General features: G+C 70.1%; 49 protein-coding genes, 5 tRNA genes and 1 pseudogene (2 of these 55 only partly in view). 19 read left to right on the top strand and 36 right to left on the bottom strand.

All coding sequences use genetic code 11. The features are described from left to right. A protein-coding gene (locus ACFY0T_RS27035) for an LLM class flavin-dependent oxidoreductase (protein ID WP_388875575.1) crosses the window boundary here: on the top strand, nt 1-784 show its 3' portion. 197 nt of this gene lie to the left of the window's left edge; 784 of the gene's 981 nt are visible here — the last part of the coding sequence; its start codon lies beyond the left edge, outside the window; the stop codon is at nt 782-784. An 85-nt stretch (nt 785-869) separates the two neighbouring features. On the opposite strand, the gene ACFY0T_RS27030 is transcribed toward ACFY0T_RS27035, so the two are convergent. From ACFY0T_RS27030 to ACFY0T_RS27015, 4 genes are all read right to left on the bottom strand, one after another. Continuing rightward, nucleotides 870-2,288, bottom strand: coding sequence for a sugar porter family MFS transporter (locus ACFY0T_RS27030; RefSeq protein WP_388875572.1), 1,419 nt, complete (start codon nt 2,286-2,288; stop codon nt 870-872). A gap of 253 nt (nt 2,289-2,541) precedes the next feature. Further along, nucleotides 2,542-6,693 (bottom strand): AAA family ATPase, encoded by a 4,152-nt coding sequence (locus ACFY0T_RS27025; protein ID WP_388875569.1) that lies wholly within the window; start codon nt 6,691-6,693, stop codon nt 2,542-2,544. A gap of 207 nt (nt 6,694-6,900) precedes the next feature. Further along, nucleotides 6,901-7,104 (bottom strand): hypothetical protein, encoded by a 204-nt coding sequence (locus ACFY0T_RS27020; RefSeq protein WP_028802434.1) that lies wholly within the window; start codon nt 7,102-7,104, stop codon nt 6,901-6,903. A gap of 380 nt (nt 7,105-7,484) precedes the next feature. Beyond that, a complete protein-coding gene (locus tag ACFY0T_RS27015) occupies nt 7,485-7,766 on the bottom strand; it encodes an acylphosphatase (protein ID WP_388875566.1) in 282 nt (93 codons plus the stop codon). A gap of 154 nt (nt 7,767-7,920) precedes the next feature. Here ACFY0T_RS27015 and ACFY0T_RS27010 point away from each other — a divergent pair, with 154 nt between their 5' ends. Further along, complete coding sequence (locus ACFY0T_RS27010) at nt 7,921-8,889, top strand: CAP domain-containing protein (protein WP_388875563.1); 969 nt, start codon at nt 7,921-7,923, stop codon at nt 8,887-8,889. A 247-nt stretch (nt 8,890-9,136) separates the two neighbouring features. Here the strand turns inward: ACFY0T_RS27010 and ACFY0T_RS27005 are convergent, their stop codons facing one another. After that, on the bottom strand, nt 9,137-9,739 hold the full coding sequence (locus ACFY0T_RS27005) for a flavodoxin family protein (protein WP_388875561.1): 603 nt from the start codon (nt 9,737-9,739) through the stop codon (nt 9,137-9,139). Between the two features lie 133 nt (nt 9,740-9,872). On the opposite strand from ACFY0T_RS27005, the gene ACFY0T_RS27000 reads away from it, so the two are divergent. Continuing rightward, a complete protein-coding gene (locus tag ACFY0T_RS27000; RefSeq protein ID WP_388875558.1) occupies nt 9,873-10,274 on the top strand; it encodes a winged helix-turn-helix transcriptional regulator in 402 nt (133 codons plus the stop codon). Here ACFY0T_RS27000 and mutM read toward each other — a convergent pair. From mutM to ACFY0T_RS26945, 11 genes and pseudogenes are all read right to left on the bottom strand, one after another. Then, a complete protein-coding gene (gene mutM, locus ACFY0T_RS26995) occupies nt 10,247-11,107 on the bottom strand; it encodes a bifunctional DNA-formamidopyrimidine glycosylase/DNA-(apurinic or apyrimidinic site) lyase (protein ID WP_388875555.1) in 861 nt (286 codons plus the stop codon). The genes ACFY0T_RS27000 and mutM overlap by 28 nt on opposite strands. A gap of 25 nt (nt 11,108-11,132) precedes the next feature. After that, entirely contained in the window at nt 11,133-11,309 is a 177-nt protein-coding gene (locus ACFY0T_RS26990) for a hypothetical protein (protein WP_388875552.1), read from the bottom strand. A 53-nt stretch (nt 11,310-11,362) separates the two neighbouring features. Next, a complete protein-coding gene (locus ACFY0T_RS26985; protein WP_388875549.1) occupies nt 11,363-11,752 on the bottom strand; it encodes a hypothetical protein in 390 nt (129 codons plus the stop codon). Nucleotides 11,753-12,178: 426 nt separating this feature from the next. Beyond that, nucleotides 12,179-12,445 (bottom strand): hypothetical protein, encoded by a 267-nt coding sequence (locus ACFY0T_RS26980; RefSeq protein WP_388875547.1) that lies wholly within the window; start codon nt 12,443-12,445, stop codon nt 12,179-12,181. Between the two features lie 105 nt (nt 12,446-12,550). Further along, the gene (gene rnc, locus ACFY0T_RS26975) at nt 12,551-13,408 is read right to left on the bottom strand and encodes a ribonuclease III (RefSeq protein ID WP_388875544.1); all 858 of its coding nucleotides are present in this window, start codon (nt 13,406-13,408) and stop codon (nt 12,551-12,553) included. A gap of 19 nt (nt 13,409-13,427) precedes the next feature. Next, nucleotides 13,428-13,601, bottom strand: a complete 174-nt coding sequence (gene rpmF / locus ACFY0T_RS26970; RefSeq protein ID WP_028802425.1) for a 50S ribosomal protein L32 — start codon at nt 13,599-13,601, stop codon at nt 13,428-13,430. Between the two features lie 2 nt (nt 13,602-13,603). Further along, on the bottom strand, nt 13,604-14,248 hold the full coding sequence (locus tag ACFY0T_RS26965; protein ID WP_388875541.1) for a YceD family protein: 645 nt from the start codon (nt 14,246-14,248) through the stop codon (nt 13,604-13,606). Nucleotides 14,249-14,432: 184 nt separating this feature from the next. Then, the gene (locus ACFY0T_RS26960) at nt 14,433-15,512 is read right to left on the bottom strand and encodes a DivIVA domain-containing protein (RefSeq protein WP_388875538.1); all 1,080 of its coding nucleotides are present in this window, start codon (nt 15,510-15,512) and stop codon (nt 14,433-14,435) included. Between the two features lie 99 nt (nt 15,513-15,611). Further along, nucleotides 15,612-16,091, bottom strand: coding sequence for a pantetheine-phosphate adenylyltransferase (gene coaD, locus ACFY0T_RS26955; RefSeq protein WP_388875968.1), 480 nt, complete (start codon nt 16,089-16,091; stop codon nt 15,612-15,614). Nucleotides 16,092-16,117: 26 nt separating this feature from the next. After that, a pseudogene (gene rsmD / locus ACFY0T_RS26950) lies at nt 16,118-16,711 on the bottom strand (16S rRNA (guanine(966)-N(2))-methyltransferase RsmD); the annotation flags it as partial. Nucleotides 16,712-16,918: 207 nt separating this feature from the next. Further along, nucleotides 16,919-20,149: a helicase-related protein gene (locus tag ACFY0T_RS26945; RefSeq protein ID WP_388875536.1), complete on the bottom strand. Its 3,231-nt coding sequence runs from the start codon at nt 20,147-20,149 to the stop codon at nt 16,919-16,921. Nucleotides 20,150-20,315: 166 nt separating this feature from the next. On the opposite strand from ACFY0T_RS26945, the gene ACFY0T_RS26940 reads away from it, so the two are divergent. Both ACFY0T_RS26940 and ACFY0T_RS26935 read left to right on the top strand, forming a co-directional pair. Continuing rightward, complete coding sequence (locus ACFY0T_RS26940) at nt 20,316-22,154, top strand: HSP90 family protein (protein WP_388875532.1); 1,839 nt, start codon at nt 20,316-20,318, stop codon at nt 22,152-22,154. Then, nucleotides 22,151-25,363, top strand: coding sequence for a tetratricopeptide repeat protein (locus ACFY0T_RS26935; RefSeq protein WP_388875529.1), 3,213 nt, complete (start codon nt 22,151-22,153; stop codon nt 25,361-25,363). Before ACFY0T_RS26940 ends, ACFY0T_RS26935 begins: the two co-directional genes overlap by 4 nt. A 276-nt stretch (nt 25,364-25,639) precedes the next feature. Here the strand turns inward: ACFY0T_RS26935 and ACFY0T_RS26930 are convergent, their stop codons facing one another. Continuing rightward, nucleotides 25,640-27,514: a DAK2 domain-containing protein gene (locus ACFY0T_RS26930; RefSeq protein WP_388875527.1), complete on the bottom strand. Its 1,875-nt coding sequence runs from the start codon at nt 27,512-27,514 to the stop codon at nt 25,640-25,642. Between the two features lie 257 nt (nt 27,515-27,771). On the opposite strand from ACFY0T_RS26930, the gene rpmB reads away from it, so the two are divergent. The 3 genes from rpmB (at nt 27,772) to ACFY0T_RS26915 (ending at nt 32,594) form a co-directional block, all read left to right on the top strand. Beyond that, entirely contained in the window at nt 27,772-27,957 is a 186-nt protein-coding gene (gene rpmB, locus ACFY0T_RS26925; protein WP_003993230.1) for a 50S ribosomal protein L28, read from the top strand. Between the two features lie 183 nt (nt 27,958-28,140). Beyond that, nucleotides 28,141-31,323: an ATP-binding protein gene (locus ACFY0T_RS26920; RefSeq protein WP_388875524.1), complete on the top strand. Its 3,183-nt coding sequence runs from the start codon at nt 28,141-28,143 to the stop codon at nt 31,321-31,323. Between the two features lie 35 nt (nt 31,324-31,358). Beyond that, nucleotides 31,359-32,594, top strand: a complete 1,236-nt coding sequence (locus ACFY0T_RS26915) for an FAD-dependent monooxygenase (RefSeq protein WP_388875521.1) — start codon at nt 31,359-31,361, stop codon at nt 32,592-32,594. A 73-nt stretch (nt 32,595-32,667) separates the two neighbouring features. Here ACFY0T_RS26915 and thiD read toward each other — a convergent pair whose 3' ends face one another. Beyond that, nucleotides 32,668-33,465, bottom strand: a complete 798-nt coding sequence (thiD, locus tag ACFY0T_RS26910; protein ID WP_388875518.1) for a bifunctional hydroxymethylpyrimidine kinase/phosphomethylpyrimidine kinase — start codon at nt 33,463-33,465, stop codon at nt 32,668-32,670. Beyond that, nucleotides 33,462-34,427: a thiamine-phosphate kinase gene (locus ACFY0T_RS26905; protein WP_388875514.1), complete on the bottom strand. Its 966-nt coding sequence runs from the start codon at nt 34,425-34,427 to the stop codon at nt 33,462-33,464. Before ACFY0T_RS26905 ends, thiD begins: the two co-directional genes overlap by 4 nt. A gap of 206 nt (nt 34,428-34,633) precedes the next feature. Between ACFY0T_RS26905 and ACFY0T_RS26900 the strand changes: the two genes are divergently transcribed. Further along, complete coding sequence (locus ACFY0T_RS26900; RefSeq protein ID WP_003997603.1) at nt 34,634-34,867, top strand: Lrp/AsnC family transcriptional regulator; 234 nt, start codon at nt 34,634-34,636, stop codon at nt 34,865-34,867. Between the two features lie 20 nt (nt 34,868-34,887). Next, nucleotides 34,888-35,397, top strand: coding sequence for a DUF3515 domain-containing protein (locus tag ACFY0T_RS26895; RefSeq protein WP_388875511.1), 510 nt, complete (start codon nt 34,888-34,890; stop codon nt 35,395-35,397). Nucleotides 35,398-35,422: 25 nt separating this feature from the next. Here the strand turns inward: ACFY0T_RS26895 and ACFY0T_RS26890 are convergent, their stop codons facing one another. The 3 genes from ACFY0T_RS26890 to ACFY0T_RS26880 form a co-directional block, all read right to left on the bottom strand. Beyond that, a complete protein-coding gene (locus ACFY0T_RS26890; RefSeq protein ID WP_388875508.1) occupies nt 35,423-36,580 on the bottom strand; it encodes a D-alanine--D-alanine ligase family protein in 1,158 nt (385 codons plus the stop codon). A 103-nt stretch (nt 36,581-36,683) separates the two neighbouring features. Further along, nucleotides 36,684-37,694, bottom strand: a complete 1,011-nt coding sequence (locus tag ACFY0T_RS26885; protein ID WP_388875505.1) for an NAD(P)H-dependent glycerol-3-phosphate dehydrogenase — start codon at nt 37,692-37,694, stop codon at nt 36,684-36,686. After that, nucleotides 37,691-38,461, bottom strand: coding sequence for a lysophospholipid acyltransferase family protein (locus ACFY0T_RS26880; protein WP_388875502.1), 771 nt, complete (start codon nt 38,459-38,461; stop codon nt 37,691-37,693). Before ACFY0T_RS26880 ends, ACFY0T_RS26885 begins: the two co-directional genes overlap by 4 nt. A gap of 145 nt (nt 38,462-38,606) precedes the next feature. Between ACFY0T_RS26880 and cofC the strand changes: the two genes are divergently transcribed. Further along, on the top strand, nt 38,607-39,245 hold the full coding sequence (gene cofC, locus ACFY0T_RS26875) for a 2-phospho-L-lactate guanylyltransferase (RefSeq protein WP_388875499.1): 639 nt from the start codon (nt 38,607-38,609) through the stop codon (nt 39,243-39,245). A 121-nt stretch (nt 39,246-39,366) separates the two neighbouring features. Continuing rightward, nucleotides 39,367-39,570: a hypothetical protein gene (locus ACFY0T_RS26870; protein WP_388875496.1), complete on the top strand. Its 204-nt coding sequence runs from the start codon at nt 39,367-39,369 to the stop codon at nt 39,568-39,570. A gap of 78 nt (nt 39,571-39,648) precedes the next feature. On the opposite strand, the gene ACFY0T_RS26865 is transcribed toward ACFY0T_RS26870, so the two are convergent. From ACFY0T_RS26865 to leuC, 4 genes are all read right to left on the bottom strand, one after another. Then, entirely contained in the window at nt 39,649-40,284 is a 636-nt protein-coding gene (locus tag ACFY0T_RS26865) for an HU family DNA-binding protein (RefSeq protein ID WP_388875492.1), read from the bottom strand. 138 nt (nt 40,285-40,422) lie between these two features. Then, the gene (locus tag ACFY0T_RS26860; RefSeq protein WP_388875489.1) at nt 40,423-40,653 is read right to left on the bottom strand and encodes a hypothetical protein; all 231 of its coding nucleotides are present in this window, start codon (nt 40,651-40,653) and stop codon (nt 40,423-40,425) included. Nucleotides 40,654-40,930: 277 nt separating this feature from the next. Beyond that, the gene (leuD, locus tag ACFY0T_RS26855; RefSeq protein WP_388875486.1) at nt 40,931-41,524 is read right to left on the bottom strand and encodes a 3-isopropylmalate dehydratase small subunit; all 594 of its coding nucleotides are present in this window, start codon (nt 41,522-41,524) and stop codon (nt 40,931-40,933) included. 6 nt (nt 41,525-41,530) lie between these two features. Beyond that, nucleotides 41,531-42,955: a 3-isopropylmalate dehydratase large subunit gene (gene leuC, locus ACFY0T_RS26850; RefSeq protein WP_388875483.1), complete on the bottom strand. Its 1,425-nt coding sequence runs from the start codon at nt 42,953-42,955 to the stop codon at nt 41,531-41,533. 191 nt (nt 42,956-43,146) lie between these two features. Here leuC and ndgR point away from each other — a divergent pair, with 191 nt between their 5' ends. Beyond that, a complete protein-coding gene (gene ndgR, locus ACFY0T_RS26845) occupies nt 43,147-43,863 on the top strand; it encodes an IclR family transcriptional regulator NdgR (protein WP_015036427.1) in 717 nt (238 codons plus the stop codon). 72 nt (nt 43,864-43,935) lie between these two features. Here ndgR and ACFY0T_RS26840 read toward each other — a convergent pair whose 3' ends face one another. After that, nucleotides 43,936-44,454, bottom strand: coding sequence for a DUF4188 domain-containing protein (locus ACFY0T_RS26840; RefSeq protein ID WP_388875480.1), 519 nt, complete (start codon nt 44,452-44,454; stop codon nt 43,936-43,938). Nucleotides 44,455-44,548: 94 nt separating this feature from the next. Between ACFY0T_RS26840 and ACFY0T_RS26835 the strand changes: the two genes are divergently transcribed. Further along, a complete protein-coding gene (locus tag ACFY0T_RS26835; RefSeq protein ID WP_388875477.1) occupies nt 44,549-45,193 on the top strand; it encodes a MerR family transcriptional regulator in 645 nt (214 codons plus the stop codon). An 86-nt stretch (nt 45,194-45,279) separates the two neighbouring features. On the opposite strand, the gene ACFY0T_RS26830 is transcribed toward ACFY0T_RS26835, so the two are convergent. The 9 genes from ACFY0T_RS26830 to ACFY0T_RS26790 form a co-directional block, all read right to left on the bottom strand. Beyond that, nucleotides 45,280-45,352: transfer RNA gene (locus ACFY0T_RS26830), tRNA-Glu, on the bottom strand. A 28-nt stretch (nt 45,353-45,380) separates the two neighbouring features. After that, a tRNA-Gln gene (locus ACFY0T_RS26825) sits at nt 45,381-45,452 on the bottom strand. A gap of 21 nt (nt 45,453-45,473) precedes the next feature. Next, nucleotides 45,474-45,546 (bottom strand) — tRNA-Glu (locus ACFY0T_RS26820). Between the two features lie 62 nt (nt 45,547-45,608). After that, nucleotides 45,609-45,681: transfer RNA gene (locus ACFY0T_RS26815), tRNA-Glu, on the bottom strand. A 42-nt stretch (nt 45,682-45,723) separates the two neighbouring features. Then, nucleotides 45,724-45,795, bottom strand: a tRNA-Gln gene (locus ACFY0T_RS26810). Between the two features lie 91 nt (nt 45,796-45,886). Beyond that, the gene (locus tag ACFY0T_RS26805; RefSeq protein ID WP_388875474.1) at nt 45,887-46,621 is read right to left on the bottom strand and encodes an HAD family hydrolase; all 735 of its coding nucleotides are present in this window, start codon (nt 46,619-46,621) and stop codon (nt 45,887-45,889) included. A gap of 266 nt (nt 46,622-46,887) precedes the next feature. Continuing rightward, on the bottom strand, nt 46,888-48,357 hold the full coding sequence (gltX, locus tag ACFY0T_RS26800) for a glutamate--tRNA ligase (RefSeq protein WP_388875471.1): 1,470 nt from the start codon (nt 48,355-48,357) through the stop codon (nt 46,888-46,890). After that, the gene (locus tag ACFY0T_RS26795) at nt 48,350-49,126 is read right to left on the bottom strand and encodes a fumarylacetoacetate hydrolase family protein (protein ID WP_388875468.1); all 777 of its coding nucleotides are present in this window, start codon (nt 49,124-49,126) and stop codon (nt 48,350-48,352) included. The genes gltX and ACFY0T_RS26795 overlap by 8 nt, the downstream gene beginning before the upstream one ends. 220 nt (nt 49,127-49,346) lie before the next feature. Beyond that, nucleotides 49,347-49,535 carry a hypothetical protein gene (locus ACFY0T_RS26790; protein ID WP_388875465.1) on the bottom strand — a complete coding sequence of 63 codons (189 nt, stop codon included), beginning with the start codon at nt 49,533-49,535 and terminating at the stop codon, nt 49,347-49,349. A gap of 597 nt (nt 49,536-50,132) precedes the next feature. On the opposite strand from ACFY0T_RS26790, the gene ACFY0T_RS26785 reads away from it, so the two are divergent. The 5 genes from ACFY0T_RS26785 to ACFY0T_RS26765 all read left to right on the top strand — a co-directional run. Continuing rightward, entirely contained in the window at nt 50,133-53,999 is a 3,867-nt protein-coding gene (locus tag ACFY0T_RS26785; protein ID WP_388875462.1) for a nitrate- and nitrite sensing domain-containing protein, read from the top strand. 9 nt (nt 54,000-54,008) lie between these two features. Continuing rightward, nucleotides 54,009-54,422: a roadblock/LC7 domain-containing protein gene (locus ACFY0T_RS26780; protein ID WP_095936862.1), complete on the top strand. Its 414-nt coding sequence runs from the start codon at nt 54,009-54,011 to the stop codon at nt 54,420-54,422. Between the two features lie 111 nt (nt 54,423-54,533). Further along, nucleotides 54,534-54,932 carry a DUF742 domain-containing protein gene (locus tag ACFY0T_RS26775; protein WP_095936861.1) on the top strand — a complete coding sequence of 133 codons (399 nt, stop codon included), beginning with the start codon at nt 54,534-54,536 and terminating at the stop codon, nt 54,930-54,932. Further along, nucleotides 54,913-55,488, top strand: coding sequence for an ATP/GTP-binding protein (locus ACFY0T_RS26770; protein ID WP_028802395.1), 576 nt, complete (start codon nt 54,913-54,915; stop codon nt 55,486-55,488). The genes ACFY0T_RS26775 and ACFY0T_RS26770 overlap by 20 nt, the downstream gene beginning before the upstream one ends. Before the next feature lie 350 nt (nt 55,489-55,838). Continuing rightward, a protein-coding gene (locus ACFY0T_RS26765) for a nitrate- and nitrite sensing domain-containing protein (RefSeq protein ID WP_388875459.1) crosses the window boundary here: on the top strand, nt 55,839-57,281 show its 5' end (the start). The gene runs 1,797 nt beyond the window's last position; 1,443 of the gene's 3,240 nt are visible here — the first part of the coding sequence; its start codon is at nt 55,839-55,841; its stop codon lies beyond the right edge, outside the window.

The following is a 57,281-nucleotide window of genomic DNA, read 5'->3' as shown; positions in this document are numbered from 1 at the left end:
CGGGGCGACCCGGCACCTAGCGGTCACCGTCTCGGCGGTCATCGGCCCGCTGCACGATCCGCTGCGCCTCGCCGAGGACATCGCCGTACTCGATCTGCTCAGCGGCGGACGCCTCGTGACGGTGGCCGGAATCGGCTACCGGCCCGAGGAGTACGCCCTCTTCGACGTCGACTGGAAGCGGCGCGGCAAGCTCCAGGACGAGCTCCTGGAGACGGTGCTGAAGGCGTGGACCGGCGAGGAGTTCACGTACCGGGGCCGTACGGTACGGGTCACCCCGCGCCCGTTCTCCGATCCGCACCCGCTGCTGCTGGTCGGCGGCTCCTCCAAGGCCGCGGCCCGGCGCGCCGCCCGGCTCGGGCTGCCGTTCTTCCCCAGCGCGCACCTTCCCGAGCTGGAGGCGTACTACAAGGAGCGGCTCATCGAGTACGGCACCGAGGGCTGGACCATGATGCCTGCCGCCGAGACCCCGCTGCTGCACATCGCCGAGGACCCGGACCGGGCGTGGGCCGAGTACGGCGAGCACTTCCTGCACGAGGCACGGACGTACGCCTCCTGGCAGTCCGGCGACATCCGCTCGGCGGTGAGGTCGGCGGCCACGACGGTCGACGAGCTGCGCGCCGAGGGCGTCTACCGGATCCTCACACCCGACGCGTGCGTGGCGCTGAGCCTGGACACCTACGTGCTGCATCCGCTGTCCGGCGGGATGCCCGTCGACGAGGGCTGGCGCAGCCTCCAGCTCTTCTGCGAAAACGTACTGCCCCGGCTCAAGGACCTCGAAGGCTGAGCCGGGGCAGTACGTCTCTTACGAGTACGAGGAGAGGGGCAGCGGGGACTTGGCCCTTCTCCCCGAGTTCATCGGGGGGAGGTGGTTATCCCATCTCCTCCAGGGCCTTGCCCTTCGTCTCCTTCACGTACTTGAGCACGAAGGGGATGGAGAGCGCGGCGAAGACCGTGTAGATCACGTAGGTCGCGGAGAGGTTCCAGTCGGCCAGCGACGGGAAGCTCGCGGTGATGGCCCAGTTGGCGATCCACTGCGCGGAGGCGGCGACGCCCAGCGCGGCGGCGCGGATCTTGTTCGGGAACATCTCGCCGAGGAAGACCCAGACCACGACACCCCAGGAGAGGGCGAAGAAGAGGACGAAGACATGCGCGGCGATCAGGGCGGTCCAGCCCTGGGCGGCCGGCAGCTTGCCGTCCACGAGGTCGAAGGAGAAGGCCCAGGCCTCGAGGCCGAGACCGATGACCATGCCGACGGAGCCGATGAGCGCGAGCGGCTTACGGCCGATCCGGTCGACGAAGATCATGGCGATCACGGTGCCGAGGATGTTGATGATCGACGTCGTGAACGAGTAGAAGAACGAGTCCGTCGGGTCGACACCGACCGACTGCCACAGCGTCGAGGAGTAGTAGAACGCGACGTTGATGCCGACGAACTGCTGGAAGACCGAGAGGCCGATGCCGACCCAGACGATCGGCTTGAAGAAGAAGCCGCCGCCGAGCAGGTCCTTGAAGGACGACTTGTGCTCGCTCTTCATGGCGTGCTCGATCTCCAGCACGCGGGCGTCCAGGTCGATGTCCTTGCCCTCGACCTCGGCGAGCACCTCACGCGCGCGGGCGTCGCGGCCGACGGAGATCAGGAAGCGCGGCGACTCGGGGATCGCGAAGGAGAGCAGACCGTAGAGGACGGCCGGGACGACCATGACGCCGAGCATGATCTGCCATGCCTCGAGGCCCATGATCTCGCCGCGCTGGTCGCCGTCGGCGGCGTTCAGGATGCCCCAGTTGACCAGCTGCGAGACGGCGATGCCGATGACGATCGCGGCTTGCTGGAAGGAGCCGAGGCGGCCGCGGTACGCCGGCGGGGCGACCTCGGCTATGTAGGCGGGGCCGATGACCGAAGCCATGCCGATGGCGAAGCCGCCGACGACGCGCCAGAGGGCGAAGTCCCACAGCGAGAAGGGCAGCGCCGAACCGACGGCGCTGACCGTGAAGAGCACGGCGGCGATCTGCATGACCCGGATGCGGCCGATGCGGTCGGCGATGCGGCCGGCGGTCGCGGCGCCGATGGCGCAGCCGATCAGGGCGATGGCGATGACCTGCGCCAGGCCCGCGGAGCCGATGTCGTAGCGGTCCCGGATGGCCTCGACGGCGCCGTTGATCACGGAGCTGTCGTAGCCGAAGAGGAAGCCGCCCATCGCGGCCGCCGCCGCGATGAAGATGACATGCCCGAGATGTTCGGGATGAGCCTCTCGGGCTCCTGACCTGGGTGCCTGCGCTGTGCTGGTCACGTGTAACTCCTCGGGCCACCGGCCTCGCTGCCAGTGGGGTGGGGGCAAGCCCTACGGGTGGGGTCCAGTGGCGCACGACTTTCACGCCGCCCACCACCTGAAGGTAAAAGCAACGTTGCAGAGACTATGCCTTCAAGTTTCGAAGTCAACAGGTCCCTTGCTGTGAATTTTTGGCGCAGGCGAGGTGCGATTGCCTTCAAGACTTGAACTCATTCGAAAGCCCCAGGTCACGACCGGTGCGGGCTACACGTATCTAGCGCAGCCGCTGGCTGATGACCTTCGACACACCATCGCCCTGCATGGAGACGCCGTACAACGCGTCGGCGACCTCCATCGTGCGCTTCTGGTGCGTGATCACGATCAGCTGCGAGGCCTCCTGCAGCTCCTGCATGATGCGGATCAGCCGCTGCAGGTTGGTGTCGTCGAGCGCCGCCTCGACCTCGTCCATCACATAGAACGGACTGGGCCGCGCCTTGAAGATCGACACCAGCATCGCCACGGCGGTCAGCGACCGTTCGCCGCCGGAGAGCAGGGACAGCCGCTTGACCTTCTTACCCGGAGGGCGGGCCTCCACATCCACGCCCGTGGTGAGCATGTTGTCGGGATCGGTCAGGATCAGCCGTCCCTCCCCACCCGGGAAGAGCCGGCTGAAGACGCCCTCGAACTCCCGGGCCGTGTCCCGGTAGGCCTCGGTGAAGACCTGCTCGACCCGCTCGTCGACCTCCTTCACCACCTGAAGCAGGTCGGCGCGCGTCTTCTTGAGGTCCTCCAGCTGCTCGCTGAGGAACTTGTGGCGCTCCTCCAGCGCGGCGAACTCCTCCAGGGCGAGCGGGTTGACCTTGCCGAGCTGCTGATACGCCCGTTCGGCCGACTTGAGCCGCTTCTCCTGCTCGGCGCGGTGGAACGGGCGGGGCTGGTTGCGCGGGTGCTCCGGGTCCTCCGGCAGTTCCTCGCCCTCGGCGGGGAGCGAGGGCGGCACGAGCTGGTCGGGACCGTAGTCCGCGACGAGCCCCGCCGGTTCGACACCGAGCTCCTCCAGCGCCTTCGACTCCAGCTGCTCTATGCGCAGCCGCTTCTCGGCGCCGAGTACCTCGCCGCGGTGCACCGAATCCGTGAGCTTGTCGAGCTCCGCCTTGAGGTCGCGGCCTTCATTGCGCGCGGCGCCGAGCGCCTGCTCCTTGTGCGTCTTGGCGTGCTCGGCGGCGGCCCGCTCCTCCTCGGCCCGCGTCAGCGAGACCTCGACGTGCGCGAGCAGCTGGCGCGCGCCGGAGGCGACGGCCTCGGCGACGGCCGCCTCGTGGCGCAGCCGGGCCCGCCGCTGCTCGGCACGCGCGCGTGCCTCACGTTCGGCGCGTGCGGCCCGGTCGAGCCCGTCGGCCCGCCCGGCGAGCCCCTTGACCCGCTCCTCGTGCGTACGGACCTGGAGCCGGGCCTCCATCTCCGTCTGCCGCGCGTTGGCGCCGTCGGCGGCGAGCCGGTCGCGCACGGAGGTGTCGGGCTCCTCCTCTACGGGCATCTCCTCGGCCACGGCGAGCCGTTCGGCCAGTTCCTCGGCCTCCTCGACGGCCCGGTCGAGCGCCTCTTGCGCCCGCGCGGCTGCGGCGGTGCTCCGCTCGGCCTCCCCGGCGGCACCCCTCGCCTGCCCGGCCAGCCGCCCGAGCTGCTGTGCCACGGACGACTTCTCCCGCTCGGCGGCCCGCCGCCGCTCGCCCAACTCCTCGACGAGCGCGGCCCGTTCTTTCCTCTGCTCGGTGGCGGCGTACTGGGCCTCGGTCAACTCCTCGCACCGTACGGCGAGTTCCTCGAGCTCGGCCGCCGCCTCGTCCACGGACGCCTGCACTTCCAGCAGGCTGGGCGCCCCGGCGGACCCGCCGTGCGCGAAGTGCGCGCCGAGCAGGTCGCCCTCGGCGGTGACGGCGGTGAGCCCGGGCCGCGCGTAGACGAGGTCCTCGGCATCCTCGAGGGTGCCCACGACGACGATCCCGCGCAGCAGCCGCCGTACGGCGGGCATGAGTTCGGCGGGGCCCCGGACGAGGTCGGCGGCGTACGGGGGGCCATCGGACCGGCCCTGATGGCCACCGGCCGAGGCGTACTCGTGGCCGCGCCACTCCGGGGACCCGCCGCCGGGCGCCCTCAGCTGCCCGGCCCCGGCCTCATGGCGTACGTCATGGGTGGCGCTGTGGGCACTCGCCGCCGCGTCCTGCGCTGCCTCACCGGCACCCGGTCCGGCGGAACCGTCCCCGCGTACGCCATCGGTGGCACCCGGGGCACTCGCCGCCGCAGCCAGGCCCGGCCCTGCCGCACCATCCCGGTGTTCGCCAGCGGTGGCGCCATGAACTCTCGCCGCCGCGACCGCGCCCGGCCCCGCCCAACCATCCCCGCGTACGCCATCGGTGGCACCCGGGGCACTCGCCGCCGCAGCCGCGCCCGGCCCTGCCGAACCATCCGCGCCTACGTCATCGGTGGCGTCGTGAGCCGCCGCCGCAGGCCGCGCTCCCCCAGCCGCGCCCGGTCCTGCCCAGCCATCCCCGCGTTCGCCAGCGGCAGCACCATGGCCGCTCCACGCCGCCGTGCCGCCGGCCCCGGTGTCGATGCCGTCGCCCTGGGCCGGGACGGCCCGCGCGTGGGCGGTGGTGCCGCTGTCGGCCGTGCGGCCGGAATGCGGCGCCGCGGCGGGCTCCTCCGGTGCCCCCGCCAGCAACAGCGCCGCCCGGCCGGCGTCCTGCTTGCGAAGGAGGCGGATGGCTTCCGCGGCCGAGGCGGGGGTCGTCACCGCGATCGCGTCCGCGGCCGCGCCGAAGGCCGCCGCCAGTGGGACCTCGAAGCCGGGGGCGATCGAGAGCAGTTCGGCCGCGGGCCCGAGCAGTCCCGTCAGCCGGTCCTTCGCCCCGAGCAACGCGCCCGTGCCGTCCTTGCGGCGCAAGCCGAGGGCGAGGGCCTCGTGGCGGGCCTGGGTCGCGGCGCGTTTGCGTTCCGCCGCCGTGGCCGCCTCGCGGGCCGCCGTGAGCGCGGCCTCCGCCTCGGCCAGCGCCTGTTTGGCCGCCTCGTGCTGCTCGGTCAGTTCCGCGTCACCCGCGTCGAGGCCGTCGACCTCGGCCTTCAGCTGCTCGTACTCCTCCTGGGCCACGACCGCGCGCTCCTGGGCCTCGTCGCGCGCGGAGGCGAGCCGGTCGATCTCGGCCTGCGCGGAGGCGGCGCGGGAACGGGCGGCGTTGACCTGGCCGTTGAGGCGGGCGAGACCCTCGCGGCGGTCGGCGATGGCGCGGGCCACATCCTTGAGGCGGCGCTCCTCGACGGCGAGCTCGCGCTCCAGTTCGGCGCGGTGCGCGACGGTGTCCTCAAGGGCGCGCTCGGCCGCCTCCAGGGCGGCTTCGAGCTCGGCCTCCTGCTCCCGGATCCGCGCGGCCTCGCGCTCCATGTCCTCGGGGTCGCGGCCGCGCCGCTCCTCGGGAGGCGCGGAAGTGGCGCTCTTCACACGCGCGTCGGCCAGCGAGATCGTGCCCCGCACGCGCTCGGCGAGCTGCGAAAGTTCGTACCAGGTCTGCTGGGCGCGCTGGAGGCGCGGCGTCAGCTGCCGTACCTCGTCCTCCAGGAGGGCTTCTCGCTGGAGCGCCTTCTTCAACTCGGTCTCAGCGGCTTCCTTGCGCTCCTTGAGCGCGGCCTCGTCGGCGATCTCGGTCTGCAGCGCCTGGCGGAGTCGTACGAGATCGTCGGCCAGCAGGCGCAGGCGCGCGTCCCGGAGGTCGGCCTGGATGACGGCGGCGCGGCGGGCGACGGCGGCCTGCCGTCCGAGCGGCTTCAACTGCCGCCGCAGCTCGTCCGTCAGATCCTGCACGCGCGCGAGGTTCGCCTGCATCGCGTCCAGCTTCCGCAGCGCCTTCTCCTTGCGCTTGCGGTGCTTGAGGACGCCCGCCGCCTCTTCGATGAAGGCGCGGCGGCCCATCGGATCGGCGTGCAGGACGGAGTCGAGCTGGCCCTGGCCGACGATGACGTGCATCTCGCGGCCGATGCCGGAGTCGGACAGCAGCTCCTGGATGTCGAGGAGGCGGCAGGTGTCACCGTTGATCTGGTACTCGCTGCCGCCGTTGCGGAACATGATCCGCGTGATGGTGACTTCGGCGTACTCGATGGGCAGCGCGCCGTCGGAGTTGTCGATGGTGAGGGACACTTCGGCCCGGCCGAGCGGCGGCCGCCCGGTGGTGCCGGCGAAGATGACGTCCTCCATCTTGCCGCCGCGCAGCGACTTGGCCCCCTGCTCGCCCATGACCCAGCTCAGCGCGTCCACGACATTGGACTTGCCCGAACCGTTGGGGCCCACGACACAGGTGATCCCCGGCTCGAACCTGAGCGTGGTCGCCGAGGCGAACGATTTGAACCCGCGCAGGGTCAGGGCCTTGAGGTGCACGCCGCCGGACTCTACCTTTCGTGCCGGTCTCACTCCATGAACGCGCGGTTTCACCCATGAACGTGCAGGGCACACCAGACGTTAAAGAGTGTGGAACAGCGCGGGGGAAAGAAAGAAGGGACGCCGAAGAGGCGTCCCTTGCAAATCTGACAACTTAGCGGTTGATACGGGCAGCCCAACCACTGCTGTCGTAGTGCGGTGCAGTGATCAGGTGAGCGCAGGCTCCGCCTGGGGTACGTCGATGCTCTCGAGAAGCGAGTCGTGAGAAGCGGCAGCCGCGAGCGCGTCATTCTCGGCCTGGATCCGTACGAGCTCGGATTCGAGGTCCTGTACGCGCTGCTGGAGCCGTCGCATCTCGGCAATGAGTCGCGGGTCGGAACCGCCGACGTAACCGAGAAGCGCCTTTGCCATGATGGATGGTCCTCCACACTGAGTGACCGACCGAAGCGGTGTGGGTCGTGAGGGAATCGCACCCGCGATGCTTGACACTGCTGATGTCCTGCTGCCGTTCCACATGTCAAACAGCTAAGGTGCGCGGGGCTTTCAGCGTCTCACCAAAAAGTTTGACGGTCAACACGATCACGCCCCGTATTGGCGGGCAACCCGCTGTCGCGCGGCCCTTGGACGGCTGCGCTGCGACTCCTGCGGGGCCCTCAGGGCGTGGAGATCATCCTTAACCGGGGAGCCTGCCACGACTGGCCGTTCTTGGCAACCACCAGGTCATTTCTGCTTCCGGCAGGTGCCAGTGGCATGCGCTACCGCTTCTGCCTGGGTCTTGTCGAGGTCATCGGTCAGCGGATGGCGAAGTCGTCGTAGATCCCCCGGGGCGTGTCCCAGATCTCAGTGACTCCGTCCACACGCCCGGGCGTGTCGTCCCCCTGAAGCCAGTCGAGCAGGTTCTGACATCCGTCCCGGGAGCCCTCCGCGACGACCTGCACCCGCCCGTCGTCCAAATTGAGAGCAAAGCCACTCAGCCCGCCGATCTCCAGCGCCTTGGCCCGCGTGAACCAGCGGAAACCCACACCCTGGACCCTTCCGCGCACCCAGACGACCAGCCGTGCAACCTCGTTCATGGGTGCACGCTAACCGGACAATGTCTCAGGGAGCACTTCCTCCCCTTGCGGCATGGGGTACCGTCCCGACCCAATGAGTCTCATATGAAACTCACTCTTTCGAGTGACGTTCGATTGAGGATCGCTGACCGCAAGATCGAGGAAGGCCCAGGAGATGGGACGCCACCGACGCTCCGCCGCCGGCCGCGCCGCCACAGGCCGCGCCACCGGGGTCACAGATACATACGCGACCGACACGGACAGCTACGGTCCGGAGAATCTGTACGGCTACGCCGCAGTCGCCGACCTCCCGCGCGCTGCCACTGCCCGCTCGCACCGCAAGAGGAAGGCCGCGACCCCCGTCCGTACGGGTCTGCTCGGCGTCTCGGCGGCCGTGGCGCTGGGCACGATCGCCGTCGCGAGCGGCGTGCTGCCCGGCAGCGACAACTACTCGCTCGGCGGCGGCAGCGGCAACTCCGACAACGTGCAGGCCGCGAGCTCCCCGTCCGGGCTGGAGACCCAGCAGGGCGGCACCTCCGGCAGCGCGGACTCCCGCGACGACACGTCGACGAGCCGCGACGCCGACCGCTCCGCCTCACCCTCGGCCTCGGCCTCGGGCGCTGCCTCGACGTCGTCCACCGCGCCGACCACGGCGCCTCCGAAGAAGCCGACCGCCAAGCCGAGCAAGACGAAGGCGCACCCGACGAAGCCCTCCCAGGCCGCCACGAAGGCGCCGAAGGCCAACCCGCCGGTGCCGGTGTCCGCCGAGACCGTGGCCGAGGCCGAGGTGCTCAAGCTGGTCAACGAGGAGCGGGCCAAGGTGGGCTGCAGCGCGGTGGCGGCGAACAGCGCGCTGTCGGACCTGGCCCAGGCCTTCAGCGAGGACATGGACGCGCGCGGCTTCTTCGACCACACCGACCCGAGCGGGCTCAGCCCCTGGGACCGGGCGGCGAAGGAGGGGATAACCGACCTGGGCGGCGAGAACATAGCCCGCGGGCAGGCCACCGCCGCAGCGGTGATGGAAGCCTGGATGAACAGCCCCGGCCACCGCGCCAACATCCTCAACTGCGACTTCAAGACCCTCGGCGTGGGAGCCCACTTCGGCTCGGGCGGCCCTTGGTGGACGCAGGACTTCGGCTACTAGCCGACGACTCCGCTCCTCGACACGCGAAAGCCGCGCCCACCTGGACAGGATGGGCGCGGCTTTCGCGTATGTGTAGGAGCGTCAACGCTCGTCCTTATACGTAGGCGCGTCCTTATGCCTAGGCGATACGTAGGCGCGTCCTTATGCCTAGGCGATACGTAGGCGCGTCAAAGGCTCGCTGACGCGTTAGCGCTCGCCAGCCCGTAAACGCTTGCGCAAGCGTTTACGTAAAGGCTTGCGTAAACGCTTACGCGGCGGCCACCTCGGCCACGGCCGCACGCCCCAGCGCGAACACCCGTGCCGCCTCCGCGATCCGGCGGCCGAGGTGCTCGGCGGTGGCGATGTCGGCCTTGTGGACGGTCTCGGGACCCTCGTCGACGTTGGTCTGGGCGGCGGCGCCCGCGAAGACGCCGAGGCGATTGAGGTCGTGCTCGGAGGCGGTGCTGCTGTTCCAGCCCGGGTGCAGGCCGAGGTTGATCCAGTTCATGCCGTGCTGCGCGGCCAGGATCTGGAAGAACTGCAGGGTGTGCAGCTTGTCGCCGCTCTTGGAGCCGGAGTTGGTGAACCCGGCGGCGAGCTTGTCCTTCCAGTCCTGCCCGAACCAGCGCTTCGAGGACGCCTCGGCGAAGACGTGGAAGGCGCCGGACGCGGTGCCCATGTAGGTCGGCGAGCCGAAGACGATCGCGTCCGAGGCGTCGAGCAGCTCCCACTGCGCGTCGGTGATCTCGTCGACCTTGACCAGGTGGACCAGGGCGCCGGCCTCGACGGCACCGGAGCGGACGGCCTCAGCGAGGACAGCGGTGTGGCCGTAGCCGGAGTGGTAGGCGATGGAGACAACGGGGGTCGTCACGGTACGTACTCCTCAGGGGACGAAAACGGGAGCCGAGCGGAAGCAGCAGCTCACCGGTGATGACAAAAGGAAAGCACTAACCTTCAGTTAGTGCAACCTCCCGGATAGCGCTGCGTTCGAGTACGCTTGAGCCATGACCACCACGCAGGAGCGCACGGAGGAGCAGAACCTCCCGTACGACGTGTTCTCCAAGGCCTGTCCCTCGCGCGGCACGCTGGAGCACGTCACGGGGCGCTGGGGCGCACTCACCCTCGGCGCACTGCACGAGGGCTCTCTCCGCTTCAATGAGCTGCGCCGCCGTGTCGACGGCGTGAGCGAGAAGATGCTGTCGCAGACCCTGCACGCGCTGGAGCGCGACGGCCTCGTGCACCGCGAGGCACAGCCGACGAACCCGCCCCGCGTGGACTACGAACTGACCCCGCTGGGACGCGACGTCGCCGGGCGTCTGATCACCCTCATCCAGTTCGTGGAGGGCCGCATGGACGACGTGCTCGAAGCACGTCAGCGTTACGACGAGACGCGCGGCGCCCTCTGACACTTCGGGCAGAAGTAGCTGGACCGGTTCATCCAGGCGCGCCGCCGCATTGGCGTGCCGCACCGTCGGCAGGGCTCGCCCTCGCGCCCGTACGCGTCGAGCGAGCGGTCGAAGTAGCCCGACTCCCCGTTGACGTTGACGTACAGGCTGTCGAAGCTCGTGCCGCCGGCGGCGAGGGCGTCGTTCATCACGTCGCGGATGTGGCCGAGCAGTTCGACGGTGCGCGGCCGGGTGAGGGTGCCCGTGGGGCGTTCGTAGTGCAGCTTGGAGCGCCAGAGCGCTTCGTCCGCGTAGATGTTGCCGACCCCGCTGATCAGTGACTGGTCGAGCAGGGCGCGCTTGATCGTCGTACGGCGGGCGCGCAGGGCCGTGTGGAACGCGGCGTCGTCGAAGAGGGGGTCGAGCGGGTCGCGGGCGATGTGCGCGATGACGTCCGGGAGGCCCTCGGGGGTGTTCTCGTGCAGCGAGAGTCCGCCGAAGGTGCGCTGGTCGACGAAGCGCAGCTCGGTGGCCTCGTCGTCCTCGAAGCGGATGCGGATGCGCAGGTGCTTCTCGTCCGGGGCGTCCTCCGGCTGCACCAGGAGCTGGCCGCTCATGCCGAGGTGCGCGAGCACGGAGTACGGGGAGTCATCGAGGGGCAGCCACAGATATTTGCCGCGCCGCATGGCCTCTCCCACGCGCTGCCCGGCGAGCGCCTTCGCAAAGCCCTCGGGCCCCGCCAGATGCCGCCGCACGGCCCGCGGATGCCGCACCTCGACCGTGTTCACGACCCGCCCGCTGACCCAGCGCTCCAGGCCCCGCCGCACGACTTCGACCTCGGGCAACTCGGGCACGGGACTCCTCCGGAGGGCGCGGGACTCAGGGCGATGTCCGCAGCGTACCTCGCGGCCAACAGGGGTCGGCCAGGCGGCCGTCGGAGGTGAGAGCGCCGATCATCAGGGCGCGGGCCTCGGCTTCCTTCACCTGCTCCTTGAGGAGGTCGTGGAGCCTCCAAGCGGCGCCCGTGTCCCCCCGGTCGATCAGCGCGCGGCTCATCCGCCCTGCCGTGTGCCTTGAGCAGCTCCGCGCGCCGGGAGGTCCAGTACGCATCACCGCCGTCGGCCTTCTCCGTGAGGAGCCGTACGGCGGTCGGCGTCGCCATGTGCCACGAGTGCGTCGACGATCTCGCCGTGCAGCGTGGACGACTGCGCCTGGTCGCTCAGCCGGAACGCCTCGTCGAACTCGCCCTGCTTCAGCAGGAGGCGGGCCGGTGTGTGGGCCGCGCGCGGCTCGGCCGTCTCGGCCCGCGTTCGCAGCTCGTCCAACCGGCCGGTGGCGCCGAGGAGTTCTGCCGGTCCCCTGGCGGCATATCCGCCGCCCTCGTCCGCGAGCTGCGTCAACAGCTTGACGGCCCGGCCGACTTCGCCTCGCACGCGAGGCAACGTCGCTGCCTCGGTGGCCGCGTGCGCGTCGCCGTCCTCGGCGCGTTCCAGGAGCACGTCGAGGTCTGGGCACTTGGCCGGCAGTCGGACGAGATGTGGTCGACGTCGCCGTTCCCCTGGTCCGCGAACTCTCACAGGGTCTCGATCGCCTCGTCCGTCCGACCCCTCTCGTCGAGGAGGTCGGCCAGACAGCGGGCCGCGTCGAAGTACCCCTCCTCGGTGAGCTCTTGGAGCCGTTCGACGTGTCCGTTCTACTGGAGGAGCTCGGCGAGGAACAGGATCGCGTCGTCGTACTCCCGCTCGACGAGCAACTCGAGGACGGGGATGGCCCGTTCGTCTCCGGGTCCTCGTCCGTCTCCTGGTCCTCGTCGTGGAGGAGTTCGGCCGGCAGATCCTGGAGCCCCTCGTGCAGCGAGCGTGTTTTGCCGACCGAGGAGCCGTCGACCAGGAGGACGAAGCCGGTGCGGTCGGCGGCCTGTTCGATCAGGGACGCAGATCGCGTACGCCGGTGTCACGCGGGACGTACGCCGGCAGGGGCGCGGCGGCGGTCCCGGACCCGGCGCCGCGGAGGGGCCGGTGCACGCCCGGCCGGAAGGGATCGGCGTCCGGGACCCGGATCAGGCCGGGTGCCCTGGAGGAGTTTCCCGGGCTCCCGGTGACGACAGTGACGTCGCCGCGGACCTCGCCGATCTGGGAACTGTGCTCGCCGATGACGGCGTTCTCCCGTCGGTTCCCGTCCTTCGCCCCCACGAGCCCCCTCAAGCCTCGTGCCCAGACACACGAGCCCCGCCGCAGCGCGGTTGCGCTGCGGCGGGGCTCGGTACTTCGTACTTCAGTACTTCAGTTGTGAAGGAATCAGGCCGTGGCCGTGTCGCTCGTCGGGGCCGAGGGGGTGTCGGCGGTCCCCTCGGCTGCCTTGGCCGCCTGCTCGGCGGCTTGAGCCACCTTCTCCGCGGCCTTGGCCGACTTCGCGCGTTCGTCCGCGGCGGAGCGGATGGCACGCCACGCGGACTCCGCGGCCTGCTGCTCTGCCTCCTTCTTGCTGCGGCCGGTGCCGGTGCCGTACGAGACGCCTCCGACGCGGGCGGCAGCAGTAAAGGTCTTCTCGTGGTCCGGGCCGGTCTCCGAGACCAGGTACTCGGGCACGCCGAGCCCCTCGGTCGCGGTGAGCTCCTGGAGGCTGGTCTTCCAGTCCAGGCCCGCGCCCAGATTCGAGGACTTCTCGATCAGCGGGTCGAAGAGGCGGTGGACGAGCTCGCCCGCCGCGTCGAGACCCTGGTCGAGATAGACCGCGCCGATCACCGCTTCAAGGGTGTCGGCGAGGATGGATGCCTTGTCCCGGCCTCCCGTGCCTTCCTCGCCCCGGCCGAGCCGGATGAAGGAGCCGAGTTCGAGGCCGCGGCCGACTTCCGCCAGCGCACGCGAGTTGACCACCGCGGCCCGCAACTTGGCCAGTTGGCCTTCGGGCAGGTCGGGGTGGGTGCGGTACAGCGTGTCCGTGACCACGAGGCCGAGCACGGAGTCCCCGAGGAACTCCAGGCGCTCGTTGGTCGGCAGACCGCCGTTCTCGTACGCGTAGGAACGGTGGGTCAGCGCGCGCACCAGAAGGGCGGACTCGAGCTTGTAGCCGAGCCGCCCTTCCAGAAGCGTGTGGGACGAGGCTGTGTTGTCCGCCTTTTTCTTGGCGTTTGAGTCCGCCTTGGCGTCAGACATTAGGCCTCTCACCAGCCGCTCAGACCTCGAGGACCTGGCGCTTGTTGTAGGTGCCGCAAGCGGGGCAGGCGATGTGCTGCTGCTTGGGCTCGTGGCAGCGCTCGCACGCAACCAGGGTGGGGACCGCAGCCTTCCACTGCGACCGGCGGTGGCGCGTGTTGCTGCGCGACATCTTCCGCTTCGGAACAGCCACGGCTACTTCTCCTGCTTCTCGTCGACGCCCGCTTCGGCGCCGCTCATCTCGTCCTTCTCGCCATCTTCGAGTGAACCGGCGAGTCCCTGCAGTGCCGCCCAACGGATGTCGACGGCGTCATGGTGGTGGTCCGGGTCGTCCGCAAGGCGTGCTCCGCACTGGGCGCACAGTCCTGGGCAGTCTTCCTGGCACACCGGCTGCATCGGCAGTGCGAGCACCACCGCATCACGCAGCACTGGTTCGAGGTCGAACAGGCCGTCCTCGAGAAAGAGCCTGTCCTCGTCTTCCTCGGCGTCGTCGGCCGGTTCCGCTTTGGGGCGGCCCCGGTCATCGGCGTCAGGGTACGAGAACATCTCCTGGAAGTCCGCTTCGAGCTCCTGCTCGAGCGGCTCCAGACACCTTACGCACTCCCCCTCGGCCTGTGCACGGGCGGTGCCTGTGACAAGCACCCCTTCCATGACCGACTCGAGCCGGAGTTCGAGCTCCACCGGACTGCCTTCCGGCACTCCGATGACTCCCTGGATCCCGAGATCCTTGGGGGCGTCGATCGTGCGGGGCAAGCGCTGCAGCGCACCAGGACGCCGCCCCAGCTCGTGTGTGTCGAACACGAGAGGGTTGCGGTGGTCGAGGCGGGTGTTCAGAGCCATTCCTGCTTTCGATCTTCGAAGCTCAAGGGTTGCCACCCCTGATGTTCCGTGGGCAGCGTTGATCGCGGACGTACGCGCGACCGAAGAGCCAGGATACTGGACCTTTCGCTCTCGGCCCAATCCGGTGTGCGCTGCCACGCTTGTGCGCCGGTGTGCGCCCCCTGGCTCAACGGGCGCCGAGGCCTCAGTGGCCGCCGCGCCCCTGCTCGTACGCCCGCAGCTGCTCCGCGCTGATCATGCTGGTGTCGAAGAGGCTGGTCTCGTCGAGGGCGTGCGCCTGGGAGTCCAGCGCGTGCGCCTGCGGCTGGGCGTAGGCCTGCTGCCCGCCCTGGTCGTACGCCGGCTGCTGGTCGTATCCCTGCTGCTGCGGGTAGGCGGCGTACGGGTCGGCCTGCTGGTAGCCGTACGCGTCCTGCTGGGCGTACTGCTGCTGGTAGCCGTACGGGTCCGCGGGCTGCTGCTGGTACGCGTAGGCGTCCTGCTGCCCGTAGGACGGCTGGGCGGGCACCTCGGGAGCCTGCGCGGGCTGCTCGGGGGCGGGGGTGTCGGAGAGGTCCGCGAGGCCGGCCAGGTAGTCGGCGTCGCTGGTGTGCTGGACGGGCGTCCCGTCGTCCGTGAGGAGGCCCAGGTCGTCGCTGGCGATCCGGCCGTGCAGCTTCTGCCGGCCGCGGCCCACGGCCTCCAGGGTCTTGGCGAGGACGGCCTCGAAGGCGCCGAGCTTCACGTCGACGTATTCGTCGGCGTTGCGGCGCAGGGTCTCCGGGTCATGGCTGCGCTCGGGGGCGTCCTCGTCCTCGTACCCCTGCTCGTCGACGCCGGGGCCGGTGCCGAGGAGCTTCTCGCGGCCCCGGCCGACGGAGCCGAGGGTCTTGGTGAGGACGACCTCGAAGTTGGCGAGCTTGGAGTCGACGTAGTCGTCGGCCTCGGCGATGATCTCCTCGGCCTCCGTGCGGGCCTCGGCGAGGATGCGGTCGGCCTCGTTCTGGGAGCGGCGGGCCACCTCGGTGTCGGAGATCAGGGAGCCGCGCTCGGCGTGCGCGGACTCGATGATCCGCTCGGCCTCCTGGCGGGCCTGCTCGACCATCTGCTCGCGGCCGCCGATCAGCTCCTGGGCCTGGGCGAGGGAGCCGGGCAGCGCCTGGCGCACCTCTTCGAGCATCGAGAGCAGCTCGGCGCGGTTGACCACGCACGAGGCCGACATGGGCATGGAACGGGCGCTGCCGACCGCCGCGACGATCTCATCGAGCTTCTTCTGCACGTCCACCGTGTGCTCGCCACTCTCTACAGCTGTGATGGAGACGGACGGGTCGACTGTACGACCACTCCTGCCCCGCCCGACACCGGGTGACGGACTGTCAGGGGCTCAGCTCTTGCCGAGCCGCTCCTTGAGCGCCTCGAGGACCACCGGCGGCACCAGGTGGGAGATGTCGCCGCCCCAGGTCGCGACCTCCTTGACCAGCGAGGAGGAGAGGAAGCTGTAGGTGGGGCTGGTCGGGATGAACAGCGTCTCGACGCCCGAGAGGCCGTTGTTCATCTGGGCCATCTGGAGTTCGTAGTCGAAGTCGCTGACCGCGCGCAGACCCTTGACGATGGCGGGGATGTCGCGCTGCTTGCAGTAGTCGACGAGCAGGCCGTGGTAGGCCTCGACCTGGACGTTGCCGTACTCGGCGGTGACCTCGCGGATCAGCTCGATCCGCTCTTCGACGGTGAACAGGCCCTTCTTCGCCTGATTGATCATCACCACGACGTGCACGACGTCGTAGAGCCTGGAAGCGCGGGCGATGATGTCGAGGTGTCCATTGGTGATGGGGTCGAATGACCCCGGACAGACGGCGCGGCGCAACTGTGGTCCCTCGCTCTCCGGTCCGGTCATCGTGCGTCTTCGCACGTAGAGGCGGCGCGACCGTACCAAAACGTCCCCTCGCCGTAACGACGGGCCCGGAGCGCTTCGAAACCGTCCGGCCACCCGAATTCGCCACCTCTGGTGCTGCGCTCCACGGTGACGAGCGCTTCGCCCGCGAGCCACCCCTGCGCCCGTAGTGTGAGCAGAATCTCGCGAAGATCGTCGTCCGAGACGACGTACGGGGGGTCGAGGAAGACCAGGTCGTACGGCGCTGTCGGCGCCGCCGTGTGGATGATCTGCTCCGCTTTGCCCGATCTGACCTCGGCGCCCGGGAGTCCCAGCGACTTCACGTTCTCCCGGATGACCTTGGCCGCTCGGGCGTCGGCCTCGACGAGCAGGGCGTGTCCGGCGCCGCGGCTGAGCGCCTCGAGGCCGACGGCGCCGGAACCGGCGTAGAGGTCGAGCACGCGCTCCCCCTGCAGCGGGCCGCCTATCAGGGACTGCCAGGTGGAGAAGAGTCCCTCGCGCGCCCGGTCGGAGGTGGGCCGGGTGCCGGTGCCCGGCGGGACGGCCAGACGGCGTCCGCCGGCCCGGCCGGCGATCACGCGGGTCATGAGGGTCCTTTGCGCTGGGGGTGTGTCGAGTCCAGTCTCTCAGTCCTCGTCGGCGGTGCGTGTTTCAGCCCCTGTCCTGGGTGCAATTTTCAGTCCCCCCGGACCGGGGTGCGCGATTCTGCGACGTGTCCGGGGGGCGTCTCAGTCCCCGGGCGGCGGCGCGTGTCCGCCCCCGTCCGGGGCGTGCCTTCCGTCGCGTCCAGTTGGCGGCTCTCAGCCCTTGTCCAGGTACTGCTCGCGTTCCTCGTCGAGGAGGGCGTCCAGGGCGGTGCGCAGGCCGGGGAGGCGCTCCAGGTCGGGGTCGGCGGCGACGACCGCGGCCGCCTCCTCGCGGGCCTCCGCGATGATCTCCTCGTCGTCGATGACGGCGAGCATGCGCAGCGAGGACCGGACGCCGGACTGGGCCTGGCCGAGGACGTCGCCCTCGCGGCGCTGTTCGAGGTCGATGCGGGAGAGCTCGAAGCCGTCGAGCGTGGATGCCACCGCGTTCAGCCGCTGGCGGGCCGCGCTCGCCTCCGGCATCTCGGTCACCAGAAGGCAGAGGCCCGCGGCCGAGCCCCGGCCGACGCGGCCGCGCAGCTGGTGGAGCTGGGACACGCCGAACCGGTCGGCGTCCATGATCACCATCGCCGTGGCATTCGGCACGTTCACCCCGACCTCGATGACGGTCGTCGCGACCAGGACGTCGGTCTCGCCCGCGGCGAAGCGGCGCATGACGGCGTCCTTGTCGTCGGGCTGCATGCGGCCGTGCAGGACTTCGACCTTGAGGCCCTGGAGGGGGCCCTTGGCGAGCTGGTCCGCGATGTCGAGGACGGCGAGCGGCGGGCGCTTCTCGGCCTCGTCCTCGGGGGACTTCTTCTTGGTCTTCTTCGGGTCGTCCTCCTCGTCTCCGATACGGGGACAGACGACATACGCCTGATGGCCTGTCTCCACTTCCTCGCGCACGCGCTCCCACGCGCGCGTGAGGAAGTGGGGCTTGTCCGCGGCCGGGACGACATGGCTGGCGATCGGCGAGCGGCCGGCGGGGAGCTGGTCGAGGACGGAGGTCTCCAGATCGCCGAAGACGGTCATCGCGACCGTGCGCGGGATGGGCGTGGCGGTCATCACCAGGAGGTGCGGGGGCTGCTTGCCCTTGCCGCGCAGGGCGTCGCGCTGCTCGACACCGAAGCGGTGCTGCTCGTCGACCACGACCAGGCCCAGGTCGTGGAACTGCACTTTGTCCTCGATCAGCGCATGCGTGCCGATGACGATCCCGGCCTCACCGGTGACGAGGTCGAGCAGCGCCTGCCGCCGGGCCGCCGCCCCCATGGATCCCGTGAGCAGCACGACCTTGATGGAGTGCTCGGCCCCGCCGAGCATGCCGCCCTCGGCGAGCTCCCCCATCATTTCCGTGATCGACCGGTGGTGCTGCTGGGCGAGCACTTCGGTGGGGGCGAGCATCGCGGCCTGCCCGCCCGCGTCGACGACGGTGAGCATGGCGCGCAGGGCGACCATCGTGTTGTGCGTCACCGTGAAGTGGTCTGTCACATAGGCATGATCGGGATGAGCCACACTGATGCACTGCACCGGCTTCCTGCCGACGTACTCCACGGCCCGGATCCCTCGCCGGAAGGTGTTGTATTTCGGGCGCGGTCGCACAGGCGCCGCTTTACGGGACAGCCTGAACGGCACATATGCATCAGGCAGTGCGACCGAGACGGTGTATGCCTCCTTCTTCGGCACTACCCGCGCCCGGCCGCCGAGGGACCGCACCAGCCAGGCAACATCTTCGGCCAACTGCTTGGAAGCAGAGCAGAACGACGCGTCGAGGCCACTGGGCTTGACTGTGCCATCGGTGTCCATGAGGCCCTGCAGAAGAGACAACCGATTCTTGATCGTCGTGTTCTTGAACACCAAGGGGACGAACTTGTCGTGCGACGTGACGCCCCAGAGCCCCAGCGAGCGAAGCGTACTGATCACCGGGTTCCTTCGCCCTCCGCCCTTGGGTCCTGCCAGACGGACGGTGTAGTCGCACTTGGATCCGGGCACGGGTACAAGCACGCAATCAGGGGCAACAGCGGCATCAACTGCCTCACGGATTTCATCGTCCACCGTTGACAACCGTAGGTTGTGCCGGAATGAGCCGTCGCCAAGAAGCAGACCGAAGAGATATGGATCAAGCGGTGGTTCGGCGTCACTCCAGAGGTCGACCGGCGTAGCCGACGGGACATACCACTTCGACGATCCGTTTGCCTTGTACGTATCCAGTCTGATCTGCCGTGTCGACATCACCTTGGGCGACTGCCCTCGGTCCCAAGCACAGCTGGTACCCACGATCCACAGGTGCTCGTCGTCACACTCGACTGAGCTGCCGTCGGACAACACGATTCGCCACACATCGCGCTCGCCCTGCGGGAAGACTCCGTCCACGGGCGCGAGTTCCCCAGTGGGAACGACGACGATGTCACCGACAGCGATCTCGCCCATGGGCCGGTATCCCGTCGGGGTCAGGACCAGGGAATCAAGGGGCTGAGCCTTGCCGGAACCGACCTCTCCCTGGAGCAGCCGGTGCATCGGGTGCTCGGTCGCGAGGTCGTCGAAGATCTCCTTGGAGACCTTCTGCTGCCCCTCGGTGAGGGTGAAGGGCAGCTTGGCGTCGAAGGCGGTGAGCAGACCGTCGGGCTTGGGTGTGCGGGCGACGGCGGGGAGTTGGGCGTCGGCATAGCGGCGGCGGGCCAGGGCGACTTGGAGGACGAAGGCCTCGTCCCACTTGAGGCGGGCGCGGGCGTCGTGGATATCCGCCTTGGTGTGCGGGCGGTGGATCTTCAGGAGGGCCTCGGGGAGGGCGACCAGGCCGCGGCCGTCCCGGAGGGAGTCCGGGAGGGGGTCGACGGCCTCCTGGGCGCTCGGCAGCACCGTCTGCACGGACTTGGCGATCTTCCAGGACTCCAGCTTGGCGGTGGCGGGGTAGATCGGGATGAGCGCGCCCGCCCAGGAGTCGACGGTCTCGGCGGCGTCGTCGCTGTCGCCGCGCAGCAGCTCGTACGCCGGATGGGCCAGCTGGAGGCGGTGGTTGAAGACGGAGACCTTGCCGGAGAACATCGCGCGCGTGCCGGGCAGGAGGTCCTTGTGGGGCTTGTGCACGCCGTTGCCGAAGAAGACCAGTTGCAGGCGGCCGCTGCCGTCCGTGATGGTCACTTCGAGACGCTGGCCCTTGCCGCGGGGGGCCCTGGGCGAGGCGAAGGTGAGCAGGCGTGCGTCGGCGACCTGGGCGACCACCGTCACATGCTCGTCCATGGGCAGGTCGGCCAGGTGGGTGAGCTGCCCGCGCTCCTCGTATCTGCGGGGATAGTGGTGCAGCAGGTCGCCGACGGTGTGCAGGCCGAGGTGCTCGGCCATCACCTTCGCGGTGGCGGGACCGAGCACCTTCTTCAGTGGTTCTTCGAGCACGGGCACGGGATCCATTGCACACCACACCACTGACAATGCCGTATACGTCCCGGAAATCCGCTGGTCAGGCGGGTGGTTCCGGGCCTAGGATGGCCCGCTCCGGCCCTCTTCGCGGTCACCGTCCGCCGGGACCGCCCGACCCCGCGCCGTCGCCCGTCCCCCACCCACCGGCGCAGCGACGATGGACTCCCAGACTTCACAGCCATCACAGGCATCCCAGTCACCTCATACGTTCCAGGTCGACCTGCGCGGTTTGGTGGACCTGCTCTCCCATCATCTCTACTCCAGTCCCAAGGTCTATCTGCGCGAGTTGCTGCAGAACGCCGTGGACGCGATCACCGCGCGGCGGGCCGAGCAGCCGGACGCCCCGGCCACCGTGCGTCTGTACGCCGAGGGCGGCGCCCTGAGGGTGGAGGACTCCGGTGTGGGACTCACCGAGGCCGACGTGCACAACCTGCTCGCGACCATCGGCCGCAGCTCCAAGCGGAACGACGGTCTGGAGTCGGCGCGTTCGGACTTCCTCGGCCAGTTCGGCATCGGGTTGCTGGCGTGTTTCGTCGTCGCGGAGCGCATCCGCGTCGTCAGCCGCAGCGCGCGGACGCCCGACGCCGCGCCCGTGGAGTGGACGGCGGCCGACGACGGCTCGTACACCGTGCGCAGGCTGCCGCACGAGGCGCGTGCCGAGCCGGGCACCACGGTGCACCTGCTCGCGCGCGCCGGGGCCGGCGAGTGGCTGAGCGAGGAGCGGGTGCGGTCGCTGGCGCGGGACTTCGGGTCGCTGCTGCCGTACGACGTGCGGGTCGGTGACGAGGTGATCGCGGACCTTCCGGCGCCCTGGGACCGCGTCTACCCGAGCCCCGCCACACGAAGGGTGGCCCTGGCCCGGCACTGCCACGACCTGTTCGGGTTCACTCCGCTGGACTCGATCGACCTGGACGTGCCGCTCGCCGGGATCCGCGGCGTGGCGTACGTCCTGCCGTCCGCGGTCAGCCCCGCCCAGCGTGCAGGCCATCGCGTGCACCTGAAGGGCATGCTGCTCACCGAGCGGGCCGAACAGCTGCTGCCCGACTGGGCGTTCTTCGTGCGCTGCGTCCTGGACACGGACAGTCTGCGGCCCACCGCGTCACGGGAGTCGCTGTACGAGGACGAGACACTCGCGGCCGTACGGGAGGCGCTGGGCGAAAGGATTCGCTCCTGGCTGACCGGGCTCGCGGCGGGCGATCCGGAGCGGCTGGCCGCCTTCCTGTCCGTGCACTACCTGGGTGTGAAGTCCCTTGCGCGGCACGACAAGGAGATGCTGCGCACGATGCTGCCGTGGCTGCCCTTCGAGACGACCGACGGGCGGCTGTCCCTGGAGGAGTTCGCGCAGCGGCACCCGGTGGTGCACTTCACGCTGACCGTGGAGGAGTACCGGCAGGTCGCGCCGATCGCCTCCGCACAGGGCATCGGGGTGATCAACGGCGGCTACACCTACGACAGCGAGCTGATCGAGGCGCTGCCGTCCGTGCGCCCGGGGACGGCCGTCTCGGAACTCGACGCCGACACCGTGACGGCTCACCTGGACGCCGTCGACCCGGCCGAGGAGCTGGCCCTGTCGGCCTTCCTGGCGGCAGCGCGGGCCAGACTCGACCCTCTGGGCTGCGATGTGGCCCTGCGCGCCTTCCACCCGCTGTCGGTCCCGGCGCTGCACCTGGACGACCGGGCTGCCCGCCACGAGCAGGCCCGCGCGGAGGCCGAGGAGCAGGCCGACGACCTGTGGGCGGGCATCCTCGGCTCGCTGCGCGGCAGCGCCCCACGCGCGCGCCTGGTGCTCAACCACCTCAACCCGCTGATCCGAAGGATCAGTTCACTGAACGACCCGGAGCTCATGGGCACCGCCACCGAGTCCCTCTACGGGCAGGCCCTGCTGATGGCCCAGCGCCCGCTGCGGCCCGCGGACTCCGCGCTCCTCAACCGCGCGTTCATCGGCCTCCTGGAGTGGGCCACCCACACCGACCCCGGGAAGGACGACCGCCGATGAGCCGGGCCATGGACTTCGACACGCTGCGCCAGGCGATGGCGGACAACTACGAGCAGCCGGAGGGACCCGCCCGCAACGCGCGCGCGGAGCAGTTGCTCGTCGAGGCCGAGAAGCTGGACATCCCGCTCGCCGTGATCGAGGCGCTCGGACACCAGTTGAAGGTCTACAACTACAGCTCCGAGAAGGACAAGATGTTCGTCCCCTTCGCGCGCCTGCTGCGCATGTGGGACGAGCGCCCCGAGGACTTCGACGAGTACGAGATCCACTCCCTGTACTGGGTCTTCAAGTGGATGTCCGCCGGAATGCTCGACCAGCCGCATATCCCGCTCGCGTCCATAGAGAAGTGGCTCGGCGAGATGGAGCACCGCTACCGGCTGGCCGGACACTCCGAACGGGCCGTGCGCGGGGCCGAGTTCAGCGTCGCCGCCCACCTGGGCGACCTGGAGCGCGCCGAGCGGGCGTACGCCGCCTGGCTGGCCGCCGACCGGGACACCATGGCCGACTGCCACGCGTGCGAGCTGCACAGCCAAGGCTGGTGGCGGGCGGAGCGCGCCTCAGACGCGGAGGCGCTGGAGCTGTGGCGGCCGGTCCTGGAGGGCGAGTACACCTGCGCCCACGAGCCGCACACCGTCCTCGCCTCCTCCCTGCTCCCCCTGCTGCGCCTGGGCCGCGTCGACGAGGCGCGCGCCCATCATCTGCGGGGCTTCCGGCTGGTGCGCGCCATGGAGAGCATGCGCGGCGCGTACGCGGACCACGTGGAGTTCTGCGCACTCTCGGGCAACGAGGCGCGCGCCCTGGAGCTGCTCGCGGAGCGGCCGGCGTACTTCACGGACTCCGGGGACCCCCGCAGCAAGCTGGACTTCATGGCGGTGGTGGCCCTCCTGATGGACCGCCTGACGTCACTCGGGCTCGGCGATCAGACGGTGCCCGGTCCTGCCGGGCGTGCCTGGACCGCGGGTGAACTCGCCGTCCACGCGCGCGGGGAGGCACTTTCACTGGCCGCGCGCTTCGACGCGCGCAACGGCACGTCGTACGTCAGTGAGCGCGCCCGCGCGCGGATGGATCAGCCGCCGCTCGTGGACCGGCTGCCGCTCGGGGTGCGCTCCGCGCGGCCCGCACGTACCCCCGTACCCGCTCCCCCTACGAGCCCCGTCGCGCAACCGGCCGCCGAACCGGACCTGTCCACGCTGCTCGCCGAGGCCCGGCGGCTCTCCTCCCTCCGGAGCCCGGACGCCGTCGAGGCATGGGCCGCGGTCTCGCGCGCCGCCGAGGGACACGAGCCGGCGGTCCGCGACCGCGCGGAGATCGCCGACCACGAGGCGATGGGCCGCGGTCCGGACGGCATCGAACTCTTCCATCGCGCGGCCGAGTTGTACGCCGAGGCGGGCGACCCCGGCGAGGCACTCGCGGCCCGCTCCCGCGCCGCGTACGTCCACGCCCTGACCGGCGGGACCGAGGAGGCCCTGGCGACCGCCGCAGACCTGCGTGAGAGGGCGCTCGCCCTGTTCGCGGAAGGTGGGACCGGGGTGTCTCAGACGGCGTCCGTGCTGGTGGGGCGCGCGCGGATACTCATGCACCAGGTGGATGAAGCTGGGCGTGAGGCGGAGGCGGACTCGGGGGCGACGGGCGCGACGGGCGCGACGGAGAGCATCTCGACGGAAAGCAGCTCAGCGGAGGGCGGCTCCGTGCGGGCCGGTGGCGGTTTGGTGGCCGCTGCCGAGGGGGCCGCGCGGGAGTTGTTGGCGCTTGCCGTGCCGCATGCCGGGGACGACGTGGCGGTGGCCTCGCGGGCGGCGGAGGCGCAGGCGATGCTCGGGGAGCTCGCGGCGCGTGCCGGGGCGGCCGAGGCGGCCGCCGAGCTGCTCTCGCGCGCCGTGGAGACGTTCGTGGCGGCCGGGCTGCCGTGGTTCGCCGTCGAGTACGACTCCCGGCTCGCCGGGATCGCGCTGCACCTCGGCGACACGGAGGGCGCGGAACGGGCGGCGCGCGCGGCGCTGGACCACGGAGGGGCGTATCTGGAGCCCACGGGCCAGGCCCAGCTGCACCTGCAGCTCGCCGAGATCCTCAGCACCTCCGGGCAGTTCCGGCCGGCCGCGGAGCACGCCCTGGAGGCCGCGCACTGGGCCGATGAGGCGGGCGAGGCCGCCACGCTCGGTGCCTGGGCCCGGCACCAGCTCGGCGGTTTCCTGCTCCGCCAGGGACGGTGGGCGGAGGCCGCCGAGGTGCTGGAGTCGGCGCTACCCGATCTGACCACCGAGGTGCACGGCGATGGTGCGATCGTGCAGACGCGGTGGTGGCTCGGCGACTGTCTCACCGAGCTCGGTGAACACCGCGAGGCCGCCGAGCACTGGCTGCGGGCCGCGGACATCGCCCGGCACTGGCCCGAACAGCGCGACCACGCGATGCTCGCGCATCTCGCCGCCGAGGCCCTCGGGCACGCCGGGCTGACCGCCCAGGCGGACCAGGCGTACGCCCGTGCCGGCGAACTCTGGCGCGCCCTGGGCAACGTCCACGGGCTGGTCCGGTCGCTGCGGGCGCGTGCGTGGGCCGCGGCCCGTACGGGTGCGGGGCTCGACGGGGCGCGGGAGTTGATGTGGGCGGGGGTGCGGGAGTGCGAGGCGGCGCTCGGGGGCGCGTCCGGCGCCGCGGGCTCACGGTCCGGTTCGCCGTCCGACTCACGGTCCGGTTCGCCGTCCGACTCACGGTCTGGTTCGCCGTCCGACTCGCGGTCCGGTTCACGGTCCAGTTCGCCGTCCGGCTCTGACTCGCCGTCCAGCTCGACCTCGGACTCGCCGTCCGGCTCGGTGTCTGGCTCTCCGTCCAGCTCGCCTGAGGGCGAGGACGCGCGGCGTCGCCTCGTAGCCGAACTCGGCCACACTTATCGCCAGTTCGGCGACCTTGTGGCCCGTTCCGTGCCCGACGACGCGGAGGAGGCATCCGCCCGGGTCGCGTTCGAGGAGGCCCTCGCCCACATCACCCAGGCGATCTCCGTTTTCGCCTCTCTCGGGGACGATGCTCTCGATGCGCGGACCGGCGCCGAACTCGCCGCCGGGTGGCTGGAGGCCGACCTTCAGCGGCCCGCCCCGGCCTGTGCACGCGCGCGTGCGGTGCTTTCCGCTTACGCGGGGGTGGAGGGGGAGACCGCGGAGTCGAGGCGGGCCGAGGCGGAGAACATGCTGGGGCTGGTGGGGGCGCGGGCGGAGGGGTGACCTGGGGCCGGTTGGGGTGGGTTTTTCGCCCCCTCCGCCCCTACCCATTCCCGTCCCTTGGGGGCTCCGCCCCCAAACCCCCGCTCCTCAAACGCCGGAGGGGCTGAATCTTTCCCCGGCCGGGGCTGAAAACTTGTAGCCCGTCCGGCGTTTGAGGACGAGCGCGAAGCGCGATACGGGGGGTCTGGGGGGGCGGAGCCCCCCAGGTACGGGACGGGTAGGGGCGGAGGGGGCGAAAAACCCACCCCACCTGCACCCGCACTCCACACCCCCGGACTACTCCACCCCGATCAACAGCAACGCCCCCTGCCGCCCACCCCGATACACCACCGTGTCCACCGCCAAGTACGACTCCCGTACCCGGGATTCGAGACGCGCGGCGATGGCGTCGGGGGCGTCGTCGCCGAGGACGAGGGTGACCATTTCGCCGCCGGCGGCGAGCATGCGGTCGAGGACGGTTTCGGCGGTGGCGGTGATGTCGGAGCCGATGACGGCGACGTCGCCGTCGATGAGCCCGAGGACGTCACCGGCCTGGCAGATCCCGGCCATGGTCCAGGACTGCCGCTCGGCAACGGCGACCTCGGCGTAGCGAGTGGCGCCGGCCGCCGAGGTCATGGCGACGACGTCCTCGTCGAAACGGCGCTCCGGCTCGTGCACGGCGAGCGCGGCGATGCCCTGCACGGCGGACCGGGTGGGGATCAGCGCGACCCGGACACCCTCGGCACGCGCCTGCTCGGCAGCCGCGGCCGCCGTATGGCGCAGGTCCGCGTCATTCGGCAGGAGCACCACCTCGCGCGCGTGGGCCCGCCGTACGGCCTCGACAAGCTCCCCGCTGGCGGGCGGCTCCCCGGGCCGGGCGAGCACGGTGGTCGCCCCGGCTTCCGTATACAGCCCGTCCAGACCCTCGCCGGGCACGACGGCCACGACGGCGCGCTGTGCCCGCTCCCTGGGCTGCCGCCCGGCCGCGCCCGCGGTGTGGACGTCTCCGAGCCCGAAATGCGTGATCCTGATCCGGTACGGCCGTCCGGCCTCGACGCCCGCCTCCACGGCGGCGCCCGCGTCGTCCACGTGCACATGGACGTTCCACAGCCCGTCTCCGCCGACCACGACGAGCGAGTCACCCAGGCTGTCGAGTCGGTCCCGCAACCGGGCCACGGCGGCATCCTCCGCCTCCAGCAGATAGATCACCTCGAAGGCGGGCCCGCCCTCGTCCGGCCCCCCGTCCGCGCACAGCTCCGGATGCACTCCCCCGGCATCGACGGCCCCGGGCACAGCCTCCGCCACGCGCGCGTGGACGTCAACGGGAGCCACGAACGCCCCCGGCGCCTCCCCCGTGAACGTCTCCACCAGCGCCGCCAGCACCGCCACCAGCCCTCGTCCGCCCGCGTCGACCACGCCGGCGCGCTCCAGGACGGCCAGCTGTCCGGGGGTCGCGGCGAGGGCCGTTCGCGCTCCCTCGTACGCCGCGCGCGCGACGGTGCCGCAGTCGCCCTCGGCGCCGGTGGCCGCGTCGGCGGCGGCCGAGGCGACCGTGAGGACCGTGCCCTCTACGGGGTGGGCGACGGCTTGGCGCGCGGCGTCCGCGGCCTGCCTCAAGGCGAGCCGCAGGCCCTGACCGTCGGTGTGAGCGGTCTCACTGTCGGTGGCGAGCACCTGCGCTATGCCGCGCAGCAGCTGCGCGAGGATGGTCCCGGAGTTGCCGCGGGCTCCTATCAGGGCCCCGTGCGCCATCGCCCGCACGGCGTCGGCAAGGGTGGGCCGCCCGGCCCCAGCGGGCGCGGTGCCATGGCCCGCAGTCTCCACCGTCTCGTGTCCTGTGGCGGCCGCCGTGTCGTGGCCCGCGGCGGCCACCGTCTCGTGTCCCGTAGCGGCTACCGAGTCGTGGCCAACGGTCCCCACCGAGTCGTCGCCCGCGGTGGCCACCGCTTCGTCGCCCGCGGCGGCCACCGTCTCGTACCCCGCGAAAACCGCCTCCACCGCCGCGACAGCCGACTCCACCGTCAGATAGAGATTCGTCCCGGTGTCGCCGTCGGCCACCGGGTAGACATTGATCGCGTCGATCTCCTCGCGCGACCGCCCCAGCGCCTCCAGCGCGAGCCCGCACCAGGTGCGCACCGCGAGAGCATCCAATGTCTGCGGCACCTGCGGCACCTGCGCCTCCTTGAGCTGCTGGATGTGGACGCAGCGTAGACCCAGGACGGGTTACTGGCGGTAGGGGGCCCTGAGGAGGCCGGGGCGAAGCCCGGGGCAGCCATGGTAGTTTCGTTCTCCGGACGCAGTCGTTGTATGCTGCTCCAGTTGCCCGATCCGATCGGGCCTTCCCCCTGGCACCGCCACTCAGATCCTAGATCCTGATCCCGGCATGCCGGGATCAACCGTAAGTGCATCTGAAGTCTTTGGAGTGACCCGTGGCTGCCAACTGCGACGTCTGCGGCAAGGGGCCGGGCTTCGGCAACAACATCTCGCACTCGCACCGCCGTACGTCCCGTCGCTGGAACCCCAACATCCAGCGCGTCCGTACCGTGGTCGGCGGGACGCCGAAGCGCGTGAACGCTTGCACCTCGTGCATCAAGGCCGGCAAGGTCTCGCGCTGACAACCGCTAGCGCGCGGCCACTGCTGGTTCGCTTGCACTGAGCCGGTCCACCTCACGGTGGGCCGGTTTTTTGCTGCCCTCACGCGCGCGTAGCCCCCTTTTCCTGACGGGTAGCCCCCGTTTCCTGACGCGTAGCCCCATTTCCCAAGACCTGCCGGAACCGGACCTGCCAGAATCTGCCCAATGCGCTTCGGCATCCTGGGTCCCCTCGACATCCGCACCGAGGACGGCAGCCCCCTGGACCCCGGCGGCCCCCGCCCCCGCGCCCTGCTCACCCTGCTCCTCCTCGACGCGAGGCGGACGGTCTCCACAGGGCGGCTGACCGACGGCCTGTACGGGGCGGAGCCGCCGGCCGGAGCCGCCAACGCCCTCCAGTCCCAGATCTCCCGGCTGCGCAAACGGCTCGGCCCCCATACGGAGATCGAGGCCACCCCGACCGGCTATCGCATCGACGTCTCCCCCGACGCCGTCGACGCCCACCGCTTCGAGCGCCTGGCCGGTGAGGGCCGCACCGCCCTCGGCCGGGGCGACCACTCAGGCGCCGCCGCCGCGCTCCGGGAGGCGCTGGCCCTGTGGCGCGGCCCGGCACTGGCCGACCTCCCCGACGCGTACGCCCAGGTCACCCGGCTCCACGAGCTGAGGATCGCCGCCGTACAGGACCGCGTCGACGCCGAGCTGGCACTCGGCGGCGGCCCCGAACTCGTACCGGAGTTGCGCGAGCTGATCACCGCGCATCCGCTGAGCGAGCGGCTGTACGGGCAGCTGATGCGGGCCCTGCACGCGGGCGGGCGGCCCGCCGAGGCGCTCACGGTGTACGAGGAGGCGCGGCGCACGCTCGCGGACGAGTTGGGCGCCGATCCGTCGCCCGAACTGTCCGCCCTCCATGTCGACCTTCTCAAGGGAGCGGGTCCCGCCCGTCGGCGCGTCCCCGCCCAGCTGACGCGCTTCATCGGCCGCGGTGCGGAACTCCGGCGGATCGGGACGCTGCTCACCGAGGCTCGCCTGGTGACCCTCACGGGGCCGGGCGGCGCGGGCAAGACCCGACTGGCGACAGAAGTGGCGAGCACCTACTCGAGCGCTGACACCAGCGCCCACGCGGACGCCAGGACCGGCTTCCCCTCAAACGCCGACACGGGCGTCCGCTCAAGCGCAGGCACGGGCGATCGCACAAGCACCGTCACGAGCGCGCACGTAAACGCTCGCGCAAACGCTGGCGTAAGCGCTTACGCACACGAAAACGCCTCCGCGGACGCCTACTTCGTCGAGCTCACCACCCTCACCGACGGCTCCCAGATCCCCTACGCCATCCTCACCGCACTCGGCGTGCGCGAGGGTTTGCGCACGCCCGCGACCGACACCACTCAGCGGCTCCTCGCCGCTCTGGAGGACCGCGAGCTGCTGCTGGTGCTGGACAACTGCGAGCACCTCGTCGAGGACGCGGCCCGGGTCGCCGCGCTGCTCCTCGGCAACTGCCCCGGCGTACGGATCCTCGCCACCAGCCGTGAGTCCCTGGGAATCACCGGTGAGGTGCTGTGCCCGGTGCCGCCGCTGCCGCCGGAGCCCGCCGCCCGGCTCTTCGTGGACCGGGCCGCCGCCGTGCACCCCGGTTTCGAGGGGCACGCGCGCGTGGCCGATATCTGTGCCGCGCTCGACGGACTGCCGCTGGCCATCGAGCTGGCCGCCGCCCGGCTGCGCACCCTCACCCCCGACGAGCTCGCCGACCGCCTCGACGACCGCTTTCGGCTGCTCTCCCGGGGCGACCGCACCAAGGCTCCCCGCCACCGCACCCTGCGCGCCGTCGTGGAGTGGAGCTGGGACCTCCTGGACGACGAGGAGCGGGAGTTGGCACGACGGCTGACGGTGTTCTCCGCAGGCGCGACCCTCGAAGCGGTCGAGGCCGTGTGCGGGGTGCCGTACCCGGAGGATCTGCTGGCCTCGCTGGCGGAGAAGTCGCTGGTGGAGGTCGCCGACGGGCGTTATCGGATGCTGGAGACCATCCGTGCGTACGCCGCCGAGCACCTCGCGCTGGCCGGCGAGGAGGACCGGCTGCGGGACGCCCATGCCCGGTACTTCCTGCGGCTGGCCGAGGAGGCGGAGCCGTACCTCCGGGGTGGCGAGCAACTCACGTGGCTGGCCCGGCTGAGCGCCGAGCACGGAAATCTGGACGCGGCCCTGCGCCACCTCACTCGCACGGACACGGAACGCGCGCTGCTCCTCATGGCCGCGCTCTCCTGGCTGTGGCTTCTGCGCGGCCTGCACAGCGAGCAGGTGCCCCTCGCCCGCGAACTGCTGGCAGCCGTGGGGGACAGTCCTCCGGGGAGGCTGACGGAGGAGTACGTCCTGTGTCTGATCAACTCGGTCTCCGGTGACGGCGCCGACCTCGACGACCGGGAACACCTGGACCGCGCGGCCGCCCTGCTCACTGCCATGCCCCATCAGCTGCGGCTGCCGTTCACGTTCGTGCTGTGGGCGCTGGCTGACGGCCCGCAACGCATGACCGACCAACGGATGCGCATGCAGGTCGGCGACGACCCCTGGGGGCTGGCCATGCTGGAGCTCGGCGATGGTTTCCAGCAGATGTTCGCCGGGCGGCCCGAAGCGTCCGAGGCGGCGTTCACCCGGGGTGTGGCCGGCTTCCGGGCAACCGGCGACCGCTGGGGCATGGCCAACTGCCTCGACCCGCTGTCCGTTCTCGCGGACCTGCGCGGAGAGCATGAACGGGCCCTGGAACTGATCGACGAGGGCCTCTTGTACGTACGGGAACTGGCGGCACCTGAGGAGACGGGTGACCTGTTGCACCGTCGCGCGACCGTCCTGCTGCACCTGGGGGACTTTGGAGCGGCGGCCGCGCACTACACGCACGCCGCTTCCCTGGCCCGCGGCGCCGGTGTCCCGGACAAGGTGGCGGCCGCCCGCCGCGGACTGGGTGACACGGCACGCCTGTCCGGGGACACGGCACGCGCGCGCGTGCACTACGAGGACGCCCTGGAGGCCTGTGCCACGAACTGGTTCAGCGTCGGCGAGTCCGTACGGATCTTCATCGGCCTGGGCCGCACCGCCCTCGCCGAGCAGCGGGCTGACGAGGCCCGCGACTGGTTCACGCAGGCCGGCGCCCTTGCCCGCGAGGTCCACCGCGGTCTCGAACTCGCCGACGTCGCCGAGGCCCTGGCGTCCGTCGCCGAGAGCCCGGCGCGCGCCGCTGTCCTTCTCGGCGCGGCTGTCGCCCTGCGGGGCACTGCGGCCGAGGGCGACCCCGAAATCGTCCGCAACAGGGACCGCATACGTGAAGAACTCTCTCCGGAGGCGTACGAAAAGGCCTTCCAGCAGGGCCGGAGCCTCGGGTCAGCGGCGGTCAGCGAACGGTAAGGGCGCGGTCAGCGCCTCCGGCGAATCTCCTGACCATGACAGAGAATCCGATACGGAACCACGCCGAGAACCCCACCGGGAAGCTCGCCCACCTCAACGTCCTCATCTCCGGCGCCAGCGTCGCCGGCCCGGCCCTCGCGCTGAACCTCGCCCGGTACGGTGCCCGGGTCACCGTCGTCGAAAAGGCTCCCGACCTGCGTGAGGGCGGGTTCGCGGTCGACTTCCGGGGCCACGTGCACCGGACTGTCCTGACCGCGATGGGTATCTGGGACGAGATCCACGCCCATCAGACCCATATGGGGCGGCAGACCGTCGTCGACGCCGATGGCACCCCACGCGTCGACCTGCCCGCCGAGATGATGAGCGGAGACGTGGAGATCTTCCGCGGTGAGCTGGCGCGGATCATGTACGAGCGCACCAGGGACCGGGTGGAGTATGTCTTCGGCGACTCGATCGCCACGCTGACCGATTCCCCCGAGGGCGTCGACGTGACCTTCGAGCGCGGCGCGCCTCGCCGCTTCGACCTCGTCGTGGGCGCCGACGGACTGCACTCCCTCACCCGTCGGCTGGTCTTCGGCGAGGAGTCCCGTTACCTGCGCTTCCTCGACCACTACGTGGCCGGCTTCGGCATCCCCAACGACCTGGGCCTGGAACGCACCGGCCGCCTCTACAGCGAACCGGGCCGGGGGGTCGTCATCGGCAACTACGACGGCGATCCGGACCGGGCGGGCGCGCTGCTGGTCTTCCGGTCCGAGAAGCTGGAGTTCGACCGGCGTGACGTCGCCGCGCAGAAGCGGATCCTCGCCGAGCGGTTCGCGGGCATGGGCTGGCAGGCACCGGTGGTCCTCAAGGCCCTGGAGGAGGCCGACGACCTGTACTTCGACGCGATTGCCCAGATCCACGTCGACCGGCTCGTCAAGGGGCGTGTGGCGCTGCTCGGGGACGCCGGTTACGGCGCCACCATGGGCGGCATGGGCACCGGGGTCGCGATCGTGGCCGCCTACGTCCTGGCCGGTGAACTGGCCCTCGCCAACGGCGACCACACGACCGCTTTCGCCGAGTACGAGACGCGGATCCGGGGCTTCGCCAAGGGCTGTCAGAAGACCTCCGGCAACGCCGGGCCGTTCTTCGCCCCGGCGACCGAGCGGAGGATCCGCAGCCGCGACCGGATGTTCGGGCTTCTGAGCTCACGCCTCCTGACGGGCTTCTTCAAGAAGCTCACCGAGAAGGCGGCCACCGCCATCGAACTGCGGGAGTACCCGCGCCCGTAAACGCTTGCGCAAGCGTTTACGCAAACGCTTACGCCGTCGGCCCGCAAACTCTTACGCGCCCGCACATGAGCGCTTAGGCCCCCGCCCTGAACCGCCACCCATGGTCCACCGGCCCGATCCCGCCCCCCAGCGCGAACCCGGCCGCGATCGCCCCGGTGACGTACTCCTTGGCCGCCGCCACCGCCTCCGGCACGGTCTGCCCCTTCGCCAGCCCAGAAGCAATCGCTGACGCCAGGGTGCAGCCCGTACCGTGCGTGTGCCGGTTGTCGTGGCGCGGGGCCCGCAGCCAGTGTTCCTCGGAGCCGTCGGTCAGCAAGTCCACGGCGTCACCGGGCAGATGGCCGCCCTTGATCAGCACCCACTTGGGCCCGTACGACAGCACGGCCGCGGCCGCCTGCCGCAGCTGTCCCTCCGACTCGACGCGCACACCGGTCAGTTGGGCGACCTCGTCGAGGTTCGGCGTCGCGACGGTCGCGACCGGCAGCAGTTTCGTCCGCACGGAGTCCAAGGCGGACGCGGCGAGCAGGGGGTCCCCGTGCTTGGAAATGCCGACCGGGTCGACGACGGCCGGGGCGTCCGTGGTGCCGATCAACTCGCCGACGGTCTCGACGAGTTCGGCCGAGGCGAGCATGCCGGTCTTGACCGCCTGGACGCCGATGTCGTCGACGACGCTGCGGTACTGGGCGCGCACCGCGTCCACCGGCAGCTCCCAAGCGCCTTGCACGCCCAGGGAGTTCTGCGCGGTGACGGCGGTGATCACGCTCATGCCGTGTACGCCGAGCGCGAGCATCGTCTTCAGGTCGGCCTGGATCCCGGCCCCGCCACCGGAGTCGGAGCCCGCGACCGTCAGGACCCTGGGCGGTGCGCTCACGGCTCGATGTCCCCGAAGTGGTCCCAGCCGCCCTTGCTCGTCCAGGGCGCCCCGTCCACCGTCACATGGGGCAGCGCCGACGGGTTGAGCACCTCGCCGATCACCTTCCAGCGGGCGGGCAGCTTCACGTCCGGCGGGAAGGTCGCGACGATCGCGTGGTCCTCGCCGCCGGTGAGCACCCACTGGAGGGGGTCGACGCCGACGGCCTGCCCGATGTCGTTCATCTGGGAGGGGATGTCGATGTCGCCGGAGCGGACGTCGATGCGCACCTTGCTGGCCTCGGCGATGTGCCCGAGGTCGGCGATCAGCCCGTCGCTGACGTCGGTCATCGAGGTCGCGCCGAGCCCTGCCGCCGCCGGACCGGCGTGGTACGGCGGTTCGGGTCGCCGGTGGGCCTCGACGAAGGCGCGCGGCGAGCGGAAGCCCCGCGAGAGCACCGCGTACCCGGCCGCGGACCAGCCCAGCCAGCCCGTCACGGCGACGACGTCGCCGGGCTGGGCGCCGGCCCGGGTGACCGGCTCGTGGTTGCGCAGATCGCCGAGCGCGGTGATCGCGACGGTGATCGTGTCACCGCGTACGACATCGCCGCCGACCACGGCCGCGCCCGCGACCTGGCATTCGTCGCGCAGCCCGTCCATCAGCTCGGAAGGCCAGGTGGCCGGAAGCTCGGCCGGGACGACGAGGCCGAGCAGCAGCGCGGTCGGTACGGCGCCCATCGCGGCGATGTCCGCGAGGTTCTGTGCGGCCGCCTTGCGCCCGACGTCGTACGCCGTGGACCAGTCGCGGCGGAAGTGCCGCCCCTCCAGGAGGATGTCGGTGCTCGCCACGACCCTGCGGTCGGGCGCGGCGACCACCGCGGCGTCGTCGCCGGGGCCGACCCGGACCGCCGGGGTGGTGGTGAGACGTGAGGTGAGCTCTCGGATGAGCCCGAACTCCCCCAACTCGCCCACGGTGCCCTTCATGATCGTAGTGCTCCCTCTGTCGCTACCCGTGCCCGGTCGCGAGCCGTCTCCGTACTCGGTACGGTCGAGTTGACCGTCAACTTGTGCAGTCCGTGCACCCCGGCGCGCAAGCCCCAGTCACCGTGGGTCTCCCCGCGGCGAGCGGCAACGCGATACCGTGGCGTTCCTTTTCCCCACATGATCCTCGTGGCCGCCCTGGAGGTTCCGTGGTACAGGCGTACATCCTGATCCAGACGGAGGTCGGCAAAGCGTCGACCGTCGCCGAGACGATCAGCAAGATCCCGGGGGTGATCCAGGCCGAGGACGTGACAGGACCGTACGACGTGATCGTGCGTGCCCAGGCCGACACGGTCGATGACCTCGGCCGCATGGTGGTCGCGAAGGTCCAGCAAGTGGACGGCATCACCCGCACCTTGACCTGCCCGGTCGTACACCTCTAGCCCCCGTCTACCCTTGGCCGGTGAACTTCTTCCGTCACCGGCACACCGTTTTCTTCGGGCTGCCCGCTCTCGCGCTGTTGATCGCGATCGCGGGCTGCTCCTCAGCAGACGACAACGCCTCCGTCTCGGTTCCGAGTCCGAACGCGAAGGTCACCAAGCTGTGCCAGAACCTGGACACGGTGCTGCCGCGGAAGGTGGACGGTCTGAGCCGCAAGGATCCCGAGCCCCGGTCCGCGCTGACCGCGGGCTGGGGAAGCCCGGCGATCATACTGCGCTGCGGTGTCGAGCGGCCGCCGAAGATGATCGACCCCAAGGTGGCCCTCGGCAACGACCCCAAGGCGGCCGGTGGCGGCGTGAACGGCGTCGACTGGCTGATGGAGAAGCAGGACGACGGGTCGACCCGCTTCACCACCGCGAACCGCAGCGCGTACGTCGAGGTCACCGTGCCCAAGGGGCGGGACACCTCCGGCATGCTCGTCGACATGGCCGCCTCCATCAAGAAGGCGATCCCCAAGGGGATCGCCAACTGACGCACCGGTCCGACGCACGAGGCGGCTAACGCAGCCCCGTCGACCGGCGCAGCGCCGCCTGCACCAGGCGGTCCACCAGTTCCGGGTAGCTGACGCCCGTCTCCTGCCACATCCGCGGGTACATGGAGATCGGCGTGAAGCCCGGCATCGTGTTGATCTCGTTGATCACGAACTCGCCGCCCTCGGTGAGGAAGAAGTCCGCGCGGACGAGGCCCTCGCAGGAGGCCGCGTCGAAGGCCTCGACGGCCAGTCGCCGCACCTCGGCGGTCTGCTCCTCGGTGAGCGGCGCGGGCACGATCCCGGAGGCCGAGTCGATGTACTTCGCCTCGAAGTCGTAGAAGTCGTGGGACTGTACGGGCGGGATCTCGGCGGGGACGGAGGCGCGCGGCCCGTCCTCGAACTCCAGGACCCCGCACTCGATCTCGCGGCCGCGCAGCAGCGCCTCCACGATGATCTTCGGGTCGTGGCGCTGGGCCTCCTCGATCGCCTCGTCGAGGCCTTCGAGGGAGTCGACCTTCGTGATGCCGAACGACGACCCCGCGCGCGCGGGCTTCACGAACAGCGGCCAGCCGTGGTCGCCCGCGAAGTCGATGATCTTCTTGCGGGCGGCGGACTGGTCACGCTCCCACTCGCGGGGCCGGATCACCACGTACGGGCCGACCTTCAGCCCGAAGGAGGTGAACACCCGCTTCATGTACTCCTTGTCCTGGCCGACGGCCGAGGCGAGGACGCCCGAACCGACGTACGGGACTCCGGAGAGCTCCAGGAGGCCCTGAAGGGTGCCGTCCTCGCCGTACGGGCCGTGCAGCATGGGGAAGACGACGTCGACCTCGCCCAGGGCCTTGGGGACCGATCCGGGCTCGCTGTAGACCACTTCGCGGTTGCCCGGGTCGACGGGGAGCACCACGCCGCCCTCGTTCGACTCGGCGAGCTGCTCGACGTTCGGCTGCTGCCGGTCGATGATGGCCATCCGCTCCGGGTCGTCGGCGGTGAGCGCCCAACGGCCGTCCTGGGTGATGCCGATCGGCAGGACGTCGTACTTCGTACGGTCGATGGCGCTCAGGACGGCGCCGGCCGTGACAATGGAGATCCCGTGTTCGGAGCTGCGGCCGCCGAAGACGACGGCCACGCGCGGCTTGCGAGGCGGCTGCTCAGGGCTCTGGGGGAGGTTCTCGGTGCTCATATCGCGTTGAGAGTACCCGTTGGTACGGCGGTGAGTCAGCGCCCCACGACGGCCGTTGCTCAGCGTCGTACGAACAGTTGCGGAGCGTCGCCCACCCGATGATTCAGCGTCGCTCGGGCTTCGCGCTGCGCGACATCAGCTCCTTGAGGGCGACGACGGGCGGCTTGCCCTCGTGGACGATGCCGACGACCGTCTCCGTGATGGGCATGTCGACGCCGTGCCGGCGAGCCAGATCCAGCACGGACTCACAGGACTTGACGCCCTCGGCGGTCTGCTTGGTGACCGCGATGGTCTCCTGGAGGGTCATGCCCCTGCCGAGGTTGATGCCGAAGGTGTGGTTGCGCGACAGCGGCGAGGAGCAGGTGGCCACCAGGTCACCGAGGCCCGCGAGCCCGGAGAACGTCATCGGGTCGGCGCCCATGGCGAGTCCGAGCCGGGTGGTCTCGGCGAGGCCGCGCGTGATGAGCGAGCCCTTGGCGTTGTCACCGAGGCCCATGCCGTCCGCGATGCCGACGGCGAGACCGATCACGTTCTTGACGGCGCCGCCGAGTTCGCAGCCCACCACGTCGGTGTTGGTGTACGGGCGGAAGTACGGCGTGTGGCAGGCGGACTGGAGCCGCTGGGCGACCGTTTCGGAGCGGCAGGCGACCACGGCGGCGGCGGGCATCCGCGCGGCGATCTCACGGGCGAGGTTGGGCCCGGTGACCACGGCGATGCGGTCCGTGCCGACCTTGGCGACGTCCTCGATGACCTCGCTCATCCGCATGGTGGAGCCGAGTTCGACGCCCTTCATGAGGGAGACGAGGACGGTGTGGGGCGCGAGCAGCGGCACCCATTCCGCGAGGTTTCCGCGCAGTGTTTGCGACGGCACCGCGAGGACCGTGAAGTCGGCGTCCGCGGCGGCCTCGGCGGGGTCGGTCGTGGCCCGCAGGTTCTCGGGGAGTTCGACGCCCGGCAGGTAGTCCGGGTTCGTCCGCGTGGAGTTGACCGCCGCGGCGAGTTCGGCGCGCCGCCCCCACAAGGTGACGTCGCACCCCGCGTCGGCGAGCACCATGCCGAACGCCGTACCCCACGATCCGGTCCCGAAGACGGCTGCCTTGACCGGCTTGCTCACGTGCCCTGCCCCTCTTCCTGCTGTGCTTTTTCCTTGGCCGCGGCCCTACGGCGCTGCGCGATGCGCACCTCGCGCGGATCGAACGGCTTCGTAGGCGCCTTCTCGCCGCGGATCTGCTCCAGCTGCGCGGTGATGGCGGCCATGATCACCTCGGTGGCCTCCTTCAGGAGGTCAGGGCTCATCTCCTTGTCGTAGAAGCGCGAGAGGTCCACCGGCGGGCCCGCGAGCACGTGGTGGGTCTTGCGCGGAAGGAGGTTGGGCTTCTTGGCGTACGGCGGCAGCAGTTCGTTGGCGCCCCACTGGGCGACCGGAATCACCGGGCACTTGGTCTGCAGCGCGACCCGCGCGGCACCCGTCTTGCCGGTCATCGGCCAGCCGCCGGGATCGCGTGTGAGGGTGCCCTCGGGGTAGAACGCGACGCATTCGCCGCGCTCCACGGCGTCGATCGCGGCCCGGAACGCGCTCAGCGCGTCGGTGCTCTCGCGGTAGACGGGGATCTGTCCGGTGCCGCGCATCGCGGCCCCCACGAATCCCTTCTTGAAAAGGCCCGCCTTCGCCAGGAATCGCGGAACACGCCCCGTGTTGTACTGATAGTGCGCGTACGCGAAGGGGTCCACATGCGAATTGTGGTTCACCGCGGTGATAAATCCGCCCTCGGCCGGAATGTTCTCCATTCCACGCCAGTCCCGCTTGATCAGAACCACCAGCGGCGGTTTGCAGAGGACCGCTGCGAAGCGGTACCAGAAGCCGATTCTGCGGCGGGACACGCGGACACCTTCCTCTAGGGCCTGGGGGGGCCGCACAAGTGTCGCCCCAGGCCGCCTGTATGTCGAGAACACCGTACGCCCCGGCGTCCGGACCGCCAGGGCGGCCGGGTCACAATAGGGCGCGACAAGGGAGGGCGGAACGCTCGTGCGGTGGACTGTGGTCATACCCCTCAAACCCCTGGCGCGGGCCAAGAGCAGGCTGGCGGACACGGCCGCCGACGGACTGCGCCCCGGGCTCGCCCTGGCCTTCGCACAGGACACCGTGGCGGCCGCGCTGGCCTGCGCCGAGGTCCTGGATGTGGCAGTCGTCACGGACGACGCCCTGGCCGGCCGGGAGCTGGCGGCGCTGGGCGCCCGCATCGTCCCGGACGAGCCGGCGGGCGGCCTGAACGCCGCGCTGGCTCATGGGGCCGCGGTCGTACGCGCCCGAAGTCCCGAATGCGCGGTGGCGGCCCTGAACGCGGATCTGCCCGCGCTGCGCCCCCTGGAATTGGCCCGAGTGCTCGAATCCGCCGCGGAATTCCCGCGCGCATTTCTTGCCGACGCGGCGGCAATCGGAACGACGTTGTTGGCCGCGAGCCCCGGCCGGGAATTGCTCCCGGCTTTCGGTGGAGATTCCCGTGCCCGCCATCGAGCCTCGGGGGCCGTGGAACTCGTCCTCGGCCACGTCGATTCCGTACGTCAGGACGTGGACACCGGAGACGATCTGCGGGCGGCGCTGGCGCTGGGGGTGGGGCCGCGCACGGCGGAAGCGGCGGCCCGGCTGCTGACTGCCGGGCAGTAGGTGGGGTCTTTACCCGCGGGCCGTCTGTGGCTGGTCGCGCCCACGCGGCTGAGCCCCATATGCCACAGCCCGGCGCCCCTTGCGGGGCGCTGCACGCACCCGGGTAAGTAGGCTGCCCCCTATGCAGGCGACCGCGTACACATACGACCCCGAGACCCGCAGCGGCCAGGTGCTGCTCGACGACGGCACCCCCATACCCTTCGACGGCCCGGCGTTCGACGCCGGCGGGCTGCGGCTGCTGCGCCCCGGACAGCGCGTGCGGATCGAGACCGAGGGCGAGGGCGAAGCGCTCCGGATCACCCTCATCACCCTGCAGACCCTCTAGGCGTTGCGAAACACACCGCGGGCCGGGCTCCCCAGGGGAGCCCGGCCCGGCGCGTGAGTTGCCCCTGCGCCCCGTCTTCTAGCGGGCGGTGGTCTTCTTGGCAGTGGTCTTGCGAGCCGTCGACTTCTTGGCGGGGGCCTTCTTGGCCGTCGCCTTCTTCGCCGGGGCCTTCTTGGCCGTCGCCTTCTTGGCGGTGGTCTTCTTCGCCGCGGTCTTCTTGGCGGCCGCCGTGGTCTTCTTGGCGGGGGCCTTCTTCGCCACGGCCTTCTTGGCGGTGACCTTCTTGGCGGTGACCTTCTTGGCGGGGGCCTTCTTGGCCGCGGCCTTCTTCGCCGTGACCTTCTTGGCCGCGGCCTTCTTGACCGTGGCGGCGGCACCGCCGGTCAGGCTGCCCTTGGGCGCCTTCTTGACGGCGACCTCGCCCCCGCGCGGGAGCTTCTTCGAACCGCTCACCAGGTCCTTGAAGCCCTGGCCCGCGCGGAAGCGCGGCACCGAGGTCTTCTTGACCCGAACGCGCTCCCCGGTCTGCGGGTTGCGGGCGTAACGGGCCGGACGGTCCACCTTCTCGAAGGAACCGAAGCCGGTGACCGAGACCCGGTCCCCGCCGACAACTGCACGGACGATCGCGTCCAGTACGGCGTCGACCGCGTCGGCGGCCTGCTGACGCCCGCCGACCTTGTCGGCAATCGCTTCTACGAGCTGCGCCTTGTTCACGTCTTCCCCTTCGGAGACATTGCCCGAACGAATGCGTTCAAGCTTTTTCGCACGTTAGGCAGATATATACCGCAAATCAAACACGAAACGGGCTAATCACCCTTGTGCCGCAACGAACTCGGGCTGTCGCGAAGTTCCTCAGCGTTCCTCTTCGAGGAATCGACCCTCGTCGAGGTCGTTGGTGAACCGCTCCAGCCGCTTTGTCGCATCGGCGAGATCGTGCTTGGCCACGGCCGTAATGACCAGCAGCTTCCGGGTCAGCGCCATCCGTACGCCCTCCGGGACTTGCAGTGCGCGCACTCTTGTGTGCGCTTCCTTCAGTTGGGCCGCGACTGCCATGTAGAGCTCGAGTTGGCCGTCGTGTTCCATGCACAGATTGTGCCATCTGGGGCGAGTTGTCGCCTGCTCAGGGGGTAACTGCCGTCCCCGGAGGGGGTTCCGGGCACCTCGGCACGACACCGGACCAAGGTGCGCGTAGCCAGGCAATCGCCTTTGTAACTAGGGGAGTTGGGCCCCACAAGGCGGCGCGCCGGTACCGCCCGAGGGCAGACACAGCTGTACCCCCAACCGTCCACGATTGGGGGTACAGAGGGGGGTGTTGCGTGGCCGAAATCAGCCTTGCGTCAGCGGTGATCCGACCCGTGGGTCAGACGTGGAGCGTCTTCGGCTTGTACGACGGCCGCTTGGCCTCGTACGTCGCGATGTCGCCCTCGTTCTGGAGGGTGATGGAGATGTCGTCCAGGCCGTTCAGCAGCCGCCAACGGGCGTTCTCGTCGAGTTCGAAGGCGGCGGTGATGCCCTCGGCGCGCACCTCTCGCGCCTCAAGGTCCACAGTGACCTCAGCTGTCGCATCCTTCTCGGTGAGCTCCCACAGCGCGTCCACGATCTTCTGCTCCAGAACCACCGTGAGCAGGCCGTTCTTGAGCGAGTTGCCGCGGAAGATGTCCGCGAAGCGAGAGGAGATGACGGCCTTGAAGCCGTAGTTCTGCAGCGCCCAGACGGCGTGCTCGCGCGAGGAGCCCGTACCGAAGTCGGGACCGGCGACCAGGACCGTGGCGCCCTTGCGCTCGGGCTGGTTGAGGATGAAGGACGAGTCCTTGCGCCAGGCCTCGAACAGCCCGTCCTCGAAACCGTCCCTGGTCACCTTCTTGAGCCAGTGGGCGGGGATGATCTGGTCGGTGTCGACGTTGCTGCGGCGCAGCGGGACGGCCCGGCCGGTGTGCGTGGTGAATGCTTCCATGACTTCTCAGACTCCAGCGGGCGTAAGGGCGTCGGACAGGTCGGCCGGGGAGGCCAGGTGGCCCAGCACGGCGGTGGCGGCGGCGACCTGCGGCGAGACCAGGTGCGTACGGCCGCCCTTGCCCTGCCTGCCCTCGAAGTTGCGGTTGGAGGTGGACGCGGAGCGCTCACCGGGGGCCAGCTGGTCGGGGTTCATGCCCAGACACATCGAGCAGCCCGCGTGCCGCCATTCGGCGCCGGCCTCCTTGAAGACCACGTCCAGGCCCTCGGAGACGGCCTGCAGACCGACCCGCGCGGAGCCGGGGACCACCAGCATCCGTACGCCGTCGGCGACTTTGCGGCCCTCGACGATCGCGGCGGCCGCACGCAGGTCCTCGATACGGCCGTTGGTGCAGGAACCTACGAAGACGGTGTCGACCTCGATGTCGCGCAGCGGCTGTCCGGCGGTCAACCCCATGTATTCCAGGGCCTTTTCGGCGGCCAGGCGCTCCGAAGCGTCCTCGTACGAAGCAGGGTCGGGGACGGACGCCGAAAGCGGCGCGCCCTGGCCCGGGTTGGTGCCCCAGGTGACGAACGGCGACAGCGAGGCGGCGTCGATGACGACCTCCGCGTCGAATTCGGCGTCGTCGTCCGACTTCAGCGTCTTCCAGTACGCGACGGCGGCGTCCCACTCCTCGCCCTCGGGGGCGTGGGCGCGGCCCTTGAGGTACGCGAAGGTGGTCTCGTCGGGGGCGATCATGCCCGCGCGGGCGCCGGCCTCGATCGACATGTTGCAGATGGTCATCCGGGCCTCCATCGAGAGCTTCTCGATGGCGGAGCCGCGGTATTCCAGGATGTAGCCCTGGCCGCCGCCCGTACCGATCTTGGCGATGATCGCCAGGATCAGGTCCTTGGCCGTGACGCCCTCGGGCAGTTCGCCGTCGACCGTGATGGCCATGGTCTTCGGGCGGGCCAGCGGCAGCGTCTGGGTGGCCAGCACGTGCTCGACCTGCGAGGTGCCGATGCCGAACGCCAGCGCGCCGAAGGCGCCGTGCGTGGAGGTGTGGGAGTCACCGCAGACCACGGTGGTGCCCGGCTGGGTCAGGCCCAGCTGCGGTCCCACGACGTGGACGACGCCCTGCTCGACGTCGCCCAGCGAGTGCAGTCGTACACCGAACTCGGCGCAGTTCTTGCGCAGCGTCTCCAGCTGGGCCCGGGAGACCGGGTCCGCGATGGGCTTGTCGATGTCGAGGGTCGGGGTGTTGTGATCCTCGGTGGCGATGGTGAGGTCGAGACGGCGCACGGGGCGCCCCGCCTGACGGAGGCCGTCGAAGGCCTGCGGGCTGGTCACCTCGTGCAGCAGGTGCAGATCGATGAAGAGGAGGTCGGGCTCGCCCTCGGCGCGCCGGACGACATGGTCGTCCCAGACCTTCTCCGCGAGTGTCCTACCCATCGCTTTCCCTCCGGCCGGCCTGTGTGGCGCCGGCCCAACTAGAGATTTCCGGGGCGGCGACGTGCGTTACCCCTCGTACCGGACGCCGTCCGCCGGGCCCGTTGGTCCGCGGGCCGCTGTGTGTACAAGGGTGGCGCGTTCCACGGAAAATTGAACTTGCGTTTCACAGAGTGAGACGCGAGTATCGTTGCATGGACAACAGTAGCGGCGTCGGCGTTCTGGACAAGGCAGCCCTTGTCCTGAGCGCTCTGGAGTCCGGTCCGGCCACCCTCGCAGGGCTGGTAGCGGCGACCGGGCTGGCACGACCCACGGCACATCGCCTCGCCGTGGCACTTGAACACCACCGCATGGTGGCGCGCGACATGCAGGGCCGTTTCATTCTCGGCCCCCGCCTCGCCGAGCTGGCCGCGGCCGCCGGCGAGGACCGCCTCCTCGCGACGGCGGGCCCGGTGCTCACGCATCTGCGCGACGTCACGGGCGAGAGCGCACAGCTCTACCGCCGCCAGGGCGACATGCGCATCTGCGTCGCCGCGGCCGAGCGGCTGTCCGGCCTGCGGGACACGGTCCCGGTCGGCTCCACGCTCACCATGAAGGCCGGCTCCTCGGCCCAGATCCTGATGGCCTGGGAGGAGCCGGAGCGCCTGCACCGCGGCCTCCAGGGCGCCCGCTTCACGGCGACAGCGCTCTCGGGCGTACGACGCCGGGGCTGGGCCCAGTCGATCGGTGAGCGCGAGCCGGGCGTCGCGTCCGTCTCCGCTCCCGTACGCGGCCCCTCGAACCGTGTCGTGGCCGCCGTCTCGGTCTCCGGACCGATCGAGCGCCTGACGCGCCACCCGGGTCGTATGCACGCCCAGGCGGTCATCGACGCCGCCGCCCGCCTCTCCGAGGCCCTGCGCCGCACGGGCTGACGGTCGGGAACGTCAACGAGGGGGCCTGCCTCAACGCCGCGGCAGGCCCCCTCGTTCCCCCGATCCCCCCTGTCACTTGGCTTCTTCGGGCGCCCCCGCCGACCGGTGCGCGAACCGGTCCTTCGCGTAACGCCCCCGCCGCTCGACCGGCACCTGGCCGTGTGCCCTCGCGAGTCCGAAGGCCGGCATGTCGAAGTAGATCGACTCATGCGCCCCCTCGGGCGCGATGTAGGCCTCGTGCCACAGCCCCACGTGCCCGCGGACCCTGCCCTCGCGCTCCTTGCGGTTCACGATCCCCCACACCTTGTGATGGAGGGTGTCGGACGAGCTCGCGTACGCGTAGAGCTTCTCCTTGGACTCCCAGTACTGGACGACGTAGTACGTCCGCGGCGAAGCCGTGAGCAGCACGCGTCCCAGCAGCCCCCGGTCGCTGTCCCGCGCAAGCTCCCCCAGCATGCGGAACATCGACAGCATGACCGGCAGCCACTGGTGCACCGCCCAGAAGTGGTTGATGCGCATCCCGATCAGCAGCACCACCGCATCGCCTTCGACGGCCGCGGTGGTACGGCCCGGAATCGTTTTCGCGAACATGGCGACCCCCGGATGCCCCGATCGGATAGCAGCACTATCCTTCTGAGCGGTGCTTGGATAGTGACACTTCCCAAGGAGAGGCGCAAGAGCAGAGATGCGACTGGCCGAGTTGAGCGAGCACAGCGGTGTGTCCATCGCGACGATCAAGTACTACTTGCGCGAAGGGCTGTTGGCGCCGGGCCGCCAGATCAACGCGACCACGGCCGAGTACGGCGAGGACCATCTGCGCCGGCTGCGGCTGGTGCGCGCGATGATCCAGGTCGGCCGGGTGCCGGTGGCGACGGTCCGGGAGGTGCTCGGGCACATCGACGACGATTCGCTCGGCCGCACGATCCGGCTCGGCGCGGCCCTGTGGGCGTTGCCCCAGGTTCCCGAGCCGGACACGGAGGACGAGCACGTGCAGGCCGCACGCCGTGAGGTGGACCAGCTTCTGGAGACAGTGGGCTGGTCCAACGCCCAGGCGCTGATCACCATTTCACCCGCCTACCGCTCACTGGTGGTGGCCGTGGCCACGTTCCGGCGGCTTGGTTACGACTGGGACCCCGAACTGATCGTGTCCTACGCCCGGTTGATGCACCAGGCCGCCGTCCTCGATCTGGACTTCGTGGAGACCCATCCGTCGGAGGCCGAGAAGGTCGAGACGGCAGTCGCGGGAGCGATTTTCGTCGAGCCGGTCCTGCAGGCCCTGCACCGGCTGGCGCAGGAGGAGGAGTCCGCACGGCGGTACGGCTTCGAGTGAGTCGTACGAAGTCAGCGAGCCGTACGAAGTCCAGGACGCGGAAACGCCAATGGGCCCCCACCGAAGTGGAGGCCCATCGAGCTGCGTACCCCCGACCGGATTCGAACCGGCGCTACCGCCTTGAGAGGGCGGCGTGCTAGGCCGCTACACAACGGGGGCGTGGATCTTACGTTTCCGCAGATCCGAGCTGGTCTACCAGGACTCGAACCTAGACTAACTGAACCAGAATCAGTCGTGCTGCCAATTACACCATAGACCAATATGGTTTAGACCAACTGCGTACCCCCGACCGGATTCGAACCGGCGCTACCGCCTTGAGAGGGCGGCGTGCTAGGCCGCTACACAACGGGGGCCCTAGCGATCCTGCATGAGAGTCAGCGGGTGCGACCCGGGCTGTCTCCCTGGGAAGGATCTGTACCCCCGACCGGATTCGAACCGGCGCTACTGCCTTGAGAGGGCAGCGTGCTAGGCCGCTACACAACGGGGGCTTTGCGGAGCTGGTCTCCGCGTGTGCAGATGAGCTCTGCGAGCTGGCCTACCAGGACTCGAACCTAGACTAACTGAACCAGAATCAGTCGTGCTGCCAATTACACCATAGGCCACTGAAACACAATCCCCTGTGGGGATCTTGTTTTAGCTTGCGCCTCCGGTTCCCGGCCTTTCGGCCCGCTCTCCGGCGGCGCAGGAAGAACATTACCCGAAGGTGGACGGCGCTCCAAAACGGGTATCCGCGCCGAGGATCGCGGGGAGTTCGGCCAGCGACGCGATCCGGCGCGGGCCGGCCGGTCCGCCGTCGCCGCGGGTGTGCGCGCCGCCACGGTCGATCCAGACGGAGAGCAGCCCCGCGTCGGCGGCCCCGCGCCCGTCGATCTCCGGGTGGTCGCCGACGTACGCGACCTGGTGCGGAGGCAGCCCGAGGGCCTCGCAGGCGGCGTGAAAGGCCTCCGCGGCGGGCTTGGAGACGCCGAGCTCGGCCGCGCACAGCACCGCCTCGAAGCGGTCGCGTACGCCGAGGATGCGCAGCTTGCGGTCCTGGTTGTGGAGGCTGGAGTTGGACAGGATCGCGTGCCGGTGGCTGGCGGCGAGGGCGTCCAAGGCGGGCAGTACGTCAGGGAAGAGGGCCCAGGAGGCCTCGTAGTGCCCGGCGTACCGCTGGAACCAGGCGTCGGCGTCCGCGTCGCTCAGCGGCTCGCCCAGAAACGCCCTGACCCGGTCCCGGCGCTGGCCCTCCCAGTCCGACTCCCCCGCCGAGAACCTCGCCCAGTGCACATCGGTGGCCTCGCGCCAACGCGCCAGGGCCCGCTCCACGGAACCGACCCCGTCCAGCAGACCCTCGGCCGACAGGTGCTCGCGCATCCCGGCCCGGTCCGCGGCCGTGTAGTCGAAGATCGTGTCGTCGACGTCCCAGACCACGGCCTCGATGTTCATGATCCGACCGTAACTCCGGGCGGGGTCGCGTGTCCGCCGATCGGGTAGTGAGGCGCGAATCCGCCGATCGGGTAGTGAGGCATGTGTCCGCCGACCGGTCAGCGGGGTGCGTGTCCGCCGGTCGCGAAGTGAGGTGTGTGTCCGCCGACCGGTTAATGAGGCGCGTATCCGCCGACCAGTTAGTGAGGTATGTATCCGCCGATCGGGTAATGAAAGGGGCGGCGCCCGTGTCGGACGCCGCCCCTCACCGAGGACTCGGCGGATGGCTAGAACTTCGCCAGCGCCGCGTCGATGCGGGCCAGCGTCTTCTCCTTGCCCAGGATCTCCAGGGACTCGAAGAGCGGCAGGCCGACGGTGCGGCCGGTGACGGCGACGCGGACCGGGGCCTGCGCCTTGCCGAGCTTGAGGCCGTGCTCCTCGCCGGCGGCCAGGACGGCCTCCTTGAGGGACTCGTGGTTCGTCCAGTCCGCGGCGAACAGCTTGTCGCGGGCCGTGCGCAGCAGGGCGTCGGAGCCCTCCTTCATGGCCTTGGTCCAGGACGCCTCGTCGAAGACCGGCTCCGCCAGGAACAGGAAGTCGACGTTGTCCGTGATCTCGGAGAGGACCTTCAGACGGGACTGCGCGTGCGGGGCGATCGCCTGCCACTTGGCCTCGTCGAAGTCCTCCGGCGCCCACGGAGCGAACGGGGCCCGCAGCCAGGGGGCGCAGCGCTCCGTGAAGTCCTTCACATCGAGCAGGCGGATGTGGTCGGCATTGATCGCCTCGGCCTTCTTCAGGTCGAAGCGGGCCGGGTTGGGGTTCACGTCCGCGACGTCGAAGGCGGCGACCATCTCGTCGATGGCGAAGATGTCGCGGTCCGCCGACAGCGACCAGCCCAGCAGGGACAGGTAGTTGAGCAAACCCTCGGGGAGGAAACCGCGCTCCCTGTAGAGGTTGAGCGAGGACTGAGGGTCGCGCTTGGAGAGCTTCTTGTTGCCCTCGCCCATCACGTACGGGAGGTGGCCGAAGACCGGGGTCTCCTTGGCGATGCCCAGCTCGATCAGCGCCTTGTAGAGGGCGATCTGGCGCGGGGTGGAGGAGAGCAGGTCCTCGCCGCGCAGAACGTGGGTGATCTCCATCAGGGCGTCGTCGACCGGGTTCACGAGCGTGTAGAGGGGCGCTCCGTTGGCTCGTACGATCCCGTAGTCCGGCACGTTCTCCGGGAGGTACGTGATCTCGCCGCGGACCAGGTCCGTGAAGGTGATCGCCTCGTCGGGCATCCGGAAGCGGACGATGGGGGTGCGGCCCTCGGCCTCGTACGCGGCCTTCTGCTCGGCGCTCAGGTCGCGGCAGTGGCCGTCGTAGCCGGACGGCTTGCCGGCGGCGCGGGCGGCCTCGCGGCGGGTGTCCAGCTCCTCCGTGGAGCAGTAGCAGTAGTACGCGTGGCCGGCGTCCAGGAGCTTCTGGGCGATCTCCTTGTACGTGTCCATGCGCTGCGACTGGCGGTACGGCGCGTGCGGGCCGCCGACCTCGGGGCCCTCGTCCCAGTCGAAGCCCAGCCAGCGCAGCGAGTCCAGGAGCTGCCCGTAGGACTCCTCGGAGTCACGCGCCGCGTCGGTGTCCTCGATGCGGAAGACGAACGTGCCGCCGGTGTGGCGGGCGTACGCCCAGTTGAACAGGGCCGTGCGGACCAGGCCCACGTGGGGGTTGCCGGTCGGGGAGGGACAGAAACGTACGCGGACGTTCGCGTTAGCCACGCTTGATCACCTTGTTGGTGAGAGTGCCGATGCCTTCGATGGTGACGGCGACCTCGTCGCCGACGTTCAGGGGGCCGACCCCAGCCGGGGTGCCGGTGAGGATCACATCGCCGGGGAGCAGCGTCATGGCCTCGGTGATGTTGACGATCAGGTCCTCGATGGAGTGGATCATCTCGCTGGTACGGCCGAGCTGACGCTGCTGGCCGTTGACCGTGAGCTGGATGGTGAGGTCACTCGCGTCCAGGTCCGTCTCCACCCAGGGGCCGAGCGGGCAGGACGTGTCGAAGCCCTTGGCCCTGGCCCACTGCTTCTCGCGCTTCTGGACGTCGCGCGCGGTGATGTCGTTGGCGCAGGTGTAGCCGAGGATGACGTCCTTGACACGCTCGCGCGGCACCTCGCGGCACATGCGGCCTATGACGACCGCCAGCTCGGCCTCGTGGTGCAGCTCGTTCGAGAAGGACGGGTACTGGATCTCGTCGCCGGGGCCGATCACCGAGGTCGACGGCTTGAAGAAGGCGAACGGGGCGTCGGGCACCTCGTTGCCGAGCTCCTTGGCGTGCTCCGCGTAGTTGCGGCCGAAGGCCACGACCTTGTTCGGGAGCACCGGCGGCAGCAGCCGGACCTTGCTCAGCGGGACCTTCGTACCGGAGAGCTCGAAGTCCGCGAACGGGATGCCCTTGATGATGTCGAGGACGAGCTCGTCCGGCTTGTCGCCCTCGACCGCGCCGAACGCGACGTTGCCGTCGATGGAGAACCTGGCGATGCGCACGGGAACCTTGCGCCCCTCACTGAGCTGGCTGAAGTCTGACGCTCCAGGCTAACGCCCGGGGCCCGCCGCCACGCATTCGATAACTCCCCGGGACAAGGCCGCCACCGAAAGGGCGCAAACGTATCTCCGCGGCACCCACCCGCGTGCCGTGATCACGGCCGGTCCCATCGGAAGAGTGATCACGGCGGCCGCTCTGAGTATCTCGCGGCCGCCGTGCGTACTACTCGGCGACGGAGGCCGTGACCGGGGCTTCCATCAGAATGGTCCGGCGAGGGTTGGCGGTCTGGGTGGGGAGGTCGACCGAGTGCTCCGGCTGCTCCGGCGTCTGCATCGCGTCGGCGTCCTCGAGGTGCGCCAGCGTGGTGCGTCGCGGGTTGGCTATGTTGCGGAACATCATCGTCGTCTTCACGGTTGTACTCGACCTTGTCGTCATGGGCGCCGGGTGGTCTCAAAGGCCGCCGCGTCGGCGCGGGTTGTCGGATTCGCCATCCCTGTAAAGCGTCAGGCTAAACATGCAATTCCCGGGTGAAGACGTGAAGACGCCATGATCGCCGTGTGAGTTTCCTCACTTACTAGCTGGCAAACCGGTCAATTCAGGCCCCCAACTCCGCCTGACGAAACGGACATTGCTCCACTGAAGCAATCATTCCGCTCCTGATCATGGCGACTGGGACACCCTGCACACACCAACACCTCGTAGGCATACGCCCGTTATGTACGAGATCACTTTCTACGTCTCGTGACGCGTCACTCACAAGCTGTCACGGAGGTCACAGCCTGGTACTCGGGCCTTGTTGGAGATCCGGCACTGTGCTGGAATTCCACGGACCGCCGCGGGATCGAACCGGCGCGCAGGGGCGCAACGCAGCGCCGAGTGGCGGCGGGAAGGGGGAAGCCTGCGCCGGTCACTCACGACCACCAGGGGGCGCATCTGCGCCCCTGTACGACGCCGACACCGTCCCACCGTTCTTGCGGAGGGGCGCCTGGTCCAGAGGTTGCGACGCTAGTGCAGGGACGTTTCAAGAGGGATGGCAGCGCTTCGGCGGAGCCGGAGCCGCGCGGCGGGACCGACCGCGGTTCCTCGCCCCAGCACGCCCAGAACCCGGGACCGGCAGAGGTCGGCGGCAGCGGTGAACACTCCGCTCGCGCCGGCGCGAAGGCCAAGGCTCCCGCCACACCGGCCGCGAAGCCGAAGGGCCCCACGGGCCCCGGCTCCCGCATGGCACTGCGCAACTGGCGCATCTCCACGCGTCTGGTCTCGCTGCTCGCACTCCCCGTGGTCGCCGCGACCTCGCTCGGTGCGCTGCGCATCAACCAGTCCATGGACGACATCCAGCAGCTCGACAACATGAAGCTGCTGACGGACATGACCAAGCAGGCGACCGAGCTCGCCGCCGCGCTCCAGAAAGAGCGCGACCTGTCCGCGGGTCCGCTCGCGCACGGCCGCTCGCCCAGCGACTACACGGTCAAGGGAGTCCGCGACGCGACGGACGTCGCCAAGCGGCACTTCCTCGAGGGCACCCAGGAGATCGACGACGCCACGGCGAACGGACAGCTCTCCGGCGTCCGGGACAGCCTGGTCGGCATCGCGGGTGAGCTGTACAAGCTCAGCAGCATCCGCAAGGAGGCCTACGCCGATCCCAAGAACTCGACGCAGACGGTCGAGGCCTACCACCGCCTCGTCTCCCAGCTGCTCGCGCTCTCGCAGGACATGGCCGAGGCCACCAGCAACCCCGAGATGATCCAACGCACCCGTGCGCTGTCCGCCTTCTCCTCCGCCAAGGAGTACGCCTCCGTCCAGCGGGCCGTCATCGCCGCCGCGCTGCCCGAGACGAAGGACACCTTCGGCAGGCTGTCCGAGAACGACCGGCAGTACGCGCTCTCCGCACAGGAGAGCCAGGAATCCGAGATCAGCGGCTTCAAGAACATCTACGGAGACGGCTTCGCCGACCTCCTCACACCCATCGAGGGCGGCAACCCGACCATCGAGTCCGCCGACCAGTACGCCAAGCGCGTGCTGAGCGGTCCGGAGGGTCTGAAGACGCAGACCAAGCGCTCGTACAAGGACTGGGTCGACGACGACACCGCCAAGATCCAGCAGATGTCGAACATCGAGACCACGCTGCTCGGCCAGATGGAACAGAAGGCCCGTGAGCTGCGCAACGAGTCCGAGAGTGAAGCGATCTTCTCGGGTGCGCTGATCCTCCTCGTGCTCGGTGTCTCGCTCGTCGGCGCCTTCGTCGTGGCCCGCTCCATGATCCGCTCGCTGCGCCGCCTCCAGGACACCGCGACCAAGGTCGCCCAGGACCGACTGCCCGAGCTGGTCAAGCAGCTGTCCGAGTCCGACCCGCAGGACGTGGACACGTCCGTGGAGTCGGTCGGTGTGCACTCCCGGGACGAGATCGGCCAGGTGGCCGCGGCCTTCGACGACGTGCACCGTGAAGCCGTACGACTCGCCGCCGAGCAGGCCCTGCTGCGAGGCAACGTCAACGCGATGTTCACCAACCTCTCGCGCCGCTCCCAGGGTCTTATCCAGCGTCAGCTCTCGCTCATCTCCGAGCTGGAGTCCCGCGAGGCCGACCCGGACCAGCTGTCGTCGCTGTTCAAGCTCGACCACCTCGCGACCCGCATGCGCCGTAACGGTGAGAACCTCCTCGTCCTCGCCGGTGAAGAGCCCGGCCGCCGCTGGACCCGCCCGGTCCCGCTGGTCGACGTGCTCCGCGCCGCCGCCTCCGAGGTGGAGCAGTACGAGCGCATCGAGCTGGCCGCCGTGCCGACCACCGAGGTCGCGGGCCGCGTCGTCAACGACCTCGTGCACCTCCTCGCCGAGCTGCTGGAGAACGCGACCTCCTTCTCCTCGCCGCAGACCAAGGTCAAGGTCACCGGTCACGCGCTGCCCGACGGCCGCGTCCTGATCGAGATCCACGACACCGGTATCGGCCTCTCCCCCGAGGACCTCGCGGCGATCAACGAGCGGCTCGCCTCGCCGCCCACCGTGGACGTCTCCGTCTCCCGCCGCATGGGTCTGTTCGTGGTCGGTCGTCTGTCGCAGCGCCACGGCATCCGCATCCAGCTGCGTCCGTCCGACTCCGGTGGTACGACCGCGCTGGTCATGCTCCCCGTCGATGTCGCCCAGGGCGGCAAGAAGCCCGCTCCGGGCAAGCCGGGCCAGGGTGCCCCGGCCGTCGGTGGCCCCGCCGCCGCGCAGGCCTCCGCCGGTGTGGCCGCGGCCCGCCGCGGAGGCGGCTCGCAGGGCGGTCCCTCGCTCGGTGCCGGTGCCCCCGCCGCCGGAGGTGGCCGCCTCGGCGCCCCGCCGCAGCGCGGACAGGTCGGCGCGGGCCAGGGTCCGCGGGCCGCACTGCCCGGAAGCAACCAGGGCGGTCCCGCGCTGCCGGGCGGCAACCAGGGCACGCGCCCCGGTGCCGCGGGCGGCGCCCGTGGGCCGCAGGGTCCGGGCAATCCGCAGCAGGGCAGGCCGGCTCCGGCCGGTGCCGGCGCCGGTGCCTTCGGGCAGGGCGCGCCGGGTGCCCCGCAGGGCCTCCAGGACACCGGGACCGGTGCACCGCAGGGCTTCGGTGACGGACCCGGTGCCCGTCAGGGCGGATCCGCCGCGCGTCAGGGCGGCTTCGGTGACAGTGGCCCCGCGGCCGCGCCCCCGCAGCAGCCGACGGGTGGCAGGGCCGGCCGTCGCAGGCCGCAGCTGCCGGGCCGCGGTGGCGCGCGCGCCGAGCTGCCGGGCAGCAACCCGCAGCCGCGCACGCCGAGTTGGAGCGACGACAACGCGCAGCCGCCGGTGCCGCGCGCGTCCCTCGACACCCCGCGTGGCCACGAGGAGCCCGACGCGACCTCGCGCATACCGCGGATCGACGACCGTCAGGGCCCGGGGGCGACCTCGGAGATCCCGCGGATCGACGACCGCCAAGGTCCCGCCTCGACGTCCGAGTTCCCCCGTCCCGACTTCGACGCCCCGCGCCCCGGTGCGGGAGCGCCGCAGAACAGCGGCCAGAACACGGGTCAGTTCGTCCGCCCGGACGTGTTCGGTACCGGGGGCTCGTCCCCCGCCGCCCAGAACCCGTCCACCACGGGCCAGTTCGCCCAGCCGGGCTACGGCCAGGACCCGTCGTCCACCGGCCAGTTCGCCACCCCGGGCTACGGCCAGGACCCCTCGTCCACCGGCCAGTTCGCCCAGCCGGGCTACGGCCAGGACCCCTCGTCCACCGGCCAGTTCGCGACGCCCGGGTACGGCAACCAGCAGGACCCGTCGTCCACCGGTCAGTTCGAGCGGCCGCAGCCGGGCGCCGGCCGGGACAACGCCGACTTCGGCGCTCCCCGGCAGCCGGCCCAGCAGCGCCCGCAGCGGCCCGCGCGTCCGCAGCAGCCCGAGGCGCTGCCGCCGGCGGGCCCCGGCGACGGACGTACGCCGCTGTACGACACGCTGGAAACCAACTGGTTCCACGGTCAGGCGAACGGCGCCCCCAACGGCGCTCACCACAACGGCTCCCAGGGTGCACCGCAGGCTGCGCAGCAGCAGCCGCAGGCGCCCTCGGTTCCGCAGCGGCCGGCTGCCGCACCGGCCCCTGCTTCCTGGCGCAGCTCGCCGAACGACGACCTCGTCCGGCAGGCAGAACGCGTCCGTCAACCGTCGGCGGGCGGGGTCACCACCTCCGGCCTGCCGCGCCGCGTCCCGCGAGCCAATCTCGTCGCGGGCACGGCACAGCAGCAACAGCACCAAACCGGTCCGCAGGTCTCGCGTGCGCCCGATGACGTACGCGGCCGGCTGACCAATCTCCGTCGGGGCATCCAGCAGGGTCGCCAGGCCGGTACCGGCCAGACCGGCAGCTTCCCCAGCCCCACTCACCAGCAGGAGCGTTAGTTGAGCCAGATGAGCCAGGCGGCACAAAACCTCAACTGGTTGATAACCAACTTCGTGGACAACACCCCGGGTGTGTCCCACACCGTCGTCGTGTCCGCCGACGGACTCCTTCTGGCAATGTCCGAAGGCTTCCCACGCGACCGCGCCGACCAACTCGCTGCCGTCGCCTCCGGCCTCACCTCGTTGACCGCCGGGGCATCCCGGATCTTCGAGGGTGGCACGGTGGCCCAGACGGTCGTGGAGATGGAGCGCGGCTTCCTCTTCCTGATGTCCATCTCGGACGGATCGTCCCTGGCGGTTCTCTCCCACCCGGAGTGCGACATCGGCCTTGTCGGCTACGAGATGGCGCTGCTCGTCGACCGCGCGGGCGCAGTGCTCACGCCGGACCTGCGCGCCGAGCTACAGGGAAGTCTGCTCCACTGACGGCCCTGGGTTCTACCCACAGCACGAAATCACCGTCCGGCCGCCACAATCCCCCCACCGGCCCCAACAGACGGCACGACTGACCGACTTGCTGTCCCGCCCGGAGGATTCATGACCCCGCCCACCGCCTCTCATGATCCGTACGCGCAGCCGTACGAGGATGAGGGCGACCAGCCGCTGGTACGTCCGTACGCGATGACCGGCGGCCGGACCCGGCCGCGGTACCAACTCGCCATCGAGGCACTGATCAGCACGACGGCCGACCCGGCGCAGCTGATGGGGCTGCTCCCCGAACACCAGCGGATCTGCCACCTCTGCCGTGAAGTGAAGTCGGTGGCCGAGGTGTCGGCTCTCCTGTCCATGCCGCTGGGTGTGGCCAGGATCCTCGTCGCGGACCTCGCGGAGGCCGGACTCGTCGCCATCCACCAGCCGGGCGGCGATGAGAACAACGGCGGCGCGCCGGACGTGACTTTGCTCGAAAGGGTGCTCAGTGGACTTCGCAAGCTCTGACGGAGGCCGGGCGACCACCTCCGCGAAGATCGTCGTGGCGGGTGGCTTCGGCGTCGGCAAGACCACGTTCGTGGGTGCCGTCTCCGAGATCAACCCGCTGCGCACCGAGGCCGTCATGACGTCCGCCTCCGCGGGCATCGACGACCTCACCCACACCGGAGACAAGACCACCACCACGGTGGCCATGGACTTCGGCCGTATCACCCTCGACCAGGACCTGATCCTGTACCTCTTCGGTACGCCGGGGCAGGACCGCTTCTGGTTCATGTGGGACGACCTGGTCCGCGGCGCGATCGGTGCCGTCGTCCTGGTGGACACCCGCCGTCTCGCCGACTGCTTCCCCGCGGTCGACTACTTCGAGAACTCCGGCCTGCCGTTCGTCATCGCCCTCAACGGCTTCGACGGGCACCAGCCGTACAACCCCGAAGAGGTGCGCGAGGCGCTGCAGATCGGTCCGGACGCCCCGATCATCACGACGGACGCCCGACACCGTGCGGATGCGAAGAGCGCGCTGATCACGCTGGTCGAGCATGCGCTCATGGCACGGCTGCGGTAGTAGCCAAGTCGACAGTTCCATAAGGCAGTTGTCGTAGACGCATTGGAGCCGGCTGTGTCGTTTGACACGGTCGGCCTCAGTGTTCATAACGTTTCGACAGAGAATTTCACTGCCACAGACACGCATCGCGGTCACCCGGTGCCGCTGTGCTCACAAAAGCCCCGCCTTTTGGCGGGGCTCGCTCTTTATGACCGTTTTATCTGGGGCTTACATCACTCGGAATCAACGGTTCCGAGTGTTTGGAAGGGCGCCGCCTGACGTGCTGGAATGCGCTGAACTGCCCAGTAGTCAAGGGCGCTGGAGACACCGCGGCACAACGTAGGTGCCGACGCCGAGAGGTTGTTGGTCGAGTGAGGCGAAGCAAGAACGGTCCCGAGCCGTCGGCACGGGGCAACTTCACCCCGCCGCCGCGCGGAGCGGCGCCCGCACAAGTGCCCGGCCCGGAGCCGACTGCGGCGCCCGCGCCGAGCGGCGGTCGTTTCTCCCCGCGCAACTGGCGCGTGCCGACCAGGCTGAACGCGATCCTGCTCATACCCGTGGTGGTCGGCCTTGTCATGGGCGGCTTCCAGGTGAAGAGCTCGATCGACACCTGGCAGGAAGCCCAGGACGCCGAGAAGACGGCACGCCTGGTGCAGGCCGCGCTGACGTACGGCGACAAGCTGTATGTCGAGCGAGACGTCACCGCCGCTCCCCTGCTGAAGGGCAGCAAGCAGACCGCCAATGACAAGGCCACTGTCACCGCGGCCCGCAAAGCCACGGACGAAGCCGCCGACGCCTTCGACGAGGCCGCCCAGAACATGCCGAAGACGGCTGGTCTGGAGCGCCGGCTTGCCATCTTCCGCAAGGTCGAGCCCGATCTCGCCTCGCTGCGCAAGATCGCGTACACCTCGAAGCTACAGGGCGTGGATACCGAAGAGGGCTACACGCAGATCCAGCACCCGCTGATGGAGTTCGCCAACGAACTCGGTCTGGGCACCGGAAACATCACCAGCTACGGCCGTACGGTCTACGCGATCTCGCTGTCCAAGGCCGCGCTCTCGCTGGAGCGGTCCATCGGCATGCACATGCTGGTCAAGCCCGGCCCCGGCCTGGGCAGCCTCAACAGCCAGCGCGTCGCCCTCTCCTCGTACGCCTACCTCGAAGGCATCGCCGTCGAGGAGTACATCGGTGGTGGCACCGAGGCCGACGCGGCCAAGCTCGACGCGGCCAAGAAGAAGATCAAGACGGACCTCACGGCCCAGGCCACACAGGCCCGCGCGGCGAACCCGAACTACGTGCCGCCGCCGGCCGGTACCGAAGAGAAGGACACGGCCGTCGTCATGGTCTCGGCCCTGGCGACGCTCAAGTCCCCCCAGCAGACCGAGCTCGACGGGCTCGCCTCGCAGGGCATCACCGCGCAGAACTGGTGGGCGGTCAACACCGCCAAGTACAACGCCTACCGCCAGATCGAGTCGGACCTCGCCGACAAGGCGGTGGCCGAGGCCGCGGACATCTCCGACAGCGCCAAGCGCGACGCCTTCATCACCGGTGCCGCCGTCGTGGTCGCCCTGCTCGCCGCGTTCATCCTGGCCGGCATGGTGGCCCGCCAGATGAGCCGCTCGATGCGCCAGCTGCGCAACGCCGCCTTCGGCGTCGCCGAGCAGCGTCTGCCGATGCTGGTCGACCAGCTCTCGCGCACCGACCCGGGTCGCGTCGACACCCGCGTACAGCCCATCCCGATCACCACCACGGACGAGATCGGCGAAGTCGCCCGCGCCTTCGACCAGGTCCACCGTGAGGCGGTCCGGCTCGCC

The sequence above is a fragment of the Streptomyces sp. NPDC001530 genome (assembly GCF_042894545.1).
Taxonomy (GTDB): domain Bacteria; phylum Actinomycetota; class Actinomycetes; order Streptomycetales; family Streptomycetaceae; genus Streptomyces.
Note: the sequence above shows the minus strand (reverse complement) of the source record. Positions and strands in the feature narration are given on the sequence as shown.

What these genes read in the sequence shown, in the direction of transcription:
- ACFY0T_RS26945 (WP_388875536.1), bottom strand. Translation starts at nt 20,149, where the DNA reads ATGGATCCCGTGCCCGTGCTCGAAGAACCACTGAAGAAGGTGCTCGGT.
- ACFY0T_RS26835 (WP_388875477.1), top strand. Translation starts at nt 44,549, where the DNA reads ATGCGACTGGCCGAGTTGAGCGAGCACAGCGGTGTGTCCATCGCGACG.
- ACFY0T_RS26860 (WP_388875489.1), bottom strand. Translation starts at nt 40,653, where the DNA reads ATGGAACACGACGGCCAACTCGAGCTCTACATGGCAGTCGCGGCCCAA.
- ACFY0T_RS26780 (WP_095936862.1), top strand. Translation starts at nt 54,009, where the DNA reads ATGAGCCAGGCGGCACAAAACCTCAACTGGTTGATAACCAACTTCGTG.
- ACFY0T_RS26965 (WP_388875541.1), bottom strand. Translation starts at nt 14,248, where the DNA reads ATGGCTCTGAACACCCGCCTCGACCACCGCAACCCTCTCGTGTTCGAC.
- ACFY0T_RS26805 (WP_388875474.1), bottom strand. Translation starts at nt 46,621, where the DNA reads ATGAACATCGAGGCCGTGGTCTGGGACGTCGACGACACGATCTTCGAC.
- ACFY0T_RS27020 (WP_028802434.1), bottom strand. Translation starts at nt 7,104, where the DNA reads ATGGCAAAGGCGCTTCTCGGTTACGTCGGCGGTTCCGACCCGCGACTC.
- ACFY0T_RS27000 (WP_388875558.1), top strand. Translation starts at nt 9,873, where the DNA reads ATGACCACCACGCAGGAGCGCACGGAGGAGCAGAACCTCCCGTACGAC.
- ACFY0T_RS26990 (WP_388875552.1), bottom strand. Translation starts at nt 11,309, where the DNA reads ATGAGCCGCGCGCTGATCGACCGGGGGGACACGGGCGCCGCTTGGAGG.
- ACFY0T_RS26775 (WP_095936861.1), top strand. Translation starts at nt 54,534, where the DNA reads ATGACCCCGCCCACCGCCTCTCATGATCCGTACGCGCAGCCGTACGAG.
- ACFY0T_RS26870 (WP_388875496.1), top strand. Translation starts at nt 39,367, where the DNA reads ATGCAGGCGACCGCGTACACATACGACCCCGAGACCCGCAGCGGCCAG.
- ACFY0T_RS26920 (WP_388875524.1), top strand. Translation starts at nt 28,141, where the DNA reads ATGCGCTTCGGCATCCTGGGTCCCCTCGACATCCGCACCGAGGACGGC.
- ACFY0T_RS26840 (WP_388875480.1), bottom strand. Translation starts at nt 44,454, where the DNA reads ATGTTCGCGAAAACGATTCCGGGCCGTACCACCGCGGCCGTCGAAGGC.
- ndgR (WP_015036427.1), top strand. Translation starts at nt 43,147, where the DNA reads ATGGACAACAGTAGCGGCGTCGGCGTTCTGGACAAGGCAGCCCTTGTC.
- leuC (WP_388875483.1), bottom strand. Translation starts at nt 42,955, where the DNA reads ATGGGTAGGACACTCGCGGAGAAGGTCTGGGACGACCATGTCGTCCGG.
- ACFY0T_RS26940 (WP_388875532.1), top strand. Translation starts at nt 20,316, where the DNA reads ATGGACTCCCAGACTTCACAGCCATCACAGGCATCCCAGTCACCTCAT.
- ACFY0T_RS26935 (WP_388875529.1), top strand. Translation starts at nt 22,151, where the DNA reads ATGAGCCGGGCCATGGACTTCGACACGCTGCGCCAGGCGATGGCGGAC.
- leuD (WP_388875486.1), bottom strand. Translation starts at nt 41,524, where the DNA reads ATGGAAGCATTCACCACGCACACCGGCCGGGCCGTCCCGCTGCGCCGC.
- ACFY0T_RS26915 (WP_388875521.1), top strand. Translation starts at nt 31,359, where the DNA reads ATGACAGAGAATCCGATACGGAACCACGCCGAGAACCCCACCGGGAAG.
- rnc (WP_388875544.1), bottom strand. Translation starts at nt 13,408, where the DNA reads ATGTCTGACGCCAAGGCGGACTCAAACGCCAAGAAAAAGGCGGACAAC.
- ACFY0T_RS26890 (WP_388875508.1), bottom strand. Translation starts at nt 36,580, where the DNA reads ATGAGCACCGAGAACCTCCCCCAGAGCCCTGAGCAGCCGCCTCGCAAG.
- ACFY0T_RS26905 (WP_388875514.1), bottom strand. Translation starts at nt 34,427, where the DNA reads ATGAAGGGCACCGTGGGCGAGTTGGGGGAGTTCGGGCTCATCCGAGAG.
- ACFY0T_RS27015 (WP_388875566.1), bottom strand. Translation starts at nt 7,766, where the DNA reads ATGAACGAGGTTGCACGGCTGGTCGTCTGGGTGCGCGGAAGGGTCCAG.
- ACFY0T_RS27010 (WP_388875563.1), top strand. Translation starts at nt 7,921, where the DNA reads ATGGGACGCCACCGACGCTCCGCCGCCGGCCGCGCCGCCACAGGCCGC.